Origin of the sequence: Sodalis sp. RH15, assembly GCF_047324255.1 — a bacterium.
GTDB lineage: Bacteria > Pseudomonadota > Gammaproteobacteria > Enterobacterales > Enterobacteriaceae > Acerihabitans > Acerihabitans ligni.
The window spans coordinates 687,916-745,586 of sequence record NZ_CP178738.1; the positions used below are offsets into that span (position 1 = coordinate 687,916).

The window sequence follows — 57,671 nt, forward strand, 5'->3', positions numbered from 1 at the left end:
GTGGCCAAGGAATTGCAGGACCCGGCTTCGGCGATTTTGGATATCGAACGTAAAGTCACCGCCTTGACCCGTAGCGGCACCCTGGCGACGGATAACTTCGGTGTCCCGCTGGCGGGCAGCCTGATTCCCTGGATAGATAAGCAGCTGCCAAACGGGCAGAGCAAGGAAGAGTGGAAAGGGCAGGCGGAAACCAACAAAATCCTGAATACCGGGCATGTGATTCCCATTGATGGTTTGTGCGTGCGTATCGGCGCTTTGCGCTGCCATAGCCAGGCGTTCACCATCAAGCTTAAGCAGGATGTCGGATTACAGGATATCGAGCAGATGCTGGCGACCCACAACGATTGGGTTAATGTGGTGCCCAATGATCGTGAACTGTCGATGCGTGAATTAAGTCCGGCTGCGGTCACCGGCACGCTGAAAACGCCGGTGGGCCGTTTGCGTAAGCTTAACATGGGACCGGAGTACCTCGCGGCGTTTTCCGTGGGGGATCAACTGCTATGGGGCGCGGCTGAACCATTACGCCGCATGCTGCGCCTATTGGCCTGATCTTCCCCCGCCATCTATACACCGGTCCCAGGGCAGGGGACCGGCAGACGCCTGCTTGGTTGAACTTTCTTTGTTCCACGTCAATATATTAATAAAACTTAACAATCAATCTTCTCCTCTGTGATCAATCTCGACTTATTGCAATGATTAACAATAGAAATCTTGCAGCGAAGTGATGAATTTTCAATAGTTTAATAAATGATTTAAATTTTCATTGTTGAGTATTAATCTTTCCTTTAAACCTTTGTCTATGCTTATTATTGGATGGGTATGATTATGCCCACAGTGAAATAATCCTTTGAAGGGATTTCTGAGCATGCTGTCATCCCCCATTTTTCTTGCCGATACGGTCGGCAAGGATCGCTGCGCTTTGGGGAAACTGGGATGTGTGATGAAAGGATACGAACTGAATTTTTTGGAAATATTCTTTTATTTCATGGAGTAATCTAAGGAAGAATACCATGTCGGGATTTCCGGGCCATGAGGTCATCACAGCTTTGGTTTCAGGACGTTATGCGGATCCATTTTCAATTTTGGGTATGCATCTCACCAGCGAAGGATTGGAGATCAGGGCGTTATTACCAGACGCCAGTGCCGTGACATTAATTGAAAGTAAAACCGGACGTAAAATCACGGAATTAAACTGTGAAGACGACCGCGGGTTTTTTTCGGTGTTATTAAGCCGGCGCAAAAAACCGTTTCGCTATCAATTCGCCGTCACCTGGCACGAGCATACTTATATTATTGAAGATCCATACCGTTTTGGTCCCCTATTGCAGGACATTGATAGCTGGCTGCTGGCGGAAGGCACCCATTTACGGCCCTATGAGCGCTTAGGCGCCCACCCTGACGTTTTAGACGGGGTTGAAGGCATGCGTTTTGCGGTCTGGGCGCCCAATGCCCAGCGCGTTTCAGTAGTGGGCCAGTTCAATTTTTGGGACGGCCGGCGGCATCCCATGCGGCAGCGGCGCGAAAACGGAATTTGGGAACTGTTTTTACCGGCGGTAACGATCGGTCAGCTGTATAAATATGAAATCATTGACTGCAATGGCGAAACCCGTCTGAAAGCGGATCCTTATGCCTTTGAAGCGCAGATGCGCCCGGAGACCGCTTCGGTCACGCGGGGAATACCCGCCATTGCCGATGGAGATCCGGCCAGGAATGCAGCCAACGGGCGCCACCAGCCCATTTCCATCTATGAAGTGCATTTAGGCTCATGGCGCCGTCATGTGGAAAACAACTACTGGCTCAGCTACGGAGAATTGGCCCAACAGCTGGTGGATTATGTCAAATACATGGGCTTTACCCATCTCGAACTGTTGCCCATCAATGAGCATCCTTTCGACGGCAGCTGGGGCTATCAACCCTTGGGTATTTACGCGCCCACCCGGCGTTTCGGCACGCCGGAGGATTTCCGGCTGTTTATCGACGCCGCGCACCAGGCAGGCATCAACGTACTGCTGGATTGGGTGCCCGGCCATTTCCCCGGCGATGAGTTCGGCCTGGCGAAATTTGACGGCACCTCCTTGTATGAATATGCCGATCCCCGCGAAGGGCTGCATCAGGACTGGAATACCCTGATTTATAACTACGGCCGCAACGAGGTGCGCAACTATCTGGCGGGCAATGCTCTGTTCTGGCTGGAGCGGTACGGTATCGACGGGTTACGGGTGGATGCCGTGGCGTCGATGATCTATCGCGATTATAGCCGGCCGGCGGGCCAATGGGTGCCTAATCATTACGGCGGCAATGAAAATCTCGAGGCCATCGCCTTCCTGCGTTACACCAATCATACCGTCGGCACCCAGCGGGACGGCGCCATTACCGTGGCGGAAGAATCCACCTCGTTTTCCGGCGTCACCGCGCCCCCGGATTCGGGTGGGCTGGGATTCCATTACAAATGGAACATGGGCTGGATGAACGATACGCTGCGCTATATGCAGCTGGATCCGGTGCACCGCAAGTATCACCATCATCAAATGACCTTCAGTATGGTCTATGCCTACAGCGAAAATTTCGTCTTGCCGCTTTCCCACGATGAAGTGGTGCATGGCAAGCAATCCATCCTCAATCGCATGCCCGGCGATGTCTGGCAGAAATTCGCCAACCTGCGCGCGTATTACGGCTTTATGTGGGGCCATCCGGGCAAAAAACTGCTGTTTATGGGCAATGAATTCGCCCAATGGAAAGAATGGAACCACGATGTCAGCCTGGACTGGCATCTGCTTGACGATGCCGACAACATGCACAGCGGCGTGCAGCGGCTGGTGCGGGATCTGAATCAATGCTACCGGCAGCATTCGCCGCTCTATGATCTTGATTACCGCTATGACGGTTTTGAGTGGCTGGTGGCGGACGATGCGGAAAATTCGGTGTTCGCGTTTTTGCGCCGCGACAGCCATGGCAATGAAATGATCGTCGTCAGTAACTTTACGCCGGTGCCGCGCCTGGGATATCGCATCGGTATTCCGACTCCCGGCCGCTGGCGCGAGGTGCTCAACACTGACTCTCAGTATTACAACGGCAGCAATATGGGCAACAGCGGCGAACTGCACAGTGAACAGGTCCCCAGCCACCACCGTGAGCATTCACTGCTGCTCACCGTGCCGCCGCTGGCGACCATTTTCCTGGCCAGGGAGGCGTGATGATCCCACGGCCCGCCGGTTCCCCGGCCCCACAGGACGCTGGCTTTGACGGTGAAGGCGGATTGTCCGCAGGCTTTGCCGCGCCGATGGCGGACGCTGATCACGGTGAAAATGCGATATCCGCCGGCTCCGCGTCGCCGTTGGGGTCGAGTTATAACGGCAGCGGGGCGAATTTCAGCCTCTATTCCGCCCATGCCGAACGGGTGGTGTTATGCCTGTTCGATGAGCAGGGGCGGGAGAGGCAAATGGACTTGCCCGGACGCACCGGGGATATCCGGCACGGCTATCTGGCCGGCGTAAAGCCCGGCCAGCGATACGGCTATCGCCTCTACGGCCCGTTCGAGCCCCGGCAAGGGCATCGGTTCAATCCGACCAAGCTGGTCATCGATCCCTGCGCCCGGGCGCTGGACGGCAAGGTGCCCGATGACCCGGCCCTGAACGGCGGCCTGGCGCAGCCCGATACCGCCGACAGCGCGTCGGCGATGCCGAAATGCCTGGTGGTGGATGAGCGTTACGACTGGCAGGGCGATGAATTTCCCGCCGTGCCCTGGGGCGAAACCGTGATTTATGAAGCCCATGTGCGGGGGCTGACCCGATTACATCCGGACCTTCCGCAGTCGGTGCGCGGCACCTATGCCGGCCTGGCGCATCCGCTGATGATTGACTATCTGCGGCATCTCGGCATTACCGCCGTGGAGCTGTTGCCGGTGCAGCTGCATGTCGATGAACCGCGCCTGCAGCGGCAGGGCCTGCGCAATTACTGGGGGTATAACGTGCTGGCGCCTTATGCGGCGGAGCCGGGTTACGCCTCCGGCCTCGACGGTAAAAGCGCCCTGGATGAGTTCCGCGATATGGTGAAAGTACTGCACCGGGCGGGCATCGAAGTGATTTTGGACGTCGTGTTCAATCACAGCGCGGAACTGGATGTCGAGGGACCTACGCTCTCGCTGCGCGGTATCGATAATGCCGCTTATTACTGGCTGGATGAAGACGGCGATTATTGCAACTGGACCGGTTGCGGCAACACCCTGAACCTGAGCAGCCCGGCGGTCGCCGCCTGGGTGCTGGACTGTCTGGCCTTCTGGCGCCGGACCTGCCATGTGGACGGCTTTCGTTTCGACCTGGGCACGGTGCTCGGCCGCACCCCGGATTTCGTACGCGACGCGCCGCTGTTTGCCGCGCTGCGGGACAATCCAGACCTTGCGGGCTGCAAGTGGATTGCTGAACCTTGGGATATCGGGCCCGGCGGCTATCAGGTGGGACAATTCCCGCCGCCTTTCGGCGAATGGAATGACCATTTTCGTGACGATATGCGCCGGTTTTGGCTGCACGGCGATGTGCCGCTGGGAACGTTCGCCCGGCGTTTTGCCGCCTCCAGCGATCTCTTTGGCGCCCAGGGGCGATCCCCCTGCGCCTCGGTAAATATGCTGACCGCCCACGACGGTTTTACCCTGCAGGATGTGGTGAGCTACAACGAAAAACATAATCAGGCCAACGGTGAAAGCAACCGCGACGGGGCCGGCGATAACCATAGCAACAACCATGGCCAAGAGGGACCCAGTGCCGAACCCTCGGTCCGGCAGGCGCGGCGGGATAGCCAGCGGGCCTTGCTGGCAACGCTGTTGTTGTCCCAAGGCGCGCCGATGCTGTTGGCGGGAGATGAACTGGGCCACAGCCAGCAGGGCAATAACAATGCCTATTGCCAGGACAACGAATTGACCTGGCTGGACTGGCGGCGGGGGGATCGGGAATTGGCGGACTTTACCGCCGCCCTGATCCGCCTGCGCCAAAAGATACCCGCCCTCACAGACGATCGCTGGTGGCGGGAGAACGATGAGCAAACGGTACTTTGGTTAAATAGCCGCGGGCAGGCATTGAACGCACAAGAATGGGAACAGGGCGAACGCCAAATGCAAATCCGGCTCTCCCGAGATCATCTCTTTGTGATCAACGCCACGACAAAAGCCTGTGAAATGACCTTACCTGAAGGGAAGTGGACGTTAATTGAACCGTTCAAACGCCCAGAACAACCGGGATCGGCCGACCACTTTTTCGTGGAAGCCCGTGCGGTTTATGTGCTGGTAAAACGATAATAAGGAGTCGGCCATGGTTAGGTTTGAAAGTAGTGACCCGGTGATGTTGGCCAGACAATTACCCATTCAGTCCGTCGCGTTGATTCTGGCGGGCGGACGTGGTTCGCGTCTGAAGGATCTGACCGCTAAACGCGCCAAACCGGCGGTACATTTTGGCGGAAAATTCCGCATCATTGATTTTGCACTATCCAACTGCCTGAATTCCGGCATTCGCCGTATCGGCGTGATTACCCAGTACCAGTCCCATACCCTGGTGCAGCATATCCAGCGCGGCTGGTCTTTCCTTAATGAGGAAATGAACGAATTCGTCGATCTGCTGCCGGCGCAGCAGCGCTTCGCCACCGAAAACTGGTATCGCGGCACGGCGGATGCGGTGTATCAAAACCTGGATATCATCCGCCGCTACCGCGCCAAATATATCGTCATTCTGGCGGGTGATCATATCTATAAAATGGACTACTCCCGCCTGCTTATCGATCATGTGGAAAAGGGGGCGAAATGCACCGTGGCCTGTTTGCCGGTTCCGCGTCATGAAGGCAGGGATTTTGGCGTGATGGCGGTTGACGATGAGTACCGGGTGCTGGATTTCGTGGAAAAACCGGCGGATCCGCCGGCCATGCCCGGCTCGCCGGATCAGGCATTGGCCAGCATGGGCATCTATGTCTTTGATGCCGATTATCTTTTCCAACTGCTGGAAGAGGACATGCTCATCGACAGCTCCAATCATGATTTCGGCAAGGATATCATTCCGAAGATCACCGCCGCCGGAGAAGCCTGGGCGCACCCCTTTACCCTATCCTGCGTCTCCTCCGCCGAGGATGATTCGGCGCCGCCCTACTGGCGCGACGTGGGCACCCTCGACGCCTATTGGCGCGCCAATCTCGACCTGGCATCGGTAACGCCGGAACTGGACATGTACGATCAACAATGGCCGATCCGTACCCATATGGAGCCGCTGCCGCCGGCCAAGTTCGTGCAGGATCGGGCCGGCAACCATGGGGTGACCCTCAATTCGCTGGTGTCCGGCGGCTGCATTCTCTCCGGAACCCATGTCATGCATTCCGTCCTGTTTCCCAGGGTGAGGGTGAACTCATTTTGCACCCTGGATGAAGCGGTGGTGCTGCCGGATGTCAATGTGGGCCGCTCCTGCCGGCTACGGCGCTGCATTATCGATCGCGCCTGTTCCATTCCCGAAGGCATGGTGATCGGGGAGAACGCCGAAGAAGACGAAAGACGATTCTATCGCTCTGAAGAAGGAATCGTACTGGTGACACGCAAAATGCTGGCGAGTCTAAATTAATTAAGCCGATTACGTTTGCGGTCATAGAACAGCAATAAGATAAGAATGGGAGCGATAATGCAGGTTTTACATGTATGTTCCGAACTTTTTCCCCTACTGAAGACCGGGGGGCTGGCGGATGTGGTCGGCGCTTTGCCCGCCGCGCAAATTATCGAAGGCGATGATGTGCGGGTGCTGCTGCCCGCGTTTCCGGATTTACGTAAAGGTATACCGGATACCCGCATCGTGAATCAGTTCGATGCGTTTAACCAGCACGTCACGTTATTATACGGCCGGTTTAACGGGGTCGGAATCTATCTTATCGATGTCCCCAGCCTCTATGACCGTCCGGGCAGCCCGTATCACGACCAGGATCAGTATGCCTATATGGATAACTACCTGCGTTTCGCGCTGCTGGGCTGGGTGGGCAGCGAAATGGCCACCGGACTGGACAGGACCTGGCAGCCGGATATCGTGCAGGCCCATGACTGGCACGCCGGATTGACCTGTGCCTATCTGGCCGCCAAAGGCCGGCCGGCGAAATCGGTGTTCACGGTGCACAACCTGGCCTACCAGGGGCTGTTCTCCCCGCGCCACCTGCCGGAGCTGGGGTTGCCCGAGGGCTATTTCCAAACCTACGGCATGGAGTTTTTCGGCCAGATATCCTATTTGAAAGCCGGGCTGTTTTTCGCCGATCATGTCACCACCGTCAGCCCTACCTATGCCAGGGAAATCACCCAGCCGGCGTACGGCTACGGCATGGAGGGGCTACTGCTTTCGCTGCAATCCCAGGGGCGCCTGACGGGTATTCTCAACGGCGTCGACGACGCTATTTGGAACCCGACCCACGACCCCATGCTTTCCACTCGTTATAACCGCGACGTGCTGGAAGCCAAGGTTCATAACAAACGCCACTTGCAAACCGCCATGGGTTTGACGGTGGATGAAAAGGTTCCCCTGTTTGCCGTGGTCAGCCGCCTCACCAGCCAAAAGGGGCTGGATTTGGTGCTGGAAGTCCTGCCGGATTTACTGGACCAGGGCGGCCAGCTCACGCTGCTGGGGGCCGGCGACGCCACCTTGCAACAGGGATTCCTGGCGGCGGCGGCGGAATACCCCAGCCAGGTGGGTGTGCAGCTGGGTTATCACGAAGCCTTTTCCCACCGCATTATCGGCGGGGCGGACGTGATTATGGTGCCCAGCCGTTTCGAACCCTGCGGACTGACGCAGTTATATGGCTTGAAATACGGCACATTACCTTTGGTGCGGCGCACCGGCGGGCTGGCGGATACGGTGACCGACAGCTCGCTGGAAAACCTCTCCGACGGCATCGCCAGCGGTTTTGTGTTTGAGGATGCTACAGCGGCCGCTTTACAGCGGGCAATCCGCCGGGCTTTTGTGTTATGGTCAAGACCTGCCCTCTGGCGCTTTGTTCAGCGACAGGCGATGGGGCTGGATTTTAGCTGGCATGTCGCCGCCCGGGCTTATCAGTCTCTGTATCAACGCTTGTAGATATTCACTGATGGGGAATGAATGTCATGAACTCACCGTTTATTTATGCCTCACCCACGCTCAGCGTTGAAGCGCTGAAACATTCCATCGCGTATAAGCTCATGTTTACCATCGGCAAAGATCCTTCCGTGGCCAATAAACATGAATGGCTGAATGCGACGCTACTGGCGGTGCGGGACCGCATGGTAGAGCGCTGGCTGCGTTCCAACCGCGCCCAGCTGTCACAGGATGTGCGCCAGGTATATTATCTTTCGATGGAGTTCCTGCTCGGCCGGACGCTGTCCAACGCGCTGCTGGCCATGGGCATCTATGACGATACCAAAGCGGCCCTGGAGGATATGGGGTTTGAGCTGGACGACCTGCTGGAAGAGGAAAACGATCCGGGGCTGGGCAACGGCGGCTTGGGGCGGCTGGCCGCCTGTTTTCTTGATTCAATGGCGACCCTGGCGTTGCCGGGACGGGGTTACGGTATTCGTTATGAATACGGCATGTTCAAACAGAATATCATCAACGGGCAGCAGGCCGAATCGCCGGATTACTGGCTGGAATACGGCAACCCGTGGGAGTTCATGCGCCACTCCACCCGTTATAAAGTCCGTTTCGGCGGACGAGTGCAGCAGGAAGGCGCCAAAACCCGCTGGGTAGAGACGGAAGAGGTGCTGGCATGCGCCTACGACCAGATCATCCCCGGCTTTGATACAGACGCCACCAATACGCTACGGCTGTGGGGAGCGCAGGCCAGCAATGAAATCAACCTGGGCAAATTCAACCAGGGGGATTATTTCGCCGCGGTAGAGGATAAAAACTTTTCTGAAAACGTCTCTCGCGTGTTATACCCGGACGATTCCACCTATTCAGGCCGCGAATTGCGCCTGCGCCAGGAATACTTTTTGGTTTCCGCCACGATGCAGGATATCCTGAATCGCCACTGGCTGATGCATCAAACCTTCGATAATCTGGCGGATAAAATCGCCATCCATCTTAATGATACCCATCCGGTGCTCTCGATCCCGGAATTAATGCGCCTGTTAATCGACGACCATAAATTCACCTGGCAACAAGCCTGGGACGTGGTCTGCTCCGTTTTCTCCTATACCAACCATACCTTGATGAGCGAAGCGCTGGAGACCTGGCCGGTGGAGATGATGGGCAAAATCCTGCCCCGGCATTTACAAATCATCTTTGAAATCAATGACCACTTTTTGAACGGCGTACAGGAAGACATTCCTGATGACCCCGCCCTGCTGGCGCGGGTGTCGATTATCGACGAGAACGACGGCCGGCGGGTTAGAATGGCCTGGCTGGCGGTGATAGCCAGCCATAAGGTGAACGGCGTGTCCGCCCTGCACTCGGAGCTGATGGTACAGTCTCTTTTCGCCGATTTCGCCCGTATTTACCCCGATCGTTTTTGCAATAAAACCAACGGCGTTACGCCGCGCCGCTGGCTGGCGCTGGCGAACCGGCCGCTGTCGGCGGTGCTGGACGAGAATATCGGCCAGACCTGGCGTACCGATTTAAGCCAGTTGGAAGAGATAAAAGGCCAAATCGATTTCCCGGCCTTTATCCAGGACATTCAGAAAGCCAAGCTGAGCAACAAACGGGCCTTAGCTATCTATCTGGCGCGGGAGCTGAATGTCGTCACCGATCCGGCTGCCTTGTTCGATGTACAGATCAAGCGTATCCATGAATATAAACGCCAACTGCTGAACGTGCTTCACATCATTACCCGTTACAATCGTATCAAACAGGATCCTGACCTGGAGTGGGTGCCGCGGGTGAATATTTTCGCCGGCAAAGCCGCATCGGCCTACTACATGGCAAAACATATTATCCATTTGATTAACGATGTCGCGGCGGTAATCAACAGCGATCCGGTGGTGAAGAACCGGCTTAAAGTGGTCTTTATTCCCAATTACGGCGTCAGCCTGGCGCAATTGATTATTCCGGCGGCGGATCTGTCGGAACAGATCTCCCTGGCGGGAACCGAGGCCTCCGGCACCAGCAATATGAAATTTGCCCTCAACGGCGCACTGACTATCGGCACGCTGGACGGTGCCAATATCGAGATGGGCGAGCGTATGGGGAACGAAAATATCTTTATTTTCGGTAATACCGCTGAACAAGTGGAAGAACTGCGACGTAAAGGCTATAACCCGCGCGAGTATTTCGACCAGGATGCCGAACTGAACCAGGCGTTGACGCAAATCGCTACCGGCGCCTTCAGCCCCGGCGAACCCAACCGTTATAGAAATTTGTTCGATACCCTGGTGAATTTCGGCGATCATTATCAGCTGTTGGCGGATTATCGCAGCTATGTGGATACCCAGGATAAAGTGGATCTTCTCTATCACAATCAGGATGAATGGACGCGCCGTTGCGTAATGAATATCGCCAGCATGGGATATTTCTCTTCGGACCGCACCATCCAGGAATATGCCGATGAGATTTGGCATGTGAAACCGATACGGTTGTAGTGAAGCAACGCCTATTGCCACAGCCGCCGACGGGTGAATTCTCGTCGGCGGTTCAGTTTGTCAGGCAATAAATGAACATATTTTGCGCGTTTACGATAAATTTATAACCCCCCTCCTAAGTGATTACACTGTAATTTAAATATAGCCTGACGAAAAGTAAACGCTACTTTCGCGGGATGAAAATGTAATGCTCATCACAAATTAACGACTTAAAATTAATGTAACCACAGTAAAAAAGCGTTAGGAAATAAATCACATAAATCAAAAAACCTTATAATACAATCATTAAAAAACGCTTTAGTGATTCATATTTCTGTGATGCGCTGTAAGCATAACAAGAATATTAATGGGCATTAGTCAGGACTCATTCAAAAAATATAATGGGAATATGAAAACAGACCAGCAAGATTAACATCTTAGGGAAATAGCATGCATATCATTGATGTTGTCGAAAAGACCAAACCCATTGCCTCTCCTATTCGGAACGCATACATAGATTTTAGTAAAATGACCACCAGCCTGGTTGCCGTTGTTACCGATGTCGTCCGCGACGGGCAGCGCGTGGTGGGTTATGGCTTTAATTCCAACGGACGCTACGGGCAGGGCGGCTTGATCAGGGAGCGTTTTCGCAATCGGATTTTGGAGGCGCCGCCGGCAGCGCTATTAAATGAGGCAGGGGATAATCTTGAGCCTTCCCGTATCTGGGACATCATGATGACCAATGAAAAACCCGGCGGCCACGGAGAACGCTCGGTTGCCGTCGGCACCCTGGACATGGCTATATGGGACGCCACGGCGAAAATTGCCGGCAAGCCCTTGTTCCGGTTGCTTGCCGAAATGAAAGGACGTAAAGCCAATCCCCGTGTTTTTGTCTACGCGGCAGGGGGATATTATTACCCAGGTAAAGATCTTACCGCCCTGCGCACGGAAATGCGTAGTTATCTTAATCGTGGATATAATGTCGTCAAAATGAAAATCGGCGGCGCCTCTATTGACGAAGATCGCCGGCGTATCGATGCGGTATTGGCCGAAATAGGCGATGAAGCCAGGCTGGCGGTGGATGCCAATGGACGATTCGATCTTGAAACCGGCATCGCCTATGCCAAAATGTTGCGTGAATACCCTTTATTCTGGTATGAAGAAATCGGCGATCCGCTGGATTATGCGCTACAGGCGACCATTGCCGAATTCTATTCCGCCCCGATGGCTACCGGGGAAAACCTGTTCTCCCATCAGGATGCCAGGAATTTGCTGCGGTATGGCGGTATGCGCCCTGACCGCGATTACCTGCAGTTTGACTGCGCCTTGTCTTACGGCTGTGTGGAATATCTGCGGACCCTGGACGTGCTGGCTGCATTCGGCTGGTCTCCGTCGCGCTGCATCCCTCACGGCGGTCATCAAATGTCCCTCAATATCGCTGCCGGTCTGGGCTTGGGCGGCAATGAAAGTTATCCCGACCTATTCCAGCCTTACGGCGGTTTCCCTGATTCTGTCCGGGTTGAAGAAGGCCATATCGTTATGCCTGAACTGCCGGGGATCGGCTTTGAGGGAAAATCGGATCTGATTAAGGTTATGCGGGAGCTGGCGGAATAAACCAAACATAATGGCTTGGTATAAAAAGATTTCCTATTATGCCAAGTTATTATGCCGTTTCGCCGCTTAAGGGACAGCTTACCGATCTGTCAAATCCACATGCTGTATTTTAAGATTGTTTATTTATGACACCTTTAATTATGGTCGGCACGACGGGGGAAATATTGATGAAGCATTCTGTTTTTATTGCGTGAGAATCTTGAAATTGTAAGTGAAAAAAATAACAGCCTATAACCAATTTTAATTAAATGACTGTTATTGAGATTGAAAATAATATTTTTTATAGATTAAGCAATACCATTAGATAGCCATCGGTCATGTTTCCTACATTACAATTATGAGGCATAATATGTTTACTGAAGTATTATATCGCGTTGCTTTCCTGATTGCCGTATCTTTATTGGGATGGTACGTTGGGAAAAAATTTAAAATCAACAGTAAAGATATTTCCGGCTTATTGATTTATGTCTTCACGCCGGCCGCCTGTTTTATACTTATCTACGAATCCCCGGCCACGGTGGGGTATGTTGTGTATACCTTTGTTTTTTATATCGGTGCCAGTATCGCCGCACTCATCGCTTTCGCTATCGGCAAAGTGGTATGGAAAGACAGCCGCGCTAATTTATTTGGCGCGGTTGGTGGAGCAGGCAACGTCGGTTATTTTGTCTTGCCATTGGCTATCGGCCTGTTGAAGGGCACGGAATATGGAGCCGTGGCCATTGCCATTGTGGTTTTTGTCAAAGTATCGTCAAATATCTATGAGTTTACCACGGCTTTTTATCTCACCGCACGGGGAAAAAATTCCATCGTCGACAGCTTGATACTGGTCATGAAGATGCCGACGCTTTATGCTTCTGCCCTGGCCCTGGTGCTTAAACATTTCAACGTTGCTCTTTCTCCCATCGTGATATCCGGAATGGATACCTTTGTCGGCGGATACAGTGTATTAGGCATGATGATAATCGGGTTATCCCTGGCCAAATATGAAAAGCTGATCCTGGATTGGAAATTTATCGGTCTGGCATTGCTGTGGAAACATGTGATTTATACCGTGGCGGTGATCGTCCTGTTCTCTTCATGCTTCAATCTCTCTCAGCCTGAAAAAATAGTCGTAATTATGATCGCCTGTAATCCTTTGGCCAGTAATATTTCCGCGGTTGCCACATTATTGAATGTTCACCCTGAAAAAGCGGCATGCGCTATTATGGCAAGTACGCTTTTAGCGGTGATCACCGTTCCGTTTACTATCTCCCTGGCGCTGAAACTAATCTAAACACCATAACGGGTTTTTTTGTACAAGAAGGAGGGCATAATAGATTACATTGAAATTACTGATAACAGCGTGGCGCAGGTTTCTATGCATCAGAATATTCAAATAGAGTTAATCTGGCTCGAAGACTGTTTAGCCTTGAAGCAGACATTAAATTTTTCACAGGCCGCTTCAATCAGAAATATCACCCAGCCGGCGTTCAGTCGCCGGATTCAGTCTTTGGAAGGATGGATCGGCACAATGCTGTTTCAGCGTTCACGACGCAGCGTCACGCTGACAAAAGCCGGTGAAGTCTTTTGCGACGAGGCGGCGACGCTCATCAACCTGCTGTATAACGCCCGCAGGAAGACGCTGGAAACCTCGGAGTTATACGATGCGGAAGTTGTTTTTACTGCTACCCATTCTTTATCTTTTGCCTTTTTTCCCTCCTGGATAAAGAGGAGTAAAACCGCCAATCTCCTCAACACTTTTCAGCTGGTTTCCAATACCATGCGCGCCTGTGAAAGGATATTTACCCAAGGACAATCTCAATTCCTGCTTTGCCATCATCTTCCCAAAATGAACCTTAAGCTGGAATCCGGCGACTACATAAGCATAAAAGTCGGCTCGGATAATATGGTATTGGTCAGCGCTCCCGACCCGGATAGCGGCAAGCCTAAATGGAGCCTGGAAGATAAGGCAATTCCCTTCCTTTCCTACAGCGGCGAATCCGGCCTGGGAAGAATCTTATCCGGGCAACCGGCGGTGGTGAAATTGACCAGGCATATGCGGACGGTATTCACGTCTGATTTAGCCAGCACGCTTTTGGCGATGGCGGTGAGCGGGGAAGGGGTGGCCTGGCTGCCGTTTTCCATTGCATTAGGGGAGATGCTGCAAGGCAACCTGATGCAGGTGACGCCAATCGATACTGAATTGAAGATACCGGTTGAAGTTCGCCTGTTCAGACACGCCGCCCCGATGACCCGTACGGCGGAAGAGCTATGGGAGCATATCGTGCAAAACGCCGCGTTGACACCGGACTGATTAGCGGCGCTTCCCGCGGTGTTGCAAAGTCAACCGTCTCTCCCCGCGGTAGAAGACGGAACCATTTAGCGCCGCGCCTATGGGAGGAAAACCCCGGCGCAGCCGTCGTTTGCGCTACGACGCCAGCGACAGCGACCGGCCGGTCCTGGCGTGTTCCGCCAGCCACTCGCTGATATGCTGTTTTTGTTTATCATCCAGCCACATACCCAGCTTGGTACGCCGCCAGATAGCATCATCAAGGGCCACCACCCATTCGTGCGCCACCAGGTAATTCAGCTCCACTTCGTACAGACCGTGGCCGAAGTCTTCGCCGAGATCCATCATACGGGCGGTTCCCTTCAGCAGCAGTTCGCTTTGGCTGCCGTAGGTGCGGCTATACCGGCGCGCCAGGCTTTCCGGCAGAAAAGTGAATTTACGCCGCAGGGTGGCGGCATAATCATCCCGATCGCCATGGAGATCGCCGCCGGGCAATATCGCGCCTTTGGTCCAGGCTCCGGATGCGGATGGGTAATACTTCGCCAGCTTGTCCAAGGCATGTTCCGCCAGCTTGCGATAGGTGGTGAGTTTACCGCCGAACACCGACAGCAACGGGGCTTTGCCGTGTTCGTCGGTTACCGACAGGGTATAATCGCGGGTTACCGCCTGGGGAGAGTCGGATTCATCATCACAGAGCGGCCGGACGCCGGAATAGGTCCAGGCAATATCTTGGCGGCTTAACGGCTTTTTGAAATGGGCATTATAGACGTTCAATAGATAATCGATTTCGTTTTCATCAATGGCCACTCCCTTCGGGTCGCCGTGATATTCCACATCGGTAGTGCCGATAATGGAAAATTCATCCAGCCAAGGGATGACAAAAACGATGCGGTGGTCTTCGTTTTGCAAAATATAGGCTTGCTGGCCGTTATGCACGCGTGGCACCACGATATGGCTGCCCTTGATTAAACGGATGCCGTATTGAGACGGCAGCTTCAGGCTGTCATCAATAAACTCCTTCACCCACGGGCCGGTGGCGTTGGCCAATCCCTTGCACTGCCAGGTCAGGGTTTTGCCGGTTAAGGCATCCAGCGCTTCAACATGCCATAGGCCTTCTTTACGCCAGGCACGGGTCACCTTGGTCCGGGTACACACCTCGCCCCCTTTGGCCAGCACTTCCTGCGCATTGGCCACCACCAGCCGCGCATCATCCACCCAGCAGTCGGAATATTCAAAACCGCGCACAATCGACGGTTTCAAAACGGAATCCGCGCCAAAACGAATACCTCTGCTGGCCGGCAGGCTGGTGCGTTTGCCCAGATGGTCGTACATAAACAAGCCGAGGCGGATCATCCAGGCCGGACGAAGATGGGGGCGATGGGGCAGACGAAAACGCATCGGGAAAGCGATATGCGGCGCCATTTTTAATAAAACTTCCCGTTCAGCCAGGGCTTCGCTGACCAAACGAAATTCGTAATGTTCGAGATAGCGCAAACCGCCGTGAATAAGTTTGGAACTGGCGGATGAGGTTGCGCAGGCCAAATCATCTGCCTCCAGCAGCAGCACGGAGAGTCCGCGCCCGGCTGCATCGGCCGCAATGCCGGTCCCATTGATGCCGCCGCCAATCACAATCAGATCTTTGGTTTCCACAATCGCTTCCTCCAGATGTTCGAAAATGGTTCTTTTATTTTCGTTTTCGCTCAAGATTGTAATCGAAAACCAACATCTATGCCAAGTCTCTGTTGAAAATTTAAACTTATGCGTGATGGAGGTAACAGTTTCACCGGATCTGCTAAAAGGAATCCCTATGGAAAAAGGCTAGACGCCGGTGGAAGGATTGCTAAACTGGAAAAGCCCCGTGTGGGGGAAAATCTATGACTTCAAGCGAGGCGGCGGAGCACTATGGAACACTTTGAGTCGATAAGCGTAGAGCAGGCCCGTCAGCGTTTGCAGCAGGGCGATGCCGAATTGGTGGATATCCGCGATCCGCAAAGCTATGCCGCCGGGCATACGCCGGGAGCGTTTCACCTTACCAACGATACTCTGGGCGCATTTTTGCAACGGACCGACCCCGAACGTCCGGTCATGGTCATGTGCTATCACGGCAACAGCAGCAAGGGCGCCGCGCAATATCTGCTGCAACAGGGTTTAAAAGCGGCCTACAGTATCGACGGCGGATTTGAAGCCTGGCGAAATGCCTTTCCCGATGAAATCGCTGTCGCCGAATCAGCACAGTCATAAGGCAGGCCCTATCCCCTCGCCCCATCCCCGGCCTGTTGGCGGTGAAGGCGAGGTGGTTAAATCGCTCATCACTCTGCGCCATTTTTCCATAATAGAAATTGACCGCCCGGCATTAACTTATTATGATAATTTCCACAATATAGCATTTAGCGCAACAGACGAATTTTCATGGAGGATATATTATTTATTTCGGTTACTTTAAATTAAATAAAAATGTTTTACCTATAAATATGATAAGGCATTATCGAATAGCTAAGGGACGCTGGAAAGATAAATTAAGCGCATCGGTGTGCATCTATTATTATCGCCAATATTATAAATAAAGATCATCTTCTTGTGCCTAATATAATGTTCCTTAAAGGTAAATCAAACTTATCATCATGTATCCACTAGCCTTTTTTACTTGGAAATTGAGGCTCATTCAAAAACCTCCGTTAACATGGCCATCAAGATAAATAAGTGTACTGATGATAATAGTTATGAAGTTCCATAAATAAAGCTGTTGTCAATATTTCTATTAATATGAGGTGCTAACAATGTAAAAGATCATTTTAGGCTTATTACTCAATGCCAATATTGCATAAATTAATAAATACCATGAGAAAAGATGCTCTAATAAATATAATATTGGATATCTCATGACTTTCATAAAACCAATTGCACTGTTTATCATCTCCCGCTAAATCAAATATCAGATAAAGAGAGACGATAATCTTTTCCAGGGAATCAAAGGATATTTCTATGCTAGGACGGCATTATCATTACTTGCCCGCCCATTATTTTTTGCCGGCCAGGGTGTCGTTATGGCCGGTGCTGCTAAGGCCAATGTTGTTATGGTCAATGCTGCTATCGCCGCTCTGCTCTTTTCAGGCCTCGGCCAGCCAGGGCGGCGGACAAGATATGCACCAGCAGGCGCAGCAAAAGGCCCTTGAACGGCAATTAACGCCGCAGGCGCCGGATATCACGCTTTTCGCACCACCTTCGGACCGTTCGGCGCTGGTTTTTCCCACTGAATCTCCCTGCCAGATAATTCATCGCATCACAGTGGAAGGCACCGACGCCTTGCCGCGCTGGCTGCGGCTCAAGGATTTGACCGGGCATGCACAGGGCCATTGCCTCGGCGCCCAGGGGATCAATCAATTAATGGCCGCGCTGCAAAACCGGCTGACCGATCATGGCTGGATCACCACTCGCGTATTGGCGCCACAGCAGGATCTGCGCAGCGGGAATCTCAAATTGGTGATCTTACCCGGCCGGGTGGGTGAGGTTCGCTTTAGCGATGATTCTTCAAGTCACGCCGCCTTAGTAAATACTGTCCCGGCTCGCAAGGGTGATCTCTTAGACCTGCGGGATATCGAACAGGGCCTGGAAAATATGCAACGGTTGCCCACGGTAAAAGCCGATGTCGAGCTTAACCCCGGACAGCTTGCCGGTGAAAGCGACATCCGTATCCACCGCAGCCAATCGAGCTACTACCGTCTGGGAACCTGGCTGGACGACGGGGGCACCCAGGCCACCGGACGATACCAAAGCGGCCTGATGCTGGCTCTGGATAATCCGTTGTCCTTCAGCGATTTGTTTTATGTCACTTTGGGCCGGGATTTAGGTTTCGCCGGTAAAAAACAAATCAAAACCTACGGCGCCCATTATTCGGTGCCGTTCGGCTATTGGCTGTTCAGTATCAACGGCGGCCATTATGACTACACGCAAAACGCGGCGGAAATCGCCACGCGCGTCCCGCAATATAAACGCTATCAGGGCGACAGCGGCAACCTGTCGGTGCAGGCAAAGCGGGTGCTGCACCGCGGCGCCAGCCATAAGACTTCGCTGTCCTATGACGTCATGACGCGTAAGAGTAAAAACTCCTTCAATAATAACCGGTTGGACAACCATACGCGGCGTACCAGCGCTTGGAAAATGGGGTTATCCCATCGCCACCATATCGGCGCGGCAACCCTGGATGCCGGATTGAGCTATCAGCAGGGCACCCGCTGGTTCGGCGCCGTGCCTGCAAACGAAGAATACATCGGCACCGGCACCGCGCTGGGGAAAATCACCCGCTGGTCCGCTCTGCTCAATGCGCCCTTCTTCCTGGGGAGCGAACGTTTTCGCTACGTGGCGCAATACAGCCATCAATTGAGCCACAGGCTCCTGACGCCGCCGGATCAATTCGCCATCGGCAACCGCTGGACGGTGCGCGGTTTTGACGGCGGGCGCACCCTCAGTGCCGATAACGGCTGGTATCTGCGCAACGATATCGCCTGGCGCACCCCGGTGCCGAGCCAGGAACTCTACCTGGGCATCGATTACGGCGAATTGCACGGCAGAATCGACAGCAAGTCTCCCGGGCGGCGCCTGGCGGGGGGCGTGACCGGGTTGCGCGGCGCTTGGTCCGCCATCGGGCTTTCTTACGATGTGTTCAGCGGCGTCCCCCTGTCGAAACCGGACGGACTGGGAACCGACGGGCTCGCCTTCGGATTCAATCTGATTTGGCAGCACTGAATCATCATCTGCTATTCCCCCCATCACATGGACGCGGCATTTGGTCGGCAAGGAAACCAGGAAGACGCAATGAACAAACATCTATACCGAATCATTTTTAACCAGGCGCGCGGCATGCTGATGGTGGTGGCGGATATCGCTTGCGCCGGTCACGTATGCTCAGGGCGGGGCCAACCCGGCCGGATACTACCGAAGGCCGGTCGCCCCTGCCGGCTGGCGACGCTGAACTTTTGTTTGCTGATGGCTTTCGGGGGCATTTCATTTTCCGCCCGGGCCGGCTTCTCCGTCGATCCCCATGCTCCCGGAGATCAACAGCCCAATATCACCCAAACCGCCAACGGCATTCCGCAAATCGATATCCAAACGCCCAACGAACACGGACTTTCCCATAATTCTTTCAGCCAATTTGATGTGGATCCGTCCGGTGTGATCCTTAATAACAGCCGGGAACATACGCAAACGCAGCTCGGCGGTCTGGTGGACGGCAATTCATCCCTGGCCCGTGGCGAGGCCAGCGTGATACTCAATGAGGTGAATTCCCCCCACGGAAGCCACCTAAACGGTGCTATCGAAGTGGCCGGCGGCCGAGCGGACGTCATCATCGCCAATCCCTCAGGCATCACCTGCGACGGCTGTGGGTTTATCAACGCCCATAACGCCACCCTGGCCGCCGCCCAGGCGCTGGTGCAGGACGGCAGGCTGAAAGGGTTTGACGTTGAGCGCGGGGAGATAGTGTTTGAAGGCCGCAACGTCAACCTCAACACCAATCACGCTTTGCTCATAGCCCGCGCCGTGCGGGTCAACGTCGAGGTTCAGGCCGGCGAGCTGACCCTCGCCACCGGACGCAATGTAACGGACAGCCGGGGCAACGTCACCCACAAGAAAGCGGATAACGAGTCCCCTTCCCGCTATGCCCTGGATGTGGCGGCGCTGGGGGGCATGTACGCCCGTAAAATACAGTTGGTGGGCAATGAACACGGGCTGGGGGTGCGCAATGCCGGCCATATCGGCGCCGGCGTCGGCGAGATCGCCCTCACGATTGAAGGCCGGCTGGAAAACAGCGGCTCGATCTCCAGCGCGTCCGATCTGCGTATCATCGTGGCGGACGACGTGCATAATCCGGGGCGCATATCATCCCAAGGCGATGTCGTTCTGCAGGTGGCCGGTGAGTTAAACAGCAGCGGCACCATAGCGGCCCGCGGCGCTATTTCCGCCAACTCGGCCAGCCTGCGCAGCGGGAAAGGAAGTGTCTGGGAAGCCGGTCGGGATGAACAGGGGAATGCCATACCGCCGGGGCATCTGCTGTTGACTTCATCAGGCGCCATCACCCTCGGCGGAGACAGTCGGGCAAGCGGGACCCTGACGGTAGCGGGTTCGACCCTCGACTTGTCAGGCAGCCAAACAACGGCGCCGCGGATAAATCTCGGCGCGTCTCGAGGTGAAACCCGTCTGACCGGCGCCGTCGTCCATGCCCCGGGTGGCTCGCTCACGATTAACTCTCCTCGGGGAATCAATAGTGAGAACGGCAACCTGGTCGCCCAAGAGATAACCCTCACCACCGCCACCCTGAGCAATAAAAAGGGCGTCATTCACCAAACCGGATCCCAGGATTTGATCTTGGCGATTCAATCCCCGTCCGATAGCTCAGCCCCTCAGCCTTCGGGTTCCGGGGTGCGCAATGGCGGTATTCAGAATAACCAGGTAATTGATGGCGACAGCCCACAGGACGTCGTATCCCCCGATATTGCCGTCACGCTGAATAATGCCGGCGGCATGATACAGACCGCAGGCAATGTCACGGTGGTCACCGGACGCCTGGCCAATACGGACGGCACGATACAAGCGGCGGGAAACGCGTCGGTGCTGGCGAAGACTTTTGACAACCAAAAAGGCAAGCTGCTTTCTGAAGGGAATGCCTTGGTGGCCGTTTCAACGCTTGCCAACCAGGGTGGCGTCATTCAGGCACCGGATCGCGTCAAGATCAATGCCGGGACGCTGGATAATAGCGCCGAAGGCCGGATAGTTACGAAAGGCGATGGCGAGATAAAAGCCCGATCCCTGGATAACACTCAGGGCTTGATAGACGTCAGCGGCAACCTGAAGATACATGCCGGAACGCTGGACAACCATGCCGGTAAAATTCATACCTTGGGCGCCGCGGTAGTGGATGCCACAGAGCGGCTGGACAACACCCATGGGGAGTTACATGCCGCCGGCGTCACGCTGGGTATCGGCACACTGTACAACTATGCCGGCGAGATACACTCCTCCGGCAATGCGGTAATAAACAGCGCCAAAGAGCTGGACAATCGCCAGGGTGAGATACGTGCCGCCGATGTCACGCTTAACGCCGTCGAGCTGATTAATCATCACGGAAAAATTCTCACTCCGGGCAACGTCGCCATCAACAGCGCGGAACGACTAAATAATACCGACGGTGAGATATGTGCCGCCGGCGTTTCGCTGGATAGCGGCACAGTGATCAACCATGGCGGCAACATCCGCGCTTCAGGCAACGCGGCCATTGCCAGCGCCAAACGGTTGGACAACACCCAAGGCAAGATCCGGGCCGACGGAGACCTCACCTTAAATATCGGGGCGCTGGATAACAGCAGCGGAAATCTCTTTTCCCTGGGTGACACCTACGTTATGAACGCCAATCCGACTCTGGCCGGCACCTTTATCAATAACAACGGGCATATTCAGGGCAATCGTCATCTGGATATCGATACCGGCGGCGGCGGTTTTGACAACCGGAACGGTACGCTATCGTCTTTAAATACCCTTGAATTGAAATCAGCCGCCCTCGATAACCGGGATGGCCACGTCTCAATGGTGGATAAGGCTAACCTGATGATCGCTGAACGACTGGATAACGGTAATGGGATGATATTTAGCGACAATACGCTGACCATCCATGCCGATGAGGTGATTAACAGCAATACGCGCCGGGACGGGTCGGGCATTCAGGCTCCCCGTTTGCACATCAACGCCCGGCGGCTGGATAATGCAAAAGGCTCGCTCAAAGGCGGGGAACAGCTTGAGGTCACCCTCACCGAGACGCTGGACAACCGTCAGGGACAGCTGTCCGCCAAAAAAATCAAGCTTGGGGATGATGTTTTGGGACATCGGCTGGAAGCGGACAATGACGGCGGAGAAATGATTGCCGAGGAACAGGGTTTCTACCTCCTGCGCCGCCTGACGGGTGGCGGTCAAATCAGTTCGAGAGGGGATTTAATTATCGGGCTGCAAAATGATTTCCACCTTACCGGCGAGATAAATGCCGGCGGCAATTTGACGCTGAATACAACGGGCAGTATCCGCAATGACCATCTGTTAACCGCCGGCGGGATATCATTCCTCGACGCCGCCACATTGATCAATACCACATCGGCGCACCTCAAGGCCGGTGATTTGCAGCTCACCCTGCCCGGTACGCTGAGCAACCATGGTCAAATCGAGATCGGCACAGGGGAGCTTAGCGCCCAATCCTTAAACAATGCGGCAGGGGCGACCCTTAAAGCCGATGAGCTGCGACTCACTTTACAAAGCGGCCTGGATAACGGCGGCGTGATCAACGCCGGCACCACTCGGCTCAATGCAGCATTCCTGAATAACGCCACGGCGGCGCAAATCCACGCCAAAGCTTTGCTACTCACGCTGCGGGACGGACTTGAAAACAGCGGGCTGATTAACACCGCTAAAGGCCAGCTCAACGCGCAATCCCTGGTCAATGCATCGGCGGCAGAAATCACCGCCGCCGACCTGCACCTTACACTGCGCGACGGACTTGATAATGTTGGCCTGATTGACGCCGATACATTGCGTCTTGAAGCTAAAGCGCTTTCCAACGTCGGTAGCGGGCGCATTTTCGGCGATCATGTCGTCCTGCGAACCGATCGTCTGGAAAATCACGCCCAGGAAGGCCAGGCAGGCGTTATCGCCGCCCGTGAACGCCTGGATATCGGCGCCGGCCATATCGACAATCGCGATAAGGCACTGATTCTCAGCAACGGCAATATGTCCATCGGCGGCGGACTGGATGCCGATGGAAAAGTAACGGGCCGGGCCGGCAGCCTGGTTAATCATGACGCCGAGATAAACGCTGACGGCGATATGACCATAGCCGCCCGTGAAATCACCAACAGCAACGGCGGTCTGGTTCTGACCAGGGTTTCCAGCAAAGAAAACCGCCATGAAGCGGTATTAAAGGGCAAGACTACCCGCTACGACTGGAACAAAGTCAGGCGGAAAAAAGAAGCCTACGGGGTTCACGAAGCCTATATGCCTGATGGCAGCCACAACAATAACTTTTATGAATACCGCTATACCCGCCATATCACCGAAGATGCCGTACAGGAAAGCAATCCGGCGAAAATCCTGGCCGGCGGCCTGCTTACCGTAGATGCCGAAACCTTTATCAATCGCGACAGCCAGGTGAGCGCCGGTGGTGTCATAGACGCCAAAATCGGCGATCTGCGCAATGAATCGGCCCAAGGCGAACGGATCACTCAGGATCTTGGCAGGCAAACGCTCTGGTATGCAAAAAAACATAAGAATAAGGTGGGTGGCACCAAAACGTCCCAAGGTAGGGACGGCAGCAGATATCGTCCCATCCCCATCAGGGAAACCATCGACTTAAAAACCGCTGCCTGGAAGGAGAACACCCGTAGCGATTCCGGCCCGCCTGATTCCCGCCCAGCGCTTAGCGGCCTGTTCGGGCGCATTCGCCATAACGACGAAGAGTCATTTACCGAGCATTGGAATCACTCGCCCTTTAAGGCGCCTATCCCGCCGGAGGGTCCGGAGCAGCTGTTTTTCCGCCCGCTGGATTTGGCAGTGGGCGAGTTCTATGAGCATCCCTTGCCACCGGTGTTAACTGCCGGCAATACCTGGACGCCGGCGGTGCGCGTTATGGTGCCTGAGGTCCGTCTGCCTGCCAGCAGCCTGTTTACTCATCATCCCGGTCCGGCCAACCCTTATCTGGTGGAAACCAATCCACGATACACCCAGTACAAGCAGTGGATCGGCCTGGATTATATGCAGCAAAAAATGAAACTTGATCATAACTATACCCATAAACGCCTCGGGGATGGCTTTTACGAGCAGCGCCTGGTGCGGGATCAGGTGCTTAACCTCACCGGCCAGCGGTATCTCGACGGTTACACCAACGATAACGAACAGTTCAAAGCGCTGATGAACGCCGGGGTGCAATACGGCAAGGCTTTTAATCTGACGCCGGGGGTCATGCTCAGTCCCAGCCAGATGGCGTTGCTCACCACCGATATGGTGTGGCTGATAAATCAGGATGTTACCTTGAAGGACGGCAGCACCCAGCGGGTGCTGGTGCCCCAGGTCTACGCCAGGGTGGGCAAAGGCGATCTGTCCGGCGACGGCGCGCTGTTCTCCGGCCAGGACATCAAGCTGGAGGTGGCCGGCAACCTGGACAACAGCGGCGGCATCACCGCTCGTGAAACCCTGAAAGTGTCCGCGGAAAACGTTTCCCTCAGCGGACAGATGGCGGCGAAAGACATTGACGTACAGGCCAGGAAGGATATCAATCAGACCGGTGGACGCCTGTTCGGCGGCGACAGGCTCTCGCTGCTGGCCGGACAGGATATCCGCATCCAGTCCACGGCGCGCGGCGAGCAGGACAATCGCTGGCTGGATCGAACAGCGGGCATCTACGTACAAAATCCGGGCGGCGCGCTTGAACTCAAAGCCCTGAACAATATCACCCTCACCGCCGCCGATATCGCCAACCAGGGCGAAAGCGGGCGCACAAAGATCGCGGCGGGCAACGATCTCAAACTGGATACGCTGCGCACCGCCAAGACCGACATGGCGTATTGGGACCAGGATAATTATCGCCTGGAAAGCCAGCGGACAGACGCGGGTACCCGTATCACCAGCGGCGGTGGCCTCGCCCTGTCGGCGGGACGGGATGTCAGCGCCAGCGCGGCCAATATCGACGCCGCGCAGCGGCTGGATCTGGATGCGGGACGGGATATCACCCTGTCGGCGGGCCGGGCGGCTACCTCGGTTGTGGAACATATGAGACAAAGCAGCAGCGGCATGCTGTCGTCCATGTCCCTGGAAACCCATGACGAAGTCCATAGCCGGCTGGCCCTGGGCACCTTGCTTAGCGGAGATGCAATCAGCCTTAATGCCGGCCGTGATCTGACGGTTACCGGCGGCGGCATCGCCGGCACCCAAGATATCGCTTTAACGGCCGGCAACAACCTGACGCTGACCACAGCCCTGGAAACTCATCATGAAAATCACTTCAGGCAGGAGCAGAGCTCAGGCCTGATGGGCAGCGGCGGCATCGGTTTCACCGTGGGTTCTGAAAGCCTGACACTCACCGATGATACCCTCATCCACCAGCAAAAAGGCACCCTGGCGGGCAGCGCCGAAGGAAGCGCCACGCTGAGCGCGGGCGGGCGGCTAACCGTCCACGGCAGTGAACTGATCGCCGGTAACGGCATGGCTCTCAGCGGTGCTGACGTCGATCTTACCGCCGCTGAAAACAGCATTATCCAGCATCAAACCATGGAGCAAAAAAAAAGCGGCTTTACTCTGGCGCTCTCCGGCACCGTGGGCAGCGCCATCAACAGCGCGGTGGAAAGCGCCCAGCAGGCGGAAAAAACCGACAATTCCCGCCTGGCGGCCCTGCAGCGCACCAAGGCGGCGCTGAGCGGCGCACAGGCGGTGCAGGCCGGGCGCATAGCGGCGGCCCAGGGCGATTCGCCGGAAAACAATAATACCATCGGCGTCAGCCTCTCTTACGGCAGCCAGAGCGCCAAATCCGAACAACGCCATGAACAGCGCATGGCCCAGGGCAGCAGTCTTAGCGCCGGTGGCGCAATGACCGTCACCGCCACCGGCCGGGGCGGCGGGGGCGATATCATTTTACAGGGCGGTCAGCTTAAGGCGGGCAGCGATATCAGCTTCAAGGCCAAGCAGGATATCCATCTGCTTTCCGCCCTGAGCCGGGAAAAAACCGAGGGCAGCAACAGCAGCCAGGGCGGCTCGGTGGGGGTGGGCATCGGCGTCGGCCAGAACGGCTTCGGCATCAGCGTGTTCGCCGGTATCAACAAAGGCAAAGGCAGCGAGAAAGGCAACGGCACCTTCCACACCAACGCCCTGCTGGATGCGGGACGGCAGGTCCGCCTTGAAAGCGGGCGCGACGCCATCCTGTCCGGCGCGCAGGTCAAGGGGGAAACGGTAAAAGCCGATATCGGCCGCCATTTGCTGCTGCAAAGCCGGCAGGATAGCAATGACTACGATGCTAAACAGCAGAACGTCAGCGCCGGCGGCAGCTTCACCTTCGGCTCCATGACCGGCTCGGCCAGCGTCAACGTCAGCCGGGACAAGATACGCAGCAACTACAGCGCGGTACAGGAACAGACCGGCCTCTTTGCCGGCCAAGGCGGGGCGAATATCCGAGTGGGCGAACACACCCAACTGGACGGGGCGGTTATCGCCAGCGCCGCCGACGCAAGTAAAAACCGGCTGGACACCGGCACCCTGGGCTTCAGCGATATTCACAATGAGGCTGAGTTCAGCGCCGAACACCAAAGCATCGGCATGAGCAGCGGCGGCACCATCGGCGGCCAGTTCACCGGCAACCTGGCCAACGGCCTGCTGTCAGGGGGCAATAGCTCGGGCCATAGCAGCAATACCACCAGGGCGGCATTCAGCCCCGGCAGTCTGCTTATTCGCAATCAGGCAGGGCAAAGGCAGGATATCGCTGCCCTGAGCCGGGATGCGGAGCACGCCCACGAGACTTTAAGCCCAATATTTGACAAAGCCAAGGAGCAGGAGCGGCTGCAACAGGCGGCGCTGCTGGCGGATATCGGTAATCAGGTGAAGGATATCATCCTCAGCGAGGCGGCCATCGGCGCCCTGAATGCCGCCGATGAAAGGGCGGAAAACATCAGCGAGGCGGACCGTCAGGAGGCCCGTGATGCGCTGGCAAAGGGTAATAACCCCAACGAAACCCCAACGGATAAGCAAATCAAGGACTATATCCGTGGCAATGCCTATAATCAGGCATTGTCGGGATCGGGATTCGGCACCGGCGGCGGCAATCACAAGGCGCTCACGGCGGTGGTTGCGGCGGCGCAGGGACTGGCGGGCGGTAATCCGGGCCAGGCGATAGCCGGATTGGCGGCGCCTTATGTGGCCACGGAGATAAAAGAGCGTTTCGACACCGACACGGCGCGTATCACCGCCCATGCGGTGGCGGGCGCCATGCTGTCGCATCTGCAAGGCCACAGCGCCCTGGCGGGCGGCGCGGGGGCGTTAAGCGCCGAGGTGGCGGCCAAGGGAATAACCCACTATCTGTATCCGGGCATTGAACCGGGCCAGTTGACGGAAAAGCAAAAGGAGACGGTCAGCGCCATCAGCACGGCCCTGGGCGGCCTGGCGGGCGGATTGACAGGGACGGGTGGGGGAGATGTGGTGGCCGGAGCGCAGGCAGGGAAGAATGCGGTGGAGAATAATTTCTTTTACCCTGAATCCATGCCGAAAGGGTTAGCCGACCTAGGTAGTTCAGTCACCTCTTACGCCAAGTATGCCCAAGATAACAATCTGTCGCCGGAGCAGGTGCAAGCGGATTTAACCCGGATGGTCGAAGGTAACCTGCCGGAAGGCGCAGATATCGTTAAAGCGATACTGTCAAATACGCCGGTATCTGATACGGTAATGGCAGTACTGACGGCAGAAGAAGCCAAGGATTATGCGCTGGCACTACTGTCGGCCGTTCCGGCGGAAAGGGTGCTGACAGTCGTTGGTAAAGCGACAACTGCCTTCACGAATAAGCAGCTTATCAGGGCAGCGGAAAAGATCTCAACGGCGAAGCCGGGGCAGCAGTTTACGCAACCAAGGGATTTGAATGAGCAAACATTCTGGAAACAAATTGAATCAAACCCATTAAGTGGTATTGAGTTAAAAGGATTGAATAAAGATCCTCGTTTCCCTGCCTCGGCTGGATTTCAAAAAATGGAAGCGACCCATAAACTTCCAGACGGATCACCAATGAGTATTCATTATCAGTACAACTCAGCGACTGGCAAAACCTATGATATGAAGATTACCACGCCACGGCCTAATCCATCACAACCAGGGCCATCCCTCAAGGATATGAAATGAAAATTCAAGAAAAGGATGGTGAAATTGTTTCTGTTTATTCAATTTATTGGATAAACAATAAAACATTGTTCCTTGGATTTCCAAAAAATTATGGCGGGTTACGTGCTTATGATCTTGCAAACGTATCAGTGATAGAGCCTGATTTAATGGGAGATTTTGTCTTCTTTGAGGATGGTATTTACCACTCAGCCCTTATAAAAGAGCGATTGCTTGATGATATTTTAGAGCGTGATGAAACAGCCTACCACCGCTTCCTCGAAATCCTGAAAGCTGAAGGTCGTGTAGATCCTGATTTTTATTAATACCTTATCCCGGCCAATCACGCCGGGACTGCTGAATATTAACAGCAAAATCCCAGCCCCTGAGCCGGGATTTCATCTAACACGCCAGCTCGTTACCCCGCCTCAGTCAATATCACCAATCTCCCCGCTCCACCATCACCCGCACAGGTTGATCCGTGGAAAACCCTGCCTCTGTAAGCCACAGGCCTTTGAGATGAAGACTGGGGCTGCGGCTGAAGTAGGTTGTCAGCCGGGTCGCCCGCGTCTCATGCCGGACACTGATATACCCCACCTTTAGCCGACGCTGTGCTTTGGAAATGCCCGCCTCTGACTTACAATCGCGTTTAGCCATGGTAACTACCTCTTTAATTGCTTTTGGTTAGCATAATAATGGTGTTGGCGCACCGTTGTTCTGCGTCTATAAATTTCGTTTTTAGCGGCTATTTCTTCATCGTCCAGCGCTTGGCATCATGCATATGCAAAATGCTGGCGATGACAATATCCGCTGCTTCCCATTTCTTCTCTTCAAGATGGGAAGTCGCTTCAAACTCACCAAGGCTGCGTTCAGCCCCGGCAGCCCAACAGTGCGTAAACAGGTGAAGGATATCATCCTCAGCGAGGCGGACCGTCAGGAGGCCCGTGATGCGCTGGCAAAGGGTAAAAACCCCAACGAAACCCCAACAGATAAGCAAATCAAGGACTATATCCGTGGCAATGCCTATAATCAGGCATTGTCGGAATCGGGATTCGGCACCGGCGGCGGCAACCTCAAGGCGCTCACGGCGGTGGTTGCGGCGGCGCAGGGACTGGCGGGCGGTAATCCGGGCCAGGCGATAGCCGGATTGGCGGCGCCTTATGTGGCCACGGAGATAAAAGAGCGTTTTGACACCGACACGGCGCGCATCACCGCCCATGCGGTGGCGGGAGCCATGCTGTCGCATCTGCAAGGCCACAGCGCCCTGGCGGGCGGCGCGGGAGCGTTAAGCGCCGAGGTGGCGGCCAAGGGAATAACCCACTATCTGTATCCGGGCATTGAACCGGGCCAGTTGACGGAAAAGCAGAAGGAGACGGTCAGCGCCTGGAGCAGTATGGTAGGCGGCTTGGCCGGCGGATTGACAGGGAAAGGCGGGGGAGATGTGGTGGCAGGAGCGCAGGCAGGGAAGAATGCGGTGGAGAATAATTTATTTTACCCTGAATCCATGCCGAAAGGGTTAGCCGACCTAGGTAGTTCAGTCACCTCTTACGCCAAGTATGCCCAAGATAACAATCTGTCGCCGGAGCAGGTGCAAGCGGATTTAACCCGGATTGTCGAAGGTAACCTGCCGGAAGGCGCAGATATCGTTAAAGCGATACTGTCAAATACGCCGGTATCTGATACGGTAATGGCAGTACTGACGGCAGAAGAAGCCAAGGACTATGCGCTGGCCTTGCTGTCGACCCTTCCGGCAGAGAAAGCGCTGGCCGCAGCGGGTAAAGCGGCAAATGTCATCACCAATAAGCAGATTATCAAAGCAGCGGAAAAGATCTCGACGGCAAAACCGGGCAAGCAATTTACGCAACCAAGGGATCTCAATGAGCAAGTATTGTGGCATCAAGTGAAAGAGAGTCCGTCTGAAGGGAAGAAATTTTCTGATATGGGCTTAAATTTGAATAATGATCCTCGTTTCCCTCAATCTTCTGGATTTGAGAAAATGACAGCCTCACATAAATTGCCAAACGGTTCAAATATTGAGATCCATTATCAGTACAACTCTGTTACAGGTAAAGCCTATGACATGAAGATTGTTACACCTCAGCGGCCCATGTCTAATCCGTCCCATGTTATTGACTCAATTAAGGATAACATCAGATGAAGATTAAAGATGAATGGGGAAATACTGTTGATATATTTGGTATGTATTGGGTTATATCTGTCGACAAAACTTGTACAGAGACAATGTTACTGGGTATGCCTAAAGGTAATGGCGGATTGGCCACCTATAGAATTTCAGGTAAGCTCGCCGAAAAAGTAGATTTTATAGATCCATCAATACCAGAAGGATTTATATATTACCATTCAGGTATATATCATCATGCTTTAATCGAAGAGCATTTACTCGATGATCTTCGTGAATATGATGAAACCGCCTACCACCGCTTCCTTGAAATCCTGAAAGCTGAAGGCCGCATAGATCCTGATTTTTATTAGTTCGTGACCCCGGTCACTTCGCCGGGGTTCATTCTTTAACCGACCCAATCACCCAGCCCGACTTCCCTCGGCCAGCTTCTCTTTAAGCGCCAACCCCTGTATGACCTGCTCCAGCCACTTGCCCTTGAGCTTGACCTGCGGATAACGGTAGGCGTCTGGGGCGTAACCTACAACGCTCCGGCGCAGGGCTTGGGATATTACCGGTTCTGACTTATGATGCGCATCAGCCATAATCAACTCCTAACTAGTTGGTGGTGGTGAGCAGCGTTGCCGGGTGGCGACCCGGCAACGCTGCGTTAATAAAAATCGTCTCTTATGTAGCTAATGACTTCTACAATATAAGTAACTGCGTCATCTTAGAGCGCTTGAGCAAACTGTCCATCAGAACAATCAAAGCTTGCTGATCCTCATCAGACAACGAATCCATCTGCGCGGCCAGTGCCTGCAAATGCGGGTTATGTATCTGCGGCGGGGTCACCGGTGCCAGCCCTACCAATGAATCCACACTAGTCTGTAAAACCTGCGCCATCCTTACCACCGCATCGAGTTGTGGGACAGAGATGCCGCGCTCCCATCGGTTATAAACACGGCGATCGACGCTCAGTAACTCAGCCAGTCTGGCTTGCGTCATCTTGCGGACTTCCCTGGCTTCCTTTAGGCGGGCGGCAAACAGTTGCATATCTTCCTCACAAATCCAGCGTGATAACGATACGCTCATTGTAAGCCTCCCTTTTTAATCGCTTGACTTTCACGTCTGGCGGCGTTAACGCCCAATGCCATTACCAATCTGACCAGCGCCTACGTAAAACGCTCAGGGATAGACAAGCCGGTGCGTGTCACCTGTTCCGGCATGCGATGGCGACGCAGATGCTGGAGAATGGCGCGGACGTGCGCTGGATACAGGCGATGCTGGGCCACGCCAGCCCGGAGACGACGCAAATCTACACTTAGGTAAGCATCGGAGCGTTGCTGGCGGCACATGCGGCGACGCATCCGGTGGAGCAGGCGGAGAGCGACAGGCCGGACGGTGACGACGATGTTGGTCTGCTGGCCGCTCTGCTGGATGATGACGAGAGTGGAAAAAATGAGTATGATTAAATCCTACTCATTAGGAGGAAAGACGCAATGCGCACTACACAACAGATGAGCATTACCCTGCCCAACGAAATGGCAGCCAGTGTAAAATCCAAAGTCGCCAGCGGTGAATATGCCTCTGAAAGCGAAGTCATCCGCGAAGGCTTGCGGGCGCTGGACGCGCGCGATCGGGCTATGGAAACCTGGTTGCGCGAAGAGGTGGTCCCGGCATATCAGGCGCTCAAGGCGGACCCAAGCAGGGGACTGAGCGCGGACGAAGTGCGCGCCAACTTAGCGCGTGCCCACAAGGAGAAAACCAAAAAGACATGACGGACTATCGAGTGGTGTTCGCACCGGAAGCGAACAAGCAGCTTGTAGCGCTGTATGACTATATCGCTGAAGCCGCTTCGGCGGCCGTCGCAGAAAGCTATACGGATGGCGTTGTCGATTACTGCGAGTCGTTAGCGCAGTTCCCACACAGAGGAAATCAGCGCGACGACCTGGTGCCAGGGTTGCGCATAACCCACTACAAAAAAAGGACGGTGATCACGTTCGTGGTGGATGATGAAGCCCAGGAAGTTGACATTATGGGAATCTGGCACGGTGGTCAACAATATGAAGCGTTCTTCACTATCCAATGAACACAAGCGCTGACGCAACGAAAGCGAACCCACTCTCTGTCAGGCCGCTGGCAAGGTGACAGGCAAGAGGCGCGCCATCCGTGGCGCACCTCTTGCCCTTGTCGGCATAGGCGAGGGCGGGAATCAATGGCCGCCCGGCCCGCACAGGCTTCAGCACACCATGCAGGCCCTGTTGCGGGCCGTTCGGCCATTAAACAGAATGCGCGGGGATTATACGCCGCCGTCCCTGCAGGCGATAAAGGCTGAATCAGCCAAGGCAAGCGGTCCGTCTTCGCATAATCCGCATTATGTCGCGCGCCCCCGCTGTCGGCTCTTTAGCTCGGCGTGACGCACAGGGCGGCGCCGGTGGGCGGCTTGCCCTCTGCTGCAAACCTCGGTTATCCCCTTGGCCCCGCCGGTGGGGCCGCCATCCCTGGCGGCGTCAAAGCCGGTGCCCTTCTTCAGCAACATCAACATCAACACCTTAAAGGGTTGTCGGCCTCACGGCCTCCGCTTAAAGGCTTAATGCCCGCCCGGCTGCGTCTGCCCGTCACGGCTCGCAGTTGCTGCGCTCCTTGCTCGTTCCCGCGCCGGCCAGCTTCCGCCCCCCGCCCGGTGTGGAGCTGTCATGTCCCCCGTGCCCTTAACCGTCTGTGTCCCAAAGCGCCGCGCAACGTCGCTAGCGGGCCTCGCCAGCCCGCGCCCGGCAGACGGTTCGACGGACCGCAGGCAAGCTGCGCCCCGCCTCACCGCCGCGTCGTAAAAACCGCTTCGTATAAGAAATTGAGAGAAAAGCGTTGATACGCTGTTCTGGCAACGTCGCGTCAACAGGTGAAAAAGGCGCGTCGGGGTCTTCGGTTGGGACAGGTAAACCGTGCTGAGAAGAATGCCGACTAACACGCTGATAGCACAAGGAAAAACGACGTTCGATGAGAGGGCTTACATCAGGTGACGTTGTTGTGGAGAATAACTCTCTGAGCCTGCCCAAAGGCATGGAGAGCATTATCGATGCGCAAGGCAGCTTGTACGTGAATACCAATCTGACCGATGAAATGTGCAATGTGCTTAACCCTATGCCGGAAGAAGAGAAAGCGGCTGCGTCACAACGTATGGCGGCAGGAGACCTCCCGGCAGAACAGCCCGCCACGGCATTACTGACGCAATGGGGCAATATGCTCAGCGGCGTGGTGACGATGGGGCCGGGGGCAGCGGTAGGCACCGCCGCCGTGGTGACCGGCGGCGTCATTGGCGGTGTTGCCAATAGCGGCGTGCAGTTAACGACCAATGGCGATAAGCCGTTCAGCTATACCGATGCGCTTATTGCAACCGGTCTTGGTGCGGTCACGCAAGGCCGAGGTATCGTGGCTCAAGAGGCCATTAACATCGGTGGCGCTTATCTCGGCAGTACGATTAAAGGGGAAAATCCGGTAGGGCCGATGGTGGGGGCTGGCGTTGGGACAGCTACGGGGATGGCGGCTGGCAAGATGATCGCCGTAGGTCATCAGATGAAACCAATAGTTAATGATAGCTCTGCCCAACTAGGTGGGGCAGCATTAGGTGCTATTTCCTCAGAAATGACAGGCAATAAAATACAAAAGAAGTTTAAGGGGGAAGGAACCGAGTGATTATAAAAAACACTAAAAATTACTTACTTCCTAAACTTATATTTTATTGGATTATAATCACATTTATTTTTTCTTATTTATTGATACTGTCAATCTCGATTTTGGCTTACTTTAAGATAAACAAATTCAATTTCGGATACGATGATTTAATTTATTCATTAAAGGTCGGATTAGCGGGTGGAGGGCCTATAGGCATTGGTTGCTGGGTATTATACAAGCTACAAGAACATAAAGAGAAAAGTTCCTCATCTAATGATTAATACCGATAACCCCGGTCTCAGCGCCGGGGTTCCCCTCATCAGCCCACCTGATTACTCAGCCCGACTTCCCGCGTTCAGCTTCTCCTGAAGCGCCAATCCCTGTATCACCTGCTCAAGTTCCAGGATCCAGTATGGCACGACAGGAGAAGTTAAACTCTCGGATGTCATTGGCGCCGGTGTCATTGGTATGATAACAGGCGGTAAAGGTTATAACCCGACAGTGTCTTGGAACGCCGTAGGTGGTTATTACTCGGCTGAGATAAAAGGTGATGATCCCATGATGGGCGCATTGCTGAGTAAGACCGGTGCATCGCTGGGTTATGCTACTGGTAATTTAATTAAAGTGCCGATGGACAAGGTACTAAACCCCATATCTAAGCAGTATGAGTGGGTGCCAACAGGCGTATGGACGATAACTAAACCTGTCGCGATGAATCCGATGCCAAACTTAATGGGGAATATTGTGGGCAGCGGGGCATCTGAGTCAACAATGCACGGATTGACTGAAATGATTAAGGCGAATAATAAATGACGATAAAGAGCAATATAATGAGAATTTTTGTTCTCTCTCTTTACGTGGAACTCTCATTATTTTTTGGTCTTTTTGTCATTTTTTTATTCTTATCATGGTTGCAATTAGATTTAAATACAACATTGCATGAATGGAAAAATTCCATTTCCACTATTTTATTTTTAAGTTCTAAAATAAGTTTAGTGGGAATACCAATCGGTTTTGTTCTTTGGTTTTTTTATTATCGCAATATGTGAAAACATAACCCTGAACTTAATTTAGTCACATCCCGGCCACTGAGCCGGGATTTTAACGTTAAGGCTTCAGACGGTCGGTTCGGTTCTGATGGAATGTACTGACTGAGTTGAAAAATCGCGGTCTTCAAGACATCCTTATCGCCTGCGTGGATGGCTTAAAAGGCTTCCCAGAGGCGATAAACAGCGTTTACCCGCAAACACATATCCAGCTTTGCATTATTCACATGGTCCGCAACAGCCTGAAATTCGTCTCGTGGAAAGACTACTATAAGGGCGTTACTGCCGGGTTAAAGGCCGTCTATCAATCACCGACGGAAGAAGCCGCCCTGATGGCGCTGGATACGTTCGCAAACGTTTGGGACGGTAAATATCCGCAGATTAGCAAAAGCTGGCGAGCCAATTGGGGAAATCTCAATACCTTTTTTACTTATCCGCCCGATATCCGCAAGGCTATCTACACCACTAACGCGATAGAGTCTCTCAACAGCGTAATCCGTCAGGCAATAAAAAAGCGAAAAGTCTTCCCAACGGACGATTCGGTGCGGAAGGTGATTTACCTTGCGATAGGATCGGCGTCGAAAAAATGGAGTATGCCGATCCAAAACTGGCGGTTGGCGATGAGTCGATTTATTATTGAGTTCGGTGACCGTCTGAACGGCCACATTTAATAGGGTGGCAATTACACAGAATTATCTACAGGGTCTATAGAGCCTGATTTTTATTAGTTCATAGCCCCGGCCACTTCGCCGGGGTTCCTCCTTTAGCCCACCCGGTTACTTAACTCGGCTTCTCTATGTCAGCATCTCCCTAAGCGCCAGCCCCCCTATATCACCTGCTCCAGATCCAGCCGCGACTGAACCGACAGCCGGTCGGTCTGTTGCAGTACTTCGTTCATTAGCGCGTAGGGCTGGGTGGTGATCACCAAACAGCCCTCCATCACCCTGATGGCCAGCGGCGGCGACCCAGGGCTTGGGATATGACGGGTTCTGACTTACAATCGCGCTTAGTCACGGTAACTATCCTCTTTAGTTGCTTATGGTTAGCAAAATAATGGTGTTGGCGCACCGTTGTTCTGCGTCTATAAATTTCGTTTTTAGCGGCTATTTCTTCATCGTCCAGCGCTTGGCATCATGCATATGCAAAATGCCGGCAATGACAATATCCGCTGCTTCCCATTTCTTCTCTTCAAGATGGGAAGTCGCTTCAAACTCACCAAGGCTGCGTTCAGCCCCGGCAGCCCAATAGTGCGTAAACAGGTGAAGGATATCATCCCCAGCGAGGCGGACCGTCAGGAGGCCCGTGATGCGCTGGCAAAGGGTAAAAACCCCAACGAAACCCCAACAGATAAGCAAATCAAGGACTATATCCGCGCCGTCGCTTATAATCAGGCATTGTCGGGATCGGGATTCGGTACCGGCGGCGGCAACCTCAAGGCGCTCACGGCGGCGGTTGCGGCGGCGCAGGGACTGGCGGGCGTTAATCCGGGCCAGGCGCTCGCCGGACTGGCGGCGCCGTATGTGGCCACGGAGATAAAAGATCGTTTCGACACCGACACGGCGCGTATCACCGCCCATGCGGTGGCGGGCGCCATGCTGTCGCATCTGCAAGGCCACAGCGCCCTGGCGGGCGGCGCGGGCGCGTTAAGCGCCGAGGTGGCGGCCAAGGGAATAACCCACTATCTGTATCCGGGCATTGAACCGGGCCAGTTGACGGAAAAGCAGAAGGAGACGGTCAGCGCCTGGAGCAGCATGGTAGGCGGCTTGGCCGGCGGATTGACAGGGACAGGTGGGGGAGATGTGGTGGACGGAGCGCAGGCAGGGAAGAATGCGGTGGAGAATAACTCTCTGAGCCTGCCCAAAGGCATGGAGAGCATTATCGATGCGCAAGGCAGCTTGTACGTGAATACCAATCTGACCGATGAAATGTGCAATGTGCTTAACCCTATGCCGGAAGAAGAGAAAGCGGCTGCGTCACAACGTATGGCGGCAGGAGACCTCCCGGCAGAACAGCCCGCCACGGCATTACTGACGCAATGGGGCAATATGCTCAGCGGCGTGGTGACGATGGGGCCGGGGGCAGCGGTAGGCACCGCCGCCGTGGTGACCGGCGGCGTTATCGGCGGCGTGGCCCAAAGTAGCGTGCAGTTGGCAACCAAAGGTGATAAGCCGTTCAGCTATACTGATGCGCTGATAGCCATCGGTACCGGCGCGGTTACGCAAGGTCGGGGGATCATGGCGCAAGAAGCGATTAACATCGGCGGCGCTTACCTGGGCAGTTCGATTAAGGATGAAAGCCCGGTGGGGCCGATGGTTGGGGCTGGTTTCGGGACTTTGGTAGGGGCCGGGACGAATAAAGTTGTGGTTGATAAATTAAAGCCAGTTTTAGCAGAAAATACTGGGGAAATGATCGGTAATGTCATTGGTTCAATGAGTGCCGAGGCCGCAGATAATTCAATGCAAAACACATTAAATGAGAGGAAATGATTTAAATGAGGCCTAAAACTGTTGGGTTTTATTTATTGGTTTTTCTCATTTTATATTGCGTTGCACTTGCAATTGTCACTGTTTTAATGACAAAAGTGATAGTGTTCATTATTGGTTATTTATTTTTTGATGCATCCTATTTTGATTGGAAAGAAGATTCATTTTATGCGTTTAAAGCAGGAGTGGCCGGAGGTATTCCCCTTGGGATCGGTTGTTGGATATTATCCAAGCTAAAAGAAAATAAAGAGAAGAGTTCTCCATCTAGTTAATTAATACCGACAACCCCGGCCTCATTGCCGGGGTTACCTTATGAGTGAAATTACTTACTTAGCTTTACTTCACTAGTTAGCTTCTCGCGCAGCGCCAGCCCCTGTATCACCTGTTCCAACTCACGCCGTGACTTGGCCGACAGCCGGTCGGTCTGTTGCAGCACCTCGTTCATTAGCGCGCTGGGCTGGGTAGTTATAACTAGACAGCCATCCATCACCCTGATGGCAAGCGGCGTGCCGGTCAAAAAGCCAGCCTGCTCTAGCCACTTGCCCTTCAGCTTGACTTGTGGGTAACGGTAGGCGTCTGGAGCGTAGCCCACAATACTGTGGCGTAGGGCTTGGGATATAGCGGGTTCTGACTTATCATGTTGCTCAGCCATGGTAACTACCTCTAACTAGTTGTTATGGTTAGCGGTTAATGCAGGTTGCTGCCTGCTTTAGCCGCGCTCGGTTATCTGTTTAGCTTGGTATTTTAAAATCATTCCATCCAATAACGCCCGGACAATCCGGCGCTCTTCCTCCGGCATGCCGCTAACAGCTTCAAACTGCAGTGCTAAATCGTCAGATGGGCTGCGTTCGTGCTCATCAAACACCAAACCGTCCAAAGAGACATGCAATACTTTAGCCAACCGAATCAGGGCGTCTAAGGTGGGTTGCGCAGACCCCGCCTCATACCGGCGTATCTGGTTCACATGAACTGACGCCCCGTCAGCCAGGGCCTGTTGAGTCAGGTCAGCGGCTTTGCGAAGTTGTATCAATCGAGTGGGAAAATGCATCGGTAAAACCCAGGTAGTGGATGTCACCATACTGTAACCGCCCTCGCTGACAGCGCTTGGCATCATGCATATGCAAAATGCCGGTAATGACAATATCCGCTGCTTCCCATTTCTTCTCTTCAAGATGGGAAGTCGCTTCAAACTCACCAAGGTTGCGTTCAGCCCCGGCAGCCCAACAGTGCGTAAACAGGTGAAGGATATCATCCTCAGCGAGGCGGTTATCGGCGCCCTGAATACCGCCAACAAAAGGGCGGAAAACATCAGCGAGGCGGACCGTCAGGAGGCCCGTGATGCGCTGGCAAAGGGTAATAACCCCAACGAAACCCCAACGGATAAGCAAATCAAGGACTATATCCGTGGCAATGCCTATAATCAGGCATTGTCGGGATCGGGATTCGGCACCGGCGGCGGCAATCACAAGGCGCTCACGGCGGTGGTTGCGGCGGCGCAGGGACTGGCGGGCGGTAATCCGGGCCAGGCGATAGCCGGATTGGCGGCGCCTTATGTGGCCACGGAGATAAAAGAGCGTTTTGACACCGACACGGCGCGCATCACCGCCCATGCGGTGGCGGGAGCCATGCTGTCGCATCTGCAAGGCCACAGCGCCCTGGCGGGCGGCGCGGGAGCGTTAAGCGCCGAGGTGGCAGCCAAGGGAATAACCCACTATCTGTATCCGGGCATTGAACCGGGCCAGTTGACGGAAAAGCAGAAGGAGACGGTCAGCGCCTGGAGCAGTATGGTAGGCGGCTTGGCCGGCGGATTGACAGGGAAAGGCGGGGGAGATGTGGTGGCAGGAGCGCAGGCAGGGAAGAATGCGGTGGAGAATAACTCTCTGAGCCTGCCCAAAGGCATGGAGAGCATTATCGATGCGCAAGGCAGCCTGTACGTGAATACCAATCTGACCGATGAAATGGGCAATGTGCTTAACCCTATGCCGGAAGAAGAGAAAGCGGCTGCGTCACAACGTATGGCGGCAGGAGACCTCCCGGCAGAACAGCCCGCCACGGCATTATTAACACAATGGGGCAATATGCTCAGCGGCGTGGTGACGATGGGGCCGGGGGCAGCGGTAGGCACTGCCGCCGTGGTGACCGGCGGCGTTATCGGCGGTGTTGCCAATAGCGGCGTGCAGTTAACGACCAATGGCGATAAGCCGTTCAGTTATACCGATGCCCTTATTGCAACCGGTCTTGGTGCGGTCACGCAAGGCCGAAGTATCGTGGCTCAAGAGGCCATTAACATCGGTGGCGCTTATCTCGGCAGTACGATTAAAGGGGAAAATCCGGTAGGGCCGATGGTGGGGGCGGGGTTAGGAACTGCTGCGGGTGTGGCAACTGGGGGGGTAATTGCTGCAGGTCATCGAATGAAGCCGATAGTAAATGAAAACGTAGCTGAAACTTTAGGAAATATTGGCGGCTCGCTTGCCAATGAAATAATTAGCAATAAGACACAAGGTCCTAACCTTTTGATAAAAGAAAAAAATGAAAATCCATAAAGTCGGCTTTAACTTAATGATTTTATTGATGGTCTATTGTTCTATGAGCATGATTATTATTTCTTTGATGGCATATTTATGTGCGGCTATTTTCATATTTTTTGATACCGGTATATTCGATTTTAATTGGGGACTAGATGGGCCTTCGTCCATCAAGGCGGGATTAGCAGCTGGGATCCCGGCAAGCGTAGGGATTTGGATATTATCCAAATTAAAAGAGCAAAAAGAGAAAAGCTCCTCATCTAAAGATTAACACCGATACCCCGGTCTCAGTACCGGGGTTCCTCCTTTAGCCCGCTCGATAACTAAGCCCGGCTTCCCTCTGTCAGCTTCTCCCTGAGCGCCAGCCCCTGTATCACCTGCTCGAGCTCCAGCCGCGACTGGGCCGACAGCCGGTCGGACTGTTGCAGCACCTCGTTTAGCCGCGAGCCGGACTGGGTGGTGATGACCAGACACCCCTCCATCACCCTGACCACCAGTGACATGCCGGTCAAAAAACCGGCCTGCTCCAGCCACTTGCCCTTAAGCTTGACCTGCGGATAACGGTAGGCGTCTGGGGCGTAGCCCACAACGCTCTGGCGCAGGGCTTGGGATATGACGGGTTCTGATTTACAATCATTCTTAGCCATGATCAACTCCTTTATAGTTGGTGCTGGTGAGCGGACTGTAAGTGTTGCTGCACTTTCAGTCCGCGTTAGTTTTCATTAGTAGTACCTAATGTTCATTCTGCGCTTGTGTCAAGATTGCATTGTGTAAACCTGTGACCAGCTTTTGCTGGGCCTTAGGTAATCGCGGTCGATAGCCTCAATTTGCCGCTACCATTTAGACAAAGGGTTACGTTTACGCGATATTTTTGCCGGCTATTCATTAAATAATTCATCCAATGAAACGGAGAGTATTTCAGCGACTTTCGGTAGTATGGGTATTTGTATTCTACGTCGCCCAGCCTCCCACGCTTGAATGGTCTGTTGAGAAACATTGAGCACCTTGGCCATTTGTACTTGCGTCATACCATGAGCTTTGCGTAAACGGTTAATTCGCTTCCCTAATGCCACCAAAAATAATTGTTCTTCATTACTTATGGTAACCACCATAATTGCGTTTATCCGTATTTTTAGGATGAAAAATCATGACGCTCCATTTATGTTCCATTGCTTAAAATACTACTTAATGTAATGCATGGATGTCAATTTTTACAAAAATTATTTTTTGAATTGTCGAGAGTCTTCCAAAAATTATTGGAACAAGCCCGTCAGCTATCATAATAAAAATTATTGATTAGTGTATCAATAACCTATCTCAATTATATTATGCAATATCCATTAATTGATTTATGAATATGACATGAATATTGTTTTTTTATTCTTTATTTCAATAGTATATTTATCTCCATTTGTAGTAATTACCTTGGTTTTTTGGAATGAAACCCTTGTGATGCTCTCTTCATTATTTGACTTGATGGCAAGAGGTGGAAGGATCGTGGCGGCCCAGGTCGAGACTCGCCGGGAAACAACAACACCATCGGCATCGATCTCTCTTACGGCGGCCAGACCGCCAATTCCTAACAACGTCATGCCAGCGTATGGCCCAGGGAAGAGCTCTCAGCACCGGCGGCGTTATTGCCCACACCACTGAGGGCGGGAATGTAGGATCTTTAAACCATCTGTTCCGCCATGCTATGGACACTCAGATGCTGGAAAACGGCGCGGACCTGCGCTGGAGACAGGGATGCTGAGTCATGCGAGCGTCGAATCCGCCCAAATCTACACTTAGGTGATCATCAAAGCGCTGTCTACGGTGCAAGCGCCTACGCGTCCGGCAGAGCTTACGGAGAGCGAACGGTCGGATGCTGCTGAAGACATCAGACTGCTGGTCGACCTGCGAAGCAAACAAACAACTTATCGCGCAGTAGGACTATGTAGCTGACGCCGCTTCGGCGATTTTCGCTCTAAGCTAAACCGATACGCTGGTAGCAATCGGCACCGGTGCGTTAACGCAAGACCAGCGTGTTGTGGCGGAAGATGCGATTAATATCGGCGGTGTGTTCTTGGGCAGTTCGATTAAAGGGGAAAGCCAGGTGTGGCCGATGATAGTGGCTGACGTTGGGGCTGCGGTGGGTGTGGGGACTGGAAAAGTTGTTGTAGATATTTTTTAACAGCTAGTAGCATAAAATGCTGCTGAAACGTTAGGTAATATTAGTGGATAACTTTTCAGTGAAATTAATAACAATAATACACAAAGTCCCACCCGTTTATTAAAAAAATAGAACCCATGAAGTTGTTTTTAAATTGATGATCCTAATTAATGCCAATAGTTCTGGCCCCACTACCGGGTGACCTGCTCTCTTTTAGTTGCTCCATTCTGTCGACAATATTCTTGTTTAGCTAATCCGCGGCGTTGCCAAGCAAAAATATGCTGTTTTCGTTAAGTAAGGAAATATGGTTTAGCCATGATTTATCTTTTAGAGGCTAAATTGGGTGAGAAATAATTGCTGGAACGGTATCTCTTTAGCAAAGTGACATGATCGACGCTGACGTCAGTGCTCTGCGGATGATCGAGTAATATATCAGCAGCTTGGTTGCTGCCAAATCAAGATTAGGGTTTACCTGGTTGCTTGATCGCATGGGAAATGGTGATGTGACTGATGGTCATTACGCTTGACCGCCTTGGACGTAATGCCATGAACGTAAGGATAACAGTGTACAGATGTTCACCTCAAATAATCGTGTTCACTGCCTGGTCGGCAGTGTCGAACTTACCAGCCCGGCAGGGACTATGGTCATGCAGGTGTTTTCGTCCGTTGTTGAATTCTCTTGATACGTCCTCCTTGAGCGTGCACATTCTGAGATTTCGAGGACGAGTTCTTTCAGGAAACAATTTTGACGTCCGCCAGTGCTAAATAAAGGACAATTAAAAGTGGTACTCGGGAGTTTGAAAGAAGGTGTCAGCATAAGTGCTATGGCGCGTAAATGTAACACTAAGCCCTACAATTCTTAAAGTAAATATGGTGGAAAGCTAAATATAGTATTTTTTAGCTTCGCTCGCATTATGTCAAATTGTGGTGAGTCTCTGTATATTTTCAATAAAGTATAGAGTTAATCGCTAGGGTGTATAAATTAAGTATGATAAGAGATTTGATTATGAAGATGTTATGTAAAATTTCCGTAGTAATGATTTTTTCAGGTATTAGTTATAGTTGTTTAGCGTCCGAATCAGTGATCGAGGCACTCTCTGACTGCAATGCTTCTTTTTTTGAGAAACTGGAACGAAATAAATCCTTAAACATAATACCGGAACAGTTTTTTAAAATTGATATTAAAGAGAAAAAAGATTTTTCGCTTGATGTTAATCATACATCTTCAGAAGGGGTTGAACTGAACCAATTCAAAGTAATTTATAAAAACTTTGATGATTACGAAGAAATAACACCAATGGACGTTAAAGGTAAATTCTATTTCTGGGGGTTTGCTTCTAATCAACCATTACATACCATTATTAATGCTTTGTCAGGGGTTCTGGATTTAAAAAAAATAGGAGAAAAAATTTATGTCTATAATCCAATGATTAAAAGTGAGGGTGACGAGTGGAGTTACAACAAATCTGCTGTTAACGGAATAGCTCCAGCTGAGAAGACGACAGAAAAAATGTTTTTTATTGAAGAAACTCAAAGTAACCAAGTGACTATTATGTGTTCATTACAGGGGAATGTAAGTCAGAAAGACCTGATTGATTCGGGCCTGTTGAAATGATAAATAAAAAAATAGCATTGTTATTCACATTGTTAGTTTCAGGGTGTATTGGATCTAATGATAAGGATCCTATCCCCGAAGGCTTTAAGCTAGTAATGTCAACTAATAAAGATAATACTTATTTTAAGCGACCCGATACATGGCATTATCAGGGTAACAAAGATGTCATTCAGATGGAAAGAGTGATTTCTTTAAAAAGAGACGATATTGTGGCAGGTAAGAGATTCAGATCTATAAAAACAAAATATATTTATGATTGTAATCACGAGAATACATACGCAACTATGCCAGCAGGTTTTTTTGCTGACAAATATGCCACCGGAGAGCCTATCGTACCCTATCCTTTCAGTGCAAGTCGCTGGTTGATTGCAAAGGCAGATTCATCAGAAGCAATGTTTTGGAAAATATATTGTGTCCAGCTAAAGGCAACAATAGATGCACAATTATAGTGTCGTTATTTGTGAGTTTATTAAGTATCCTCCGGCAAAGCAGGAGACTTAAGGGTGAGTGCCTTATGGCACTTGCGACATTGGCATAGGTGGCGCCTGCATTAACGCATCCTGCGGTTCAGATGGACAGCGAAGTGTCGCCTAGTAATGGCAATGTAGGGCGGCCAACTTAACGGCAGATGATATGGGCTGGATGGAAAGTATAAAGATGACATCGACGGTGATCGCATGCATAATGACAACACAAATGACACCATAGTTGATGCCATGAGAGGGGTTCTTAATGAGCACAATCCACTTCCGTATAGATAACGATACCAAGCGTTTGGCAACGCAGGCGGCGGAAAGGCATAAAGTGAGTCTGACGGAGCTGATGCGGCAACGGGCGGAAGAACTGGCAGAAGAAGAGCGGGAATATCAGAGTCATCAACATGAATTTTGGCTTGAGCAGCAGATAGAAGACGCGTTCAGCCGTTATGATGCCGGTCAAGTCGAATTCATCAGCAATGAAGAAATGAATGCGCGAATGGACGCACTTAAGAAACTCGCAATACAGGGGAAACTGTGATAGCAGTGGTGCAATGGGCTAAACAAGCGCAGGCAGACCGAGAATCCATCTATGTCTATCTTTACCGAGAAGCCGGAATGGTCATAGCCGACTCGGTGGATGAAAAGTTCATCGCCATGGCAACATTGCTCGAAAAAACGCCGCTGTGCGGAGTTCAAACGGGAAACAAAAGCTCTCGACGCAAACTTGTTATGCCACGACTTCCGTTCATTATGGTGTATGCCATTGAAGCCCATAAAGTGCGAATCTTACGCATTTTGCACACGTCTCGTAAGATAACGAGTCGATACCAGCAACTTTAGCCAACTCCCTATAAGTATGCATGTGCCGGTTGTCCAGGCTTCAGCGCGTCGCTTTGATCAGGTTAATAAAGCGGCAAGCTCATTCTGTCGTTCGTCATTAGCGAGCAATATTTTATTGTTCCAGCATACGGATTTGACAACATTTGGAATTGTTAAGGAACCATTTAACCCAGGCATGCGACTATGCAATTTCACTCTTATCCGTTTGCTGTGGTCGTAGAGCGGTGAGTGTACCAAGCAGTACCGGTCAGGCCTTCGGGTTCGACCATCTTTTTTTGTTTAAATGATGTATGTGTAAAAGTCCCGGCCCGCCTTAATCGAAATGATCTTTATCTTCAATAATTAATTGGTTAACGGATTAATATTGTTCTGAGTTCGTTGCTTGCTTGAAAATCTATCCCGTTTGATCAAAGGCTGAGATGCGCGCGGTCAATATAAATTGACTTGCATAGCTTGGAAAATAGCGCACCGTTACTAAAATAGCATGGTATACTAAATGAAAATATATATTCTATTATCAGCATCTTTGTGTGCTTTGAGTCTGACTTCCTGTACGGCTTCGATTTACGGAAATAAAATATTAGCAGATAAGCAGTTAAGTGACAGCAGTATAAATTTAAAAATCATTGATAACAAATCGACCATGCAGATGGTCGATAATATTTTTGGTAAAAGAGATACTGGACGCTCAATCAAAATTCAATCTTTCCCTGATGGTAAATTATCTATCGCCACCTATCATGGCAATTTGAACGGGTTAGGCGGCACTTATGCACATCGTGTGCTTTACGTGGCTTACGATGCTAATGATAAGGTCATAAATCATGATATAATTACTAATAATTATAGCGACAAAAATAATTACGAAAAAGATTATTTAAAGTACAAGAATATCGCTTATTATGAGCTTGCTAGAAACGATAAAAAAGAAAAGGCAAAATCAATTTTAGGCGAGCCGAAGAAGATCACTTTTTCTGATGAAGGAAATTTGATGCTTGTTTATGAGAAAAATTTTAATTCAAGAGATGCATCTTCATACATTCCTATTTATAATTATGCAAACAGTACAGAATCAGGTATATCAGAAAGACTATACCTGGAGTTTGGGCGAAATGACGAGCTGGTGAATATTTACTCGGCTTCAGTTCAAATAATCCAAGGGAGAGGAATCGTCAACGCTGAAAGCTACGACGAGAAATTCATTAGATTATCTAAATTGCCCTGACGGGCGCTTAATCATTGGTGATGGACGTAACCTACCGCATTTTTGCTTTTAACGTTAACACTCCAGACCAGACTTTTTACCCGCCAAATGGGTTGGAAACATTAGGAACTGTTAAGGAACCATTTAGGCCTGATGTGCCATTCTAAACTCTCATTATTTTGCTGTATGCCATGGATGGGCTGGTAGTACCGGTCGGACTTTCGGGTCCGACCTTCTTTAAACACCCTGTTTCCCAAACGGCCCTCGGCATCAAACTGCTAAGTATGAACAGGCCCCAATCGGGAATAAAACATCTCGCCTCTTTCACGGTCTCTGTCGCTGCCGGCATCGGCAAACAAGGTTATCACCCGTTCGTCCGGCCCCAGTGCGCGAGCCAGGTAATAGGCGCTCCTCCAGTTCGCCGCTGATGACGCCCCGATGCGGATGCCGGTAAGATGATTAAATTCATACATGGCGCCCAATGCTTCTTCATATCCAACATGGTAAAACGGCACTTCGTCAGGAGTCATTCGGGTGATAAACGGTTGGCGAAAACCGAAACCCATCCCGCCGGCGCCTGCATACTTGTCCCGGCCATCGGGAGGAGCGAAGGTTGCAAAAGGCATCTCGCTGGGGGTGGTTCCCTGTACCTTAAGGTTCGGATTGTCGAATGCCAGCGCTGCGTATACGCCGGATAGCGTTCCGCCGGTTCCCACGGACGCCACCCAGCCATCGGCTCTGGCGCCTGCTAACTGACGCAGTATCTCTTTACCGGTCTGGTGCTGATGCACCGCCACGTTGGCCAGGTTCAAATGTTGTGACAATAGTGTCCAGCTGGGATCCCGCCGTTTGATTTCCTGGGCGCGGGCGATCATGCCCAACAAAAAATGCTGCTTATCCACCAGGGTGAGTTCGGCATTCGCCTCACGCAGGCAATTCACCAGCGTATCAGGTGAAGAATCGGGAATGACCAAATGCACGGGGATATCACAGAGATTGCCCAGCATCGCCAGCGCCCGGCCCATGTTGCCGCCGGAGGCATCCAGCAGCTTGAGCGGGCCCTGATTAAAATCGTGGCGATTGACGGCATCGCACATCAAGCCGAAAGCCGTACGATCCTTGACCGAGCCGAAAGGGTTGGCGGATTCCACTTTTGCCAGGATTCTGGCGCCTCCCTCGGGACCGGGTACCTCATGTAACGGGGTGTTGCCGAGGGCGTCATAGAATGAGGCTAATTGCGGAAACATTTTCAGCGTTTTGGTGGGATCCGGTACGCCCTGCTGGGGATTGAATATTTCAAAATTCATCGTCGCTCCTTAGTTGATAATTCGGTAAAATACCTTTTCCCGCCATATTTCAAGCTGCGGGTGCGTTGACTTTCACCTGCCGCTCGGATTATTTAGGCTAGATCCTTGATTTTTTCACAATCGCTCCCTGTCAGAGAAAACTTATCCATAATAAAAATAATGGTTATGGCAAAAGTAATAGCGCTGCTGAGAAAATGTATTTATATCTGAAAGTATAATGGTAATTTTCAGCCATATCTTCGATATTAATGCAAGAAGACCGCTTAATGAGTGACGTTAATTATGGACTATTGTTAACACCATAATTAGCATTGGGTCAATTATATTTTGCTAAATATATTATTGAATTAACAACATAACATATTAATTATTTCAATAAAAATTAATGCATTTTTTGGCGTGGGACATGATTCCGAACGACCTTATTTCTGTCCGATGCTAATTAAACTCGAATAAGATTAAGAAAGCAATATATCGATATCTGATGGGTAATGGCATGACGGTGAAAGCCGGCAGCATGGTCAGCTGCCGCTCATATACCCTCATCCATGGTTAAAGGGACGGTTATTCCTGGACAACGCAATCCTTGCCCGGCGACGTTTCCCGCTTCGGGGAGAGCAGGACAAGTACCGCCGCCGCGGCGGCCAGTGTAACGGTAACCAGTACGTATAACAGCATGGAAAACGCGGAATCATAGACGCCGGTGAGCGCCGCGCGCCCCATGGGGGCAAGCATGCCGGCGGACTTGTCAAGGTTGCCCGCGGCAAGCTGGCGGGCCGCTTCTCCAACATATTGGGCTGTTCCTTCCCCGGCAATGTTTTGCCTGACGGCGAAAAGCACCAGTGACGCGAGCAGTGCGTTCACCATGGCAAGGGTAATGCCTTCGCTTGCCACCTTGGTCGTGTTGAAGATGCCGCTGGCCATACCGGCTTTATCGCGGGGCACGACGGTGACGGAAAGGCCGTCCATCAGCCCCCAGGGGAAGCCGGTGCCGACGCCGATAAGCAGAAGCGGGCCGAAAAGCTCCGACATCGGGCCGCCGGAGCCGATTTGGCTGAGCCAGAACAGGCCCGCGGCAGCGGCGATAAGTCCTCCCCCCGCCAGCCGGCTCGCCGGGATGGTCTTCGCCAGCATACCGGCAATGGCGGGCACCGCCAGCATCGGGGCGGAAAGCGCGAGCATAAGAAGGCCGGCGTCCATCTCACTGTAGCCTTCTACCCCGACGAAACGCAACGGCAGCAGGATCAGCAGGACGACATAGGCATAACAGGTGGCAATCGGCAGTATCTGCACGCCGACAAACCTGCCATACCGGAACAGGGAGAGTTCCAGCAGCGGATGTTTGATATGGGTTTCGATAATGGCGAACACCGCCAATGCCCCCGCGCTGAGCGAAAACGCCCCGAGCACCGCGGGATCGGCCCAGCCGCGCTCCGGCGCCTGGTTCAGGCCGAGGGTCAGAAAACCGAGCGCGGCGATAAAGGATAACGCTCCGGGCCAGTCAAAGCGCGGGCTGTCCGGATTGCGGGTTTCGCGCATGACGGTAAGCGCTATAGCCAATGCCATGACATCAAGCAACGTTCCCGTCAGGAAGATGGAACGCCAGCCGAAACGTTCGATGAGGCTGCCGGACAAGAGCGGTCCGAGGGCAAGACCGATGCCGAAGGTGGTGCCGATCATGCTGAACGCGCGGGTCTGCGCGTGTCCGGTGAATTCCTGGGCCAGCGCCGCGGAGCCGCCCGCCAGCGCCGCGGCCGCGCCTGCGCCCTGCAGTGCGCGCAGGAGATTGAGAGTGACAATGCCGGGGGCAAAATCGAGCGCCAGGGAGCCAATGGCGAAGACGATGACACCGCCGATAAATACGCGCTTCCTGCCGTAGACATCGGCCAGCGCACCCGCGGGCAGCATAAAACTGCCAAAGGTAAGCATGAAACTGTTGGTGATCCAGTTAATCTGCGCGGCGCTTGCCTTGAATTCGATGCTAATAGTATGCGCGGCAAGCGCCCCACCGGTGAAGCTTATGGGCAGCGCCAGTGCCGCCAGGCAGACGGCAAGGAGCACCGCCAGCCCGTTTTTGCCGGTTGAAGACGCTAAGCTCGATGACATGGTATATCCCTCATTGTTCTGCGGTTGACAGCGTGATCCAGCAGGTTGCGGAATCATCTTGTCCTTTGTGCGGGCGCGGCCGTATTTATAACGCGCCGGCCCGTACACCTGGTCAGACTATTTGTTCAGCAATCCGGGCGCGGTGGGCGTTGACCACGTCGGCCTCGTCCCGCAGCGCTTTCAATACGGAAGGATGGGCATCCATCCGCGCCTTCCAGGCCGTCACGTTCGCCAGGTGACTGACGTTGATGCCGGAGCGTTCGCCCCAAAAGGTTGCCCAGAGATAAGCATCGGCCACCGTCAGCGTGTCTCCGGCGAGATACCGGCGGCCGTCGGAAAGACGATCGTCGAGGATCTGATAGGCGGCGATGATTCTGCTGCTGGTCCACGCGATACCGGCCTCCGTCATCAGTTTGCGCATCAGGGGAATGTGCTTTTGCGCGATCTCGGTGGCGATAAAAACCAGCAATTGGTCATACTTAACTCGCTCCAGGGTGCCCTGGGGCGGGATCAGACCGGCTTCGGGATACTGGTCGGCCAGATAGGAGGTGACGACGATGGTTTCCGACAGCCGCTCTTTCGCTTCGTCCAGAACCAGTAGGGGAACGTATTGCATTGGGTTTAATTCGGCAAAGTCGTCGCCATTGGAGGTGGACTTGCCGAAAACATCAAAATGAATGAGTTCAGGCGCAATACCAAGTTCATTGGCGATGATTTGCACAGCTTCGGAGCAGGTTTTGTCAGCGATATAAAGTTTCATTTCATAGTCCTCTCGGGGAATGTTTTTGACAAAATGAAGTCTATCTGTGCCTGGAGGAGGGATAAACACCGCGTTAGGCTAAGCTCTGTATCCTGTAGGGAGACAATCCGGCGAAGGTTTGCCCTGGGGCCGGGGCAGACCCATTGGGTCCTCCCCCGGCGTAATGCTAATTGCGGATGCTGCGGAATGCCTTACGGACTTCATCCGCGAAAAGGACCGGCTGTTCAAAGGCTGCGAAATGGCCGCCGCGGGACGTCTTGTTCCAATAGACCAGGTTGGGATAGGTCTGCCGCGCCCAGGACTCGGGGGGAGTCCAGATTTCTCCCGGAAAGACCGATACGCCCACCGGGATGTGGACCGGAATGGCATAAAAATCGAGGTCCGGATGTTCGGCGTACATGCGCGCCGAAGAGGCGCCGGTATTGGTGACCCAATACAGGGTGATATCGTCGAGGATTTTGTCATAACCCAATACGCTCACCGGATCGCCGTTGCTGTCCGTCCAGGACTCAAACTTGTCGTAAATCCAGCTTAACAATCCCACCGGCGAATCGGCCAGGGCGTAACCAATGGTCTGCGGCCGCGTGACCATCTGCCAATAATAGCCCGAACCGTCCGTGCCGAACCGGGCGAGTTGATCGAATGCCCGCTGTTCATCCGGGGTAGGGTAGGCTGGCTTATCTCTGGGCGTTACCAGCGGAAGGTTGGTATGGATGGCCTTAAGCCCTGGGAGCTGCAAGCGGGCCATCTCGATGGTGACGTGGCTACCCCAGTCGCCGCCCTGGGCGACATATTGGTCGTAACCGAGCCGGCGCATCAGAGCGTGCCAGGCTTTCGCGATGCGGTTTCGGTTCCAGCCTTTATCTTCCGGCTTGTCCGAGAAACCGTAGCCGGGAAGGGAAGGAATCACCAGATGGAACGCATCTTCCGCCTTACCGCCGTGGGCGATGGGATCCACCAGGGAGTCAATGATATCAAGGAATTCAATAACCGATCCCGGCCAGCCATGGGTCAGAATGAGCGGCATTGCGTCCGGATGGCGAGAGCGGACATGCAGGAAGTGAATGCCGAGTCCGTCGATGCCGGTTTTGAACTGCGGGTATTGATTCAACCGTTTCTCTACGCGGCGCCAGTCGTATTCGGTTTTCCAGTATTCGATGAGTTCCTTTATCCGGGCAAGACGTGGTCCCTGAGAGGCGTCCGGTACCGTCTCCTGTTCGGGTAAACGGGTCGCGTCCAGACGCCGTTTCAAATCCTCTAAAACGGCTTCGGGAATAGCAATGGTGAAGGGACTGAGAAACTCTGTCCGGCCGGGTGCGCTTTTCATGGGATCGATGAAATCTAACATAGCGGTGCTCCATTATATAAAATCATTGGCAGGGATTATTTCTGTTAAGAGACGGTAACTGTTTTCGGCGGCTGGATAAATTCGTCGGCAAGTGACGCTCTGTTTCGTTCCAGGCGACAATGCAAGGCAGCTGGGCTATGAAACCGGCTGCCGGGGGAGAAGCATCTGTCAAAAGGGGGGGAGCGGATGGATGCTTATAATGAAATGATCATTGGCGCCGGCTTGGACCGGCGCCGGCGCCAGGGTCTTTACACCGGCTATGCGGGCAGGGGGTGGCTAGGCGTCGGCAATTGTGATTACGACTTTGCCGAACGGTCCGCGGGCAAGGTGCTGATATGCTTGGCGGGCTTCGCTAAACGGATAGACCTTATCGATGACCGGTTTGATCTGATGCTGATTCAAGAAAATATTCATTCGCTCAAAGGATGTGCGGTGGCCTACGGCGATGCCGCGAATGGTCGTTTGACGGAACAGCAGCGGCATAATATCGAGCGACGCGGTCTGGCCGCTCAAAAAGCCGATTTGTGCAATCAGGCCGGCGGGTTTCGTGGCGGCCACAGACTGGTTCAGTCCGTTGCCGCCGGCGACGTCCAGTAAGAGATCGACACCGTTGCCGCCGGTAAGGGCGAGGGCTTCCTTTGCCCAATCAGGGTGTTTTTTATAATTGATGCCTTCGGCGGCGCCCAGCGCCCTGATCTTGGCCAGATTTTCATCTCTGCCCGACGTGGCGATAACGCGCGCGCCGAGGGCCGTTGCAATCTGCACCGCAAATAGGGAGACCCCTCCGGTACCTTGCACCAGCAGCGTCTGGCCCCTCTGCAAATGCCCCACATCCATCAGAGAGAACCATGCGGTGAGTGCCGCAATCGGTAACGTGGCGGTTTCCTCATCCGACAGAGTGTCGGGCGCCAGGACCGCGCTCTCTTCATGGATGATCATGTATTCGGCCAGTCCGCCGGGCAGCGGGGCGCCGAAGCAGTAGTCCGGCTCGTTCGGGCCCGGCGCGCCATCTATCCATCTGGAATAGAGCGTAGAGCTGACGCGATCCCCAATCTTGAACCGGCTGACGCCCGGACCGGTCTTGGCTACTTTCCCCGCCGCATCGCTGACTGGAATCAATGGCTTGGGGATCATATTCGGCTCGTACAGGCCTTCAACGATCACCTTGTCCCGATAGTTCAGCGACACGGCGCCCACCTTGATAAGCAGTTCGCCTGTTTTCGGTTCCGGGGTGGGTATTTCCTCCAACTGCAGATTTTCCATGCCAAAATCTTTCAAGAGCCAGGCTTTCATAGCATATTCCTGTTGAAAAAGGGTGCGGGTATGCGCGCCGGCAAAGGCCGCGCTTTGGAGAGGACCATCTTCCGGTTTTAAGCGGGCGGGATAAATATCCGCACCCCAACAGGACTGTTGCGTGCAGGGGAAACAATATGTGATGAACGCTTAACGCTTAACGCTTAACACTTAACACCCATTGCCCAATGCTCTACGTTTCACGTTAAGTCTCTAGCCAGTTGCCATGCAATGCGGGGAAATACTCCGTCACCCAATCGACAAATGCCCTTACCTGCGGGGCAAGATGCATCCTGCTGGGATAAAGCACAGATATGGGTCTTGGTTTGGGACGGTACTGCGGCAGCACTTCCACCAGGGCGCCGCTGGAAATATGATGGTCAACGCTTACCCCCAGCGCCTGGAGTATGCCGAAGCCGGCCAGACCGGCTTCGATGTAGGCCGCCGAGTCATTGACAAGAATCCCCGAGCGCAGATTAATCACGCGCTCTTTGCCATTGACCAGAAAACGCCATTCCAACGGCTTTCGCGACGCGCCGGAGAAATAATTCACCGCCTGGTGCCGGGCAAGCTCGTCCAAGGTCGCCGGATTGCCGAATTCAAGTAGATAACCCGGCGAGGCGCAGGTTATAAGGGGCGCCATGCCGATTCTTCGTCCTACCATGCTGGTGTTGGGCAGTTCACCCAGCCGGACGACGCAATCAACGCCTTCGGCAATAAGATCAATGGTGCGATCGGTGACTCCCAGAATCAACGAAATATTGGGATAGGTGCGGTTGAAGTCCCGCAGACTGGCCATAAAGCATGATTGGGCCAAAGCCACCGGCAGATCAATCCGCAGTCGTCCGCAGATGTTCTCGTCATTGGCCGAGAACAGCGAGGTGGCCTCGGCGATGTCGTTCAATATATCCGTCACGCGGCCGTAAAACGCCTCGCCCTCCGCTGTAAGGATGACCTTGCGGGTGGTGCGATGGAAAAGGCGTACCCCCAGCGATGCTTCCAATTCCTGGATAATATGCGTGACGTGAGGGCGGTTTATCTGCATGGCGTTGGCCGTCTTGGTAAAACTGCCGAGATCGGCCAGCCTGGCAAAAACCCGTAGTGATTGGAGTAGTTCCATGACGCCCTTTGGTTCGATGGCGGCGGTTCGATGCCGGCGATTGCGCAAGCGCGCGGATAGTGTCTTTTGCAGCAAGGGGGACGACCTGGTCATCACCCCGATTGGTTTTAACATTTCAACGCCTATTTTTCCACCTAAGGAAAAATAAGCGGGATGATAAGGACAAGCGCCGTTGACGCGCCTGATACACCATTATTTAACAATCTGGTCTTTGCCCGTCATGATTTACACCCTTTATCTCATCGTCAACCCGGCCTTAAAACACGTTAAAAACGTGAATCGGCTAGCAAAATCCACATTTTAATGGCCGGGAAACGGCCTAAAAAGTGTGATCCATCTCGACTGTTTCCCCAGGTTAAAAAATTCATATGACTGATAATTAACTCTATTTTCGAATTTATTTTTGTCTACAGCGGCATTGGCATTGCCATTGATGTCTTTATGTATTGAGTTTATAACATTATACATTCAATGGAGGAGAGCATGAGCAGATCAAAAGTATGTAGCGCGGATGTTGCAATATCCCGTATAGCCCCGGGTGCAACCGTGCTGATTGATGGTTCGGGCGGCGGCGTTAACGAGCCTGGTTTTGTATTGTCGGCATTAAAGGCCCACTTCGACAAAACCGGCCGTCCCGGGCATCTGACGGTCGTCCATCCCAGCGGCATGGGAGACGGACAGGGCGGCGGCATAGATTATCTTGCCGATCCGCACTTGGTGAGCAAGGTCATCGGCGGCCACTGGAGCTGGTGCCGGAAAATGCAGGATTTGGCCGTAACGGAGCAAATCGAGGCGTGGTGCCTGCCGCAGGGGGTGATGTCCCATCTGCTGCGCGTTATTGCCGGCAATGGCCCGGGGCTGATTAGCCGGGTCGGTCTGGGCACCTTTGTCGATCCGCGTATTGACGGCGGCCGCATCAACAAACGCGCCAAGGGCGACTACGTCAGCCTGATGAATATCAATGATGAAGAGTTCCTGTTCTTTAAGGCTTTCCCCATCGATGTCGCCATTATTCGCGGCACGGTAGCCGATGAAGAGGGCAATATCACCATGGAAGAAGAGGGACTCTTTGCCGAAACCCTCTCCGCGGCGCAGGCGGCAAAAAATTCCGGCGGGATAGTGATTGCCCAGGTGAAATACCTGGCGGAGCGCGGCAGTATTGATCCAAGAAAAGTCAAGGTTCCCGGCGTGCTGGTTGATGCGGTGGTGGTGGATGCAGGGCAGCGCCTGTCCTTTGCTACCGCCAGCGATCCCAGTCTGTGCGGCGAGCTGAGGATTCCCTCCGGGGGTTTTCCGGCGCTGCCGATGAACGCCAGAAAGGTGATCGCCCGGCGTGCCGCCAAGGCCCTGATAAAAGGGGACGTTGTCAACCTCGGTTACGGCATGCCTGACGGCGTCGCTTCCATCCTGGCGGAAGAAGGCCGCGGCGATGAGGTGACCTTTACCCTGGAGCAAGGGCATGTGGGCGGTATTCCCGCTACCGGATCGGATTTCGGCATGGTGCGGAATCAATGGGCCATGATTGACGCCGGCTATCAATTTGACTGGTACGACGGCGGCGGTTTGGATATCGCCATCCTTTCTTTTGCCGAAGTCGACGGGCAGGGCAATGTCAACGTGAGCAAGTTTGGCGGCAGGGTGGCGGGGATCGGCGGCTTCGTCAATATTTCCCAAGGGGCCAAACGAGTGGTTTTCGTCGGGACATTCAAAGCCGGAAAGCAGGCCCAGGGATTTGACGCCGACGGCGTACATATTAAACAGGAAGGGGTCGCCAAGAAATTTGTCCATCGGCTGGAACAGATTTCTTTCAGTGCGTTATATGCCCGAAAACGGCACCAACCGGTTATTTATGTCACCGAACGTTGCGTCTTTGAATTAGGTGAAAAAGGGCTGATGTTGATTGAAATTGCGCCGGGTATCGATCTCGAAAAGGATATTTTAAGTCAAATGGATTTTATGCCGGAGATTTCATCCAAACTCAAAATCATGGATGAACGGCTGTTCAGCGAATTTTCTCAACAGGTTGATCAAGAGGCCATTATATGAGCTCGCTGCTAGTGGAAAAAGAGAATCAGGTTGTTTTACTGACGCTTAATCGCCCTGAAAAAAGAAATGCCTTAAGTACGGAACTGCTCGAGTCATTAAAAAAAGTCCTGGCCGAGCTAAAAGATGCGACGGATATAAAAGCGCTGGTGATCACCGGTGCCGGAGATAAAGCTTTTTGCGCCGGTGCTGATATTAAAGAACAAACCCGGTTTACGCCGGAGCAGGCGTTTAATCATATGCGCTGGGGACAATCGATATTTGACGATATCGAACGGTTTCCCTTACCCACTATCGCCATGATCGATGGGTTTGCGCTCGGCGGCGGCCTTGAGCTGGCTTTGGCCTGCGATATGCGTTTTGCCTCTGCCCGGGCGACTTTCGGCAATCCGGAAATCACGCTGGGAAATCATCCCGGCTGGGGCGGCACCCAACGTTTGCCGAAGCTTGTCGGCCAGGCCCATGCGCGCCAGATCATGTTTACCGGTACGCCGGTGGACGCAGGACGGGCGTTGCGCATTGGATTGGTTAATGATGTTTATCCGGTGGAAACGCTTAAGGAGGGCGTATGGCAAACCGTTGATGCCATTGCGCGGCATTATGCGCCCGCGCTGAAAAGCGTGAAATCGGTTGTCCGCGTTTCTGAGCCGGATAATGCCTATGCCGGCATGCTGGCGGAAGCCTTTGGCGTCAGTCAGCTCTGGGGCGCGCAAGCGCAAAAAGAGGCGCAAAAAGAGTTTTTTGGAAAATAAGCAATAGCGCCAGCAGCCCGGCGGAAGGGTTAATTATCTGCCGGGTATAGCAATGCTGTTTCAGTTTGCATGTGCTTATTATTGACACTAAGTTGCCCTATTCATTTGAAACCCTATTACAATTGTAGGAGTAATTATGCACACTCATCCGTTGCCCATGCGCCGTTGGCTGTATGTCATGCCCCTTATATTTATCAGCTATAGCCTGGCATTTTTGGATAAGGCCAATTACAGCTTTGCCGCTGCCGGCGGTATTAATCGGGATCTGGGAATCACCCAGGGGTTATCCTCTTTAATCGGCTCGCTGTTTTTTTTGGGTTATTTTTTCTTTCAAATTCCCGGCGGTATTTTGGCGGAAAAAACCAGCGTACGTAAATTATTAGCATGCAGCCTGGTTATCTGGGGTATTTGCGCCACGGCTACCGGGCTGGTACACAGTATTCCGCTGCTCATTGTCATCCGGTTTATATTGGGAATCGTCGAAGCCGTGGTAATGCCCACCGTCTTGATTCTCACGGCCC

General features: G+C 53.1%; 47 protein-coding genes and 3 pseudogenes (2 of these 50 only partly in view). 34 read left to right on the top strand and 16 right to left on the bottom strand.

Annotated elements, in window-relative coordinates; all coding sequences use genetic code 11:
* The 9 genes from asd to ACL2XO_RS03165 all read left to right on the top strand — a co-directional run.
* Positions 1 to 549, top strand: partial view of an aspartate-semialdehyde dehydrogenase gene (asd, locus tag ACL2XO_RS03125; protein WP_132923779.1) — the 3' portion only. 555 nt of this gene lie to the left of the window's left edge; the window shows 549 of its 1,104 coding nt (coding positions 556-1,104); its start codon lies beyond the left edge, outside the window; its stop codon occupies positions 547 to 549.
* Positions 550 to 1,010: 461 nt separating this feature from the next.
* A complete protein-coding gene (glgB, locus tag ACL2XO_RS03130; RefSeq protein WP_413726384.1) occupies positions 1,011 to 3,194 on the top strand; it encodes a 1,4-alpha-glucan branching protein GlgB in 2,184 nt (727 codons plus the stop codon).
* Positions 3,195 to 3,280: 86 nt separating this feature from the next.
* Entirely contained in the window at positions 3,281 to 5,287 is a 2,007-nt protein-coding gene (glgX, locus tag ACL2XO_RS03135) for a glycogen debranching protein GlgX (protein ID WP_413743023.1), read from the top strand.
* 13 nt (positions 5,288 to 5,300) lie between these two features.
* Entirely contained in the window at positions 5,301 to 6,587 is a 1,287-nt protein-coding gene (gene glgC / locus ACL2XO_RS03140; RefSeq protein ID WP_413726385.1) for a glucose-1-phosphate adenylyltransferase, read from the top strand.
* Between the two features lie 57 nt (positions 6,588 to 6,644).
* Complete coding sequence (glgA, locus tag ACL2XO_RS03145; RefSeq protein ID WP_132923776.1) at positions 6,645 to 8,075, top strand: glycogen synthase GlgA; 1,431 nt, start codon at positions 6,645 to 6,647, stop codon at positions 8,073 to 8,075.
* A 26-nt stretch (positions 8,076 to 8,101) separates the two neighbouring features.
* The gene (gene glgP / locus ACL2XO_RS03150) at positions 8,102 to 10,549 is read left to right on the top strand and encodes a glycogen phosphorylase (protein WP_132923775.1); all 2,448 of its coding nucleotides are present in this window, start codon (positions 8,102 to 8,104) and stop codon (positions 10,547 to 10,549) included.
* Between the two features lie 429 nt (positions 10,550 to 10,978).
* Positions 10,979 to 12,142, top strand: coding sequence for a mandelate racemase/muconate lactonizing enzyme family protein (locus ACL2XO_RS03155; protein WP_132923774.1), 1,164 nt, complete (start codon positions 10,979 to 10,981; stop codon positions 12,140 to 12,142).
* 349 nt (positions 12,143 to 12,491) lie between these two features.
* Complete coding sequence (locus ACL2XO_RS03160; RefSeq protein ID WP_413726387.1) at positions 12,492 to 13,415, top strand: AEC family transporter; 924 nt, start codon at positions 12,492 to 12,494, stop codon at positions 13,413 to 13,415.
* Between the two features lie 84 nt (positions 13,416 to 13,499).
* Positions 13,500 to 14,435, top strand: coding sequence for a LysR family transcriptional regulator (locus ACL2XO_RS03165; RefSeq protein ID WP_413726388.1), 936 nt, complete (start codon positions 13,500 to 13,502; stop codon positions 14,433 to 14,435).
* A gap of 114 nt (positions 14,436 to 14,549) precedes the next feature.
* Here the strand turns inward: ACL2XO_RS03165 and glpD are convergent, their stop codons facing one another.
* A complete protein-coding gene (gene glpD, locus ACL2XO_RS03170; RefSeq protein ID WP_413742158.1) occupies positions 14,550 to 16,061 on the bottom strand; it encodes a glycerol-3-phosphate dehydrogenase in 1,512 nt (503 codons plus the stop codon).
* A gap of 252 nt (positions 16,062 to 16,313) precedes the next feature.
* Here glpD and glpE point away from each other — a divergent pair, with 252 nt between their 5' ends.
* From glpE to ACL2XO_RS03190, 4 genes are all read left to right on the top strand, one after another.
* Positions 16,314 to 16,652 carry a thiosulfate sulfurtransferase GlpE gene (gene glpE, locus ACL2XO_RS03175; protein WP_413726390.1) on the top strand — a complete coding sequence of 113 codons (339 nt, stop codon included), beginning with the start codon at positions 16,314 to 16,316 and terminating at the stop codon, positions 16,650 to 16,652.
* Between the two features lie 825 nt (positions 16,653 to 17,477).
* A complete protein-coding gene (locus ACL2XO_RS03180) occupies positions 17,478 to 19,154 on the top strand; it encodes a ShlB/FhaC/HecB family hemolysin secretion/activation protein (RefSeq protein ID WP_413743024.1) in 1,677 nt (558 codons plus the stop codon).
* Between the two features lie 69 nt (positions 19,155 to 19,223).
* Positions 19,224 to 28,310: a hemagglutinin repeat-containing protein gene (locus tag ACL2XO_RS03185; protein WP_413742159.1), complete on the top strand. Its 9,087-nt coding sequence runs from the start codon at positions 19,224 to 19,226 to the stop codon at positions 28,308 to 28,310.
* Positions 28,307 to 28,612, top strand: coding sequence for a hypothetical protein (locus tag ACL2XO_RS03190; RefSeq protein ID WP_413742160.1), 306 nt, complete (start codon positions 28,307 to 28,309; stop codon positions 28,610 to 28,612). Before ACL2XO_RS03185 ends, ACL2XO_RS03190 begins: the two co-directional genes overlap by 4 nt.
* Positions 28,613 to 28,724: 112 nt before the next feature.
* Here ACL2XO_RS03190 and ACL2XO_RS03195 read toward each other — a convergent pair whose 3' ends face one another.
* Positions 28,725 to 28,943: a SymE family type I addiction module toxin gene (locus ACL2XO_RS03195; protein ID WP_413742161.1), complete on the bottom strand. Its 219-nt coding sequence runs from the start codon at positions 28,941 to 28,943 to the stop codon at positions 28,725 to 28,727.
* 124 nt (positions 28,944 to 29,067) lie between these two features.
* On the opposite strand from ACL2XO_RS03195, the gene ACL2XO_RS03200 reads away from it, so the two are divergent.
* Positions 29,068 to 30,444 carry a VENN motif pre-toxin domain-containing protein gene (locus ACL2XO_RS03200; RefSeq protein ID WP_413742162.1) on the top strand — a complete coding sequence of 459 codons (1,377 nt, stop codon included), beginning with the start codon at positions 29,068 to 29,070 and terminating at the stop codon, positions 30,442 to 30,444.
* Positions 30,441 to 30,779, top strand: coding sequence for a hypothetical protein (locus tag ACL2XO_RS03205; protein ID WP_413742163.1), 339 nt, complete (start codon positions 30,441 to 30,443; stop codon positions 30,777 to 30,779). Before ACL2XO_RS03200 ends, ACL2XO_RS03205 begins: the two co-directional genes overlap by 4 nt.
* A gap of 48 nt (positions 30,780 to 30,827) precedes the next feature.
* Here the strand turns inward: ACL2XO_RS03205 and ACL2XO_RS03210 are convergent, their stop codons facing one another.
* Together ACL2XO_RS03210 and ACL2XO_RS03215 are read right to left on the bottom strand one after the other, a co-directional pair.
* On the bottom strand, positions 30,828 to 31,010 hold the full coding sequence (locus ACL2XO_RS03210; protein WP_413742164.1) for a hypothetical protein: 183 nt from the start codon (positions 31,008 to 31,010) through the stop codon (positions 30,828 to 30,830).
* Between the two features lie 100 nt (positions 31,011 to 31,110).
* A complete protein-coding gene (locus ACL2XO_RS03215; RefSeq protein ID WP_413742165.1) occupies positions 31,111 to 31,497 on the bottom strand; it encodes a helix-turn-helix domain-containing protein in 387 nt (128 codons plus the stop codon).
* Positions 31,498 to 31,533: 36 nt separating this feature from the next.
* Between ACL2XO_RS03215 and ACL2XO_RS03220 the strand changes: the two are divergent.
* The 3 genes and pseudogenes from ACL2XO_RS03220 to ACL2XO_RS03230 all read left to right on the top strand — a co-directional run.
* Positions 31,534 to 31,877: pseudogene (locus tag ACL2XO_RS03220) on the top strand (tyrosine-type recombinase/integrase); the annotation flags it as partial.
* Between the two features lie 27 nt (positions 31,878 to 31,904).
* Complete coding sequence (locus ACL2XO_RS03225; protein ID WP_413742166.1) at positions 31,905 to 32,183, top strand: type II toxin-antitoxin system ParD family antitoxin; 279 nt, start codon at positions 31,905 to 31,907, stop codon at positions 32,181 to 32,183.
* Positions 32,180 to 32,494, top strand: coding sequence for a type II toxin-antitoxin system RelE/ParE family toxin (locus ACL2XO_RS03230; RefSeq protein ID WP_413742167.1), 315 nt, complete (start codon positions 32,180 to 32,182; stop codon positions 32,492 to 32,494). Before ACL2XO_RS03225 ends, ACL2XO_RS03230 begins: the two co-directional genes overlap by 4 nt.
* Positions 32,495 to 32,779: 285 nt before the next feature.
* Here ACL2XO_RS03230 and ACL2XO_RS03235 read toward each other — a convergent pair whose 3' ends face one another.
* A complete protein-coding gene (locus ACL2XO_RS03235; RefSeq protein WP_413742168.1) occupies positions 32,780 to 32,944 on the bottom strand; it encodes a hypothetical protein in 165 nt (54 codons plus the stop codon).
* Positions 32,945 to 33,402: 458 nt separating this feature from the next.
* Between ACL2XO_RS03235 and ACL2XO_RS03240 the strand changes: the two genes are divergently transcribed.
* The 5 genes and pseudogenes from ACL2XO_RS03240 to ACL2XO_RS03260 all read left to right on the top strand — a co-directional run bounded on the left by ACL2XO_RS03240 (position 33,403) and on the right by ACL2XO_RS03260 (position 37,878).
* On the top strand, positions 33,403 to 34,098 hold the full coding sequence (locus tag ACL2XO_RS03240; protein WP_413742169.1) for a hypothetical protein: 696 nt from the start codon (positions 33,403 to 33,405) through the stop codon (positions 34,096 to 34,098).
* A 447-nt stretch (positions 34,099 to 34,545) separates the two neighbouring features.
* Positions 34,546 to 34,890: an adenylate cyclase gene (locus ACL2XO_RS03245; RefSeq protein ID WP_413742170.1), complete on the top strand. Its 345-nt coding sequence runs from the start codon at positions 34,546 to 34,548 to the stop codon at positions 34,888 to 34,890.
* 328 nt (positions 34,891 to 35,218) lie between these two features.
* Positions 35,219 to 35,794 (top strand): annotated as a pseudogene (locus ACL2XO_RS03250) (IS256 family transposase); the annotation flags it as partial.
* A 462-nt stretch (positions 35,795 to 36,256) separates the two neighbouring features.
* A complete protein-coding gene (locus ACL2XO_RS03255) occupies positions 36,257 to 37,609 on the top strand; it encodes a VENN motif pre-toxin domain-containing protein (RefSeq protein ID WP_413742171.1) in 1,353 nt (450 codons plus the stop codon).
* A gap of 5 nt (positions 37,610 to 37,614) precedes the next feature.
* Positions 37,615 to 37,878 (top strand): hypothetical protein, encoded by a 264-nt coding sequence (locus tag ACL2XO_RS03260; RefSeq protein WP_413742172.1) that lies wholly within the window; start codon positions 37,615 to 37,617, stop codon positions 37,876 to 37,878.
* 50 nt (positions 37,879 to 37,928) lie between these two features.
* Here ACL2XO_RS03260 and ACL2XO_RS03265 read toward each other — a convergent pair whose 3' ends face one another.
* Together ACL2XO_RS03265 and ACL2XO_RS03270 are read right to left on the bottom strand one after the other, a co-directional pair.
* Positions 37,929 to 38,258: a SymE family type I addiction module toxin gene (locus tag ACL2XO_RS03265; protein ID WP_413742173.1), complete on the bottom strand. Its 330-nt coding sequence runs from the start codon at positions 38,256 to 38,258 to the stop codon at positions 37,929 to 37,931.
* A gap of 57 nt (positions 38,259 to 38,315) precedes the next feature.
* Positions 38,316 to 38,654 carry a helix-turn-helix domain-containing protein gene (locus ACL2XO_RS03270; protein ID WP_413743025.1) on the bottom strand — a complete coding sequence of 113 codons (339 nt, stop codon included), beginning with the start codon at positions 38,652 to 38,654 and terminating at the stop codon, positions 38,316 to 38,318.
* Positions 38,655 to 38,718: 64 nt separating this feature from the next.
* Between ACL2XO_RS03270 and ACL2XO_RS03275 the strand changes: the two genes are divergently transcribed.
* Positions 38,719 to 40,149: a VENN motif pre-toxin domain-containing protein gene (locus tag ACL2XO_RS03275; protein ID WP_413742174.1), complete on the top strand. Its 1,431-nt coding sequence runs from the start codon at positions 38,719 to 38,721 to the stop codon at positions 40,147 to 40,149.
* Positions 40,136 to 40,402 (top strand): immunity protein, encoded by a 267-nt coding sequence (locus tag ACL2XO_RS03280; RefSeq protein WP_413742175.1) that lies wholly within the window; start codon positions 40,136 to 40,138, stop codon positions 40,400 to 40,402. The genes ACL2XO_RS03275 and ACL2XO_RS03280 overlap by 14 nt, the downstream gene beginning before the upstream one ends.
* A gap of 52 nt (positions 40,403 to 40,454) precedes the next feature.
* On the opposite strand, the gene ACL2XO_RS03285 is transcribed toward ACL2XO_RS03280, so the two are convergent.
* The 3 genes from ACL2XO_RS03285 to ACL2XO_RS03295 form a co-directional block, all read right to left on the bottom strand.
* Positions 40,455 to 40,778: a SymE family type I addiction module toxin gene (locus ACL2XO_RS03285; protein WP_413742176.1), complete on the bottom strand. Its 324-nt coding sequence runs from the start codon at positions 40,776 to 40,778 to the stop codon at positions 40,455 to 40,457.
* 231 nt (positions 40,779 to 41,009) lie between these two features.
* Positions 41,010 to 41,243, bottom strand: a complete 234-nt coding sequence (locus ACL2XO_RS03290) for a helix-turn-helix transcriptional regulator (protein WP_413726404.1) — start codon at positions 41,241 to 41,243, stop codon at positions 41,010 to 41,012.
* 237 nt (positions 41,244 to 41,480) lie between these two features.
* Positions 41,481 to 41,723 (bottom strand): hypothetical protein, encoded by a 243-nt coding sequence (locus tag ACL2XO_RS03295; protein WP_413726405.1) that lies wholly within the window; start codon positions 41,721 to 41,723, stop codon positions 41,481 to 41,483.
* Between the two features lie 83 nt (positions 41,724 to 41,806).
* Here ACL2XO_RS03295 and ACL2XO_RS03300 point away from each other — a divergent pair.
* From ACL2XO_RS03300 to ACL2XO_RS03325, 6 genes and pseudogenes are all read left to right on the top strand, one after another.
* Positions 41,807 to 42,075 (top strand): annotated as a pseudogene (locus ACL2XO_RS03300) (tyrosine-type recombinase/integrase); the annotation flags it as partial.
* A gap of 1,214 nt (positions 42,076 to 43,289) precedes the next feature.
* Positions 43,290 to 43,898 carry a hypothetical protein gene (locus ACL2XO_RS03305; protein ID WP_413726406.1) on the top strand — a complete coding sequence of 203 codons (609 nt, stop codon included), beginning with the start codon at positions 43,290 to 43,292 and terminating at the stop codon, positions 43,896 to 43,898.
* The gene (locus ACL2XO_RS03310) at positions 43,895 to 44,347 is read left to right on the top strand and encodes a surface-adhesin E family protein (RefSeq protein WP_413726407.1); all 453 of its coding nucleotides are present in this window, start codon (positions 43,895 to 43,897) and stop codon (positions 44,345 to 44,347) included. The genes ACL2XO_RS03305 and ACL2XO_RS03310 overlap by 4 nt, the downstream gene beginning before the upstream one ends.
* Positions 44,348 to 44,630: 283 nt before the next feature.
* Entirely contained in the window at positions 44,631 to 44,915 is a 285-nt protein-coding gene (locus tag ACL2XO_RS03315) for a damage-inducible protein J (protein WP_413726408.1), read from the top strand.
* A complete protein-coding gene (locus ACL2XO_RS03320; protein ID WP_413742177.1) occupies positions 44,912 to 45,217 on the top strand; it encodes a type II toxin-antitoxin system RelE/ParE family toxin in 306 nt (101 codons plus the stop codon). Before ACL2XO_RS03315 ends, ACL2XO_RS03320 begins: the two co-directional genes overlap by 4 nt.
* Before the next feature lie 496 nt (positions 45,218 to 45,713).
* On the top strand, positions 45,714 to 46,442 hold the full coding sequence (locus ACL2XO_RS03325) for a hypothetical protein (RefSeq protein ID WP_413742178.1): 729 nt from the start codon (positions 45,714 to 45,716) through the stop codon (positions 46,440 to 46,442).
* A 257-nt stretch (positions 46,443 to 46,699) separates the two neighbouring features.
* Here the strand turns inward: ACL2XO_RS03325 and ACL2XO_RS03330 are convergent, their stop codons facing one another.
* The 6 genes from ACL2XO_RS03330 to ACL2XO_RS03355 form a co-directional block, all read right to left on the bottom strand.
* Positions 46,700 to 47,728, bottom strand: coding sequence for a pyridoxal-phosphate dependent enzyme (locus ACL2XO_RS03330; protein WP_413742179.1), 1,029 nt, complete (start codon positions 47,726 to 47,728; stop codon positions 46,700 to 46,702).
* Between the two features lie 564 nt (positions 47,729 to 48,292).
* A complete protein-coding gene (locus tag ACL2XO_RS03335; RefSeq protein WP_413742180.1) occupies positions 48,293 to 49,834 on the bottom strand; it encodes an MFS transporter in 1,542 nt (513 codons plus the stop codon).
* Between the two features lie 112 nt (positions 49,835 to 49,946).
* Complete coding sequence (locus tag ACL2XO_RS03340) at positions 49,947 to 50,594, bottom strand: glutathione S-transferase family protein (protein ID WP_413742181.1); 648 nt, start codon at positions 50,592 to 50,594, stop codon at positions 49,947 to 49,949.
* A gap of 166 nt (positions 50,595 to 50,760) precedes the next feature.
* A complete protein-coding gene (locus ACL2XO_RS03345; RefSeq protein ID WP_413742182.1) occupies positions 50,761 to 51,942 on the bottom strand; it encodes an epoxide hydrolase family protein in 1,182 nt (393 codons plus the stop codon).
* A 276-nt stretch (positions 51,943 to 52,218) separates the two neighbouring features.
* A complete protein-coding gene (locus ACL2XO_RS03350) occupies positions 52,219 to 53,235 on the bottom strand; it encodes a zinc-dependent alcohol dehydrogenase family protein (protein ID WP_413742183.1) in 1,017 nt (338 codons plus the stop codon).
* Positions 53,236 to 53,440: 205 nt separating this feature from the next.
* Positions 53,441 to 54,469, bottom strand: a complete 1,029-nt coding sequence (locus tag ACL2XO_RS03355) for a LysR family transcriptional regulator (RefSeq protein WP_413742184.1) — start codon at positions 54,467 to 54,469, stop codon at positions 53,441 to 53,443.
* Positions 54,470 to 54,838: 369 nt separating this feature from the next.
* Between ACL2XO_RS03355 and ACL2XO_RS03360 the strand changes: the two genes are divergently transcribed.
* From ACL2XO_RS03360 to ACL2XO_RS03370, 3 genes are all read left to right on the top strand, one after another.
* Complete coding sequence (locus ACL2XO_RS03360; protein ID WP_413742185.1) at positions 54,839 to 56,401, top strand: acyl CoA:acetate/3-ketoacid CoA transferase; 1,563 nt, start codon at positions 54,839 to 54,841, stop codon at positions 56,399 to 56,401.
* Positions 56,398 to 57,150: an enoyl-CoA hydratase/isomerase family protein gene (locus tag ACL2XO_RS03365; RefSeq protein ID WP_132923750.1), complete on the top strand. Its 753-nt coding sequence runs from the start codon at positions 56,398 to 56,400 to the stop codon at positions 57,148 to 57,150. Before ACL2XO_RS03360 ends, ACL2XO_RS03365 begins: the two co-directional genes overlap by 4 nt.
* 136 nt (positions 57,151 to 57,286) lie before the next feature.
* Positions 57,287 to 57,671 carry the start of an MFS transporter gene (locus ACL2XO_RS03370; protein ID WP_132923749.1) on the top strand. It continues 905 nt past the right edge of the window, so the window shows 385 of its 1,290 coding nt (coding positions 1-385); it begins with the start codon at positions 57,287 to 57,289; the stop codon falls past the right edge of the window.

Coding starts and splice junctions, on each gene's coding strand:
- glpE (WP_413726390.1), top strand. CDS start 16,314: ATGGAACACTTTGAGTCGATAAGCGTAGAGCAGGCCCGTCAGCGTTTG.
- ACL2XO_RS03290 (WP_413726404.1), bottom strand. CDS start 41,243: ATGGTGGTTACCATAAGTAATGAAGAACAATTATTTTTGGTGGCATTA.
- ACL2XO_RS03160 (WP_413726387.1), top strand. CDS start 12,492: ATGTTTACTGAAGTATTATATCGCGTTGCTTTCCTGATTGCCGTATCT.
- ACL2XO_RS03305 (WP_413726406.1), top strand. CDS start 43,290: ATGAAGATGTTATGTAAAATTTCCGTAGTAATGATTTTTTCAGGTATT.
- ACL2XO_RS03155 (WP_132923774.1), top strand. CDS start 10,979: ATGCATATCATTGATGTTGTCGAAAAGACCAAACCCATTGCCTCTCCT.
- ACL2XO_RS03270 (WP_413743025.1), bottom strand. CDS start 38,654: ATGCATTTTCCCACTCGATTGATACAACTTCGCAAAGCCGCTGACCTG.
- ACL2XO_RS03350 (WP_413742183.1), bottom strand. CDS start 53,235: ATGAAAGCCTGGCTCTTGAAAGATTTTGGCATGGAAAATCTGCAGTTG.
- ACL2XO_RS03195 (WP_413742161.1), bottom strand. CDS start 28,943: ATGGCTAAACGCGATTGTAAGTCAGAGGCGGGCATTTCCAAAGCACAG.
- ACL2XO_RS03365 (WP_132923750.1), top strand. CDS start 56,398: ATGAGCTCGCTGCTAGTGGAAAAAGAGAATCAGGTTGTTTTACTGACG.
- ACL2XO_RS03280 (WP_413742175.1), top strand. CDS start 40,136: ATGAAAATCCATAAAGTCGGCTTTAACTTAATGATTTTATTGATGGTC.
- ACL2XO_RS03315 (WP_413726408.1), top strand. CDS start 44,631: ATGAGCACAATCCACTTCCGTATAGATAACGATACCAAGCGTTTGGCA.
- glgC (WP_413726385.1), top strand. CDS start 5,301: ATGGTTAGGTTTGAAAGTAGTGACCCGGTGATGTTGGCCAGACAATTA.
- ACL2XO_RS03330 (WP_413742179.1), bottom strand. CDS start 47,728: ATGAATTTTGAAATATTCAATCCCCAGCAGGGCGTACCGGATCCCACC.
- ACL2XO_RS03235 (WP_413742168.1), bottom strand. CDS start 32,944: ATGTTGCTGAAGAAGGGCACCGGCTTTGACGCCGCCAGGGATGGCGGC.
- ACL2XO_RS03275 (WP_413742174.1), top strand. CDS start 38,719: ATGCATATGCAAAATGCCGGTAATGACAATATCCGCTGCTTCCCATTT.
- ACL2XO_RS03260 (WP_413742172.1), top strand. CDS start 37,615: ATGAGGCCTAAAACTGTTGGGTTTTATTTATTGGTTTTTCTCATTTTA.
- ACL2XO_RS03230 (WP_413742167.1), top strand. CDS start 32,180: ATGACGGACTATCGAGTGGTGTTCGCACCGGAAGCGAACAAGCAGCTT.
- ACL2XO_RS03190 (WP_413742160.1), top strand. CDS start 28,307: ATGAAAATTCAAGAAAAGGATGGTGAAATTGTTTCTGTTTATTCAATT.
- ACL2XO_RS03335 (WP_413742180.1), bottom strand. CDS start 49,834: ATGTCATCGAGCTTAGCGTCTTCAACCGGCAAAAACGGGCTGGCGGTG.
- ACL2XO_RS03200 (WP_413742162.1), top strand. CDS start 29,068: ATGCAAAATGCTGGCGATGACAATATCCGCTGCTTCCCATTTCTTCTC.
- ACL2XO_RS03295 (WP_413726405.1), bottom strand. CDS start 41,723: ATGACGTTGTTAGGAATTGGCGGTCTGGCCGCCGTAAGAGAGATCGAT.
- ACL2XO_RS03310 (WP_413726407.1), top strand. CDS start 43,895: ATGATAAATAAAAAAATAGCATTGTTATTCACATTGTTAGTTTCAGGG.
- ACL2XO_RS03255 (WP_413742171.1), top strand. CDS start 36,257: ATGCATATGCAAAATGCCGGCAATGACAATATCCGCTGCTTCCCATTT.
- ACL2XO_RS03245 (WP_413742170.1), top strand. CDS start 34,546: ATGATAACAGGCGGTAAAGGTTATAACCCGACAGTGTCTTGGAACGCC.
- ACL2XO_RS03225 (WP_413742166.1), top strand. CDS start 31,905: ATGCGCACTACACAACAGATGAGCATTACCCTGCCCAACGAAATGGCA.
- ACL2XO_RS03285 (WP_413742176.1), bottom strand. CDS start 40,778: ATGGCTAAGAATGATTGTAAATCAGAACCCGTCATATCCCAAGCCCTG.
- ACL2XO_RS03180 (WP_413743024.1), top strand. CDS start 17,478: ATGTTGTTATGGTCAATGCTGCTATCGCCGCTCTGCTCTTTTCAGGCC.
- ACL2XO_RS03355 (WP_413742184.1), bottom strand. CDS start 54,469: ATGTTAAAACCAATCGGGGTGATGACCAGGTCGTCCCCCTTGCTGCAA.
- ACL2XO_RS03265 (WP_413742173.1), bottom strand. CDS start 38,258: ATGGCTGAGCAACATGATAAGTCAGAACCCGCTATATCCCAAGCCCTA.
- ACL2XO_RS03205 (WP_413742163.1), top strand. CDS start 30,441: ATGAAGATTAAAGATGAATGGGGAAATACTGTTGATATATTTGGTATG.
- ACL2XO_RS03345 (WP_413742182.1), bottom strand. CDS start 51,942: ATGTTAGATTTCATCGATCCCATGAAAAGCGCACCCGGCCGGACAGAG.
- ACL2XO_RS03325 (WP_413742178.1), top strand. CDS start 45,714: ATGAAAATATATATTCTATTATCAGCATCTTTGTGTGCTTTGAGTCTG.
- ACL2XO_RS03165 (WP_413726388.1), top strand. CDS start 13,500: ATGCATCAGAATATTCAAATAGAGTTAATCTGGCTCGAAGACTGTTTA.
- ACL2XO_RS03240 (WP_413742169.1), top strand. CDS start 33,403: ATGAGAGGGCTTACATCAGGTGACGTTGTTGTGGAGAATAACTCTCTG.
- glgP (WP_132923775.1), top strand. CDS start 8,102: ATGAACTCACCGTTTATTTATGCCTCACCCACGCTCAGCGTTGAAGCG.
- ACL2XO_RS03340 (WP_413742181.1), bottom strand. CDS start 50,594: ATGAAACTTTATATCGCTGACAAAACCTGCTCCGAAGCTGTGCAAATC.
- glgX (WP_413743023.1), top strand. CDS start 3,281: ATGGCGGACGCTGATCACGGTGAAAATGCGATATCCGCCGGCTCCGCG.
- glgA (WP_132923776.1), top strand. CDS start 6,645: ATGCAGGTTTTACATGTATGTTCCGAACTTTTTCCCCTACTGAAGACC.
- ACL2XO_RS03215 (WP_413742165.1), bottom strand. CDS start 31,497: ATGAGCGTATCGTTATCACGCTGGATTTGTGAGGAAGATATGCAACTG.
- ACL2XO_RS03210 (WP_413742164.1), bottom strand. CDS start 31,010: ATGGCTGATGCGCATCATAAGTCAGAACCGGTAATATCCCAAGCCCTG.
- glgB (WP_413726384.1), top strand. CDS start 1,011: ATGTCGGGATTTCCGGGCCATGAGGTCATCACAGCTTTGGTTTCAGGA.
- ACL2XO_RS03360 (WP_413742185.1), top strand. CDS start 54,839: ATGAGCAGATCAAAAGTATGTAGCGCGGATGTTGCAATATCCCGTATA.
- ACL2XO_RS03185 (WP_413742159.1), top strand. CDS start 19,224: ATGAACAAACATCTATACCGAATCATTTTTAACCAGGCGCGCGGCATG.